Below are 57,671 nucleotides of genomic sequence, written 5' to 3'. Positions count from 1 at the left end.
CTATTCCGTTTACCTGAACCGTTCCACTGTCTTTTTTCAGCAGTCCACAAAGAATAGAAATGGTTGTACTTTTCCCTGCACCGTTTACTCCTAGAAATGCAAACAATTCTCCTTTTTTCACACGAAAGCTCAAATCATTGACCGCTTTTACTTCGCCAAAGCTTTTATTCAAGTGGCTGATTTTAATGATATCTGATTCCATATCTTCTCCTTATATTTTCATTTTTCCTTAAATGCTGCAGCATATGTTGGATTTATCTTTTCTGTTAAAATCCATATATTAAAAAGTAATATGAATGCAAAAATTGTCCACGCCCCTTGGCAGTTACCATTCGGTTACTTATATTGTAGTAACCAATTGGTAACTTGTCAATCTTTTTCTAATCTTCTATCACTTCTATCGGATGAGCATCCGAAACATAAATCATCGGATCATATGAATAAAAAATATATTTTTTTCGCTTGCCGTTTTCGTTCTTCACTTGTTTTGTTATAAGCCATTATCTTTCTTCCGATCTGATTTTTGGTATAGAAATCAAATCGGAGCATGGCGGTGACCGGATATGTGGTATCCCACAATTCTCAAAAAATATCGAAAAAAAAGTGTTGCAACCAGTATGATGATTACAACACTTTGTTCATTCTTATTGTTTAATTCTTTTTGTTGGACCCATTGATGCAAATACCACTTCTCCTATTGCTCATGTCTCCCCTCAAAACATTACATTTAGAAGCATATGACATAATAATTAACCACTACCCCATATTATAAATACCACCCAGAGATACTTATTTCAGACTGATAATCAGATTTTTATTGAATTTATTAATCTATATGTTATGACAACATATCTTTCAGACATGTACTCCGGTAGTCACTCGGTGATATTTTATATCTTTCTTTAAATACTCGGTTAAATGTTCTCTGACTTTCAAATCCACTATCCAGACAAATGTTTGTAATAGAATCACTCGTATTTTCCAAACGCTGGCATGCATAGTTCAGCCTTGCATCGTTAAGATATTGATTAAAGTTTCTATGGAATGTTTTGGAAAAGAGTCTGGATAAAACATATTTGCTCACCCCCAGATCTTTTGCCATCTCTTCCAGCGAAAATTTCTTCTTAAAATTTGCTGATATATAGGAAACTGTCTGGTAAATAAGATCGTTGCTCCCCACATTACTCTTTTCTACCAAATTTAATTTTCCTATACAGCGTGCCAACACAATTTGAAGATATGCCTGTGCAACAGTAATATCCGACTGTTCTGTCTCTAAAATTGCATTTATAACCCTATATACCTCCGGTTCAACCTTTTCCGCTTTGATGATTGGGTATTCAGGAGCCATGGATTGCATGATATCTGCAAATTTGGCTATCGTAAATGGCGATGCAATCAGATAAGTCGCTTTATTTACACCGGGTTTCAGTACCTGATAGTGATGAATAACATCTGGAAATACAAAGCCTATATCTCCTTTTTCCATATGGTATAGTTCCTGTCCGACACCAAGTTCTAATGATCCACTTGTTACACAAACGATCTCCAGTGCATTATGAAGATGTGGTTCAATATGTTTTGACTTCCTATTTATTGCTATGATCTCCTCTTTTGTGTCAACATATTTTAACTGCATGAAATACTCCCCTTTGCAACATTTGTCTATATCTTCTTTCGATTTGGCAAGCAATCCTTTTACACCTATCTTATAATCAACTTGTAAATAAGGAAAGGAGGAATTGCAAATGAGCAACCTAAAAAAATATCTGAATGACCTTTTAGTATTCTACATTGAATATTTTGAGCATCCTTACCATGTATAAATACTAAAAGGACTATTTTGTGAAAACTGAATATTTTCTTAAGGCCATTTCACAAAAATGAAGTGGTCCTTTTTTATTTTCAAAATACAGTTCAATCACTTTATATATAGAAAAAAGCACTGTCTCATCGAGCAATGACCAGACAACGCTTTCTCCTGTCAATTCTAATTTATGTCTGATGCATCTGTTACTTCATCTGCAGCAATTCCTTTTTCTGCTTTCAGTTTTTTATTTGCATCTTCTACATTCATTCTTGAAAGTACAAACATAATCAATACATCAAAGATTAACGGAAGCCAAAGATACATAAACTGCATCATATCAAGTGCAGACTGCGGCTGAGTTGTATTTGTTCCGATATATCCACTGAACTCAAGCAACCATCCAACAACAGCGGTTCCAATACCTCCACCGATTTTTACGCCAAGAGAAGTACAAGAGTACATCGTTCCGTCAATTCTCTTTCCCTGTGTAAGATAAGTGTACTCAGAGCAGGATGCGATAACTGCATTCATATCTCCCTGCCATGGCCCCTGACCTAAGGCTGCAAGAGCTGTAAATGCCATCATCAGCGGAACACTGCCCATATATCCTGCAACAACAACAAGTGCTCTACCGATGACTGCTAAGACATAACCTCTTAAGTTCAGTTTATACATACCTTTCCACTTACCAACTAATGTCGGTGTGAAAATCAGGGCAATGATCAGTGGAATATTTACTGCCCATGCAAATTGTCCAAACAAATTCTTATTTTTCAGTACCCATGTCATGTAATAAATGCCAGCTCCAATCATGGCACCATATAACTGCTGTAAAATATATGTTCCACAAATCATCATGTAATATTTGTTTTTAACAAGAAGCTTGAATGCCTGTACCATTCCGTACTTTTCATTATCATTCTTTACTTCTCCTTCATTAAGTTCTTCCTCAGGAAGTTCCTTAACAGAAAGTGCTGAAATCGTATTTACGACAAGACCAATGATTGCATAGATAATAGCAACCGTTCTCCATGCTGCAGCATCTCCACCACATTTATCTACAAATCCAACTGTAATTGCCTGAATCAGAAGACTTGTTGAAAACGCAAAAATAAAACGGTAAGATCCCATCTGCACACGCTCTTTGCTGTTCTTTGTAATCAGTGACGTAAGTGCTGAATAAGCAATATTGTTTGCTGTATAAAACACACCATTTAACAGTGTGTAAGAGATAAAGAACCATGCATATTTAGCCGTTGTTCCCAAGCTGACTGGTACTGCAAAACAGCAGACCAGCGTAATGGCACAACCAATATATCCATATAGCATCCAAGGTTTCGCTTTTCCCATTTTACTGTGTGTTTTGTCAATCATTGATCCAAAAAATATATCCGTAAAACCATCAAATAGTTTTGATACGGCAATTAGGGTACCTACGACACCTGCAGCAAGTCCTACTGAGTCCGTCAAATAGACCATTATAAAAGATGTCAGGAACGCATAGACTACATTACCTGCAATATCGCCTGATCCATATCCAATTTTGTTATACCATTTCAAATACTTTTTTTCTTCCATCGAATTTCTTTGCTCCTCATCTTCATCGCACTTAGAATTTCAAGATGTCTAACAGAGTATGATGTCTAATTCTAGTTTTTTCTCTGTTTTTGTCTGATTGCTCTGTATATCCGGACTTTACATAACAATCAGACTCTCTTTCCTTGTTTACAGGTTACATGAAACTTTATTATCCCTTTATATACGGTATCAGTGTAAACTGGAACCGGAATAATACATCATCAAATCGGTACTGCTCCAATACAACTGGACCACAACTGTTAGAACCAATGCCATTTAGTGCATAGTCAACACAAAATACTACACTATCTGATTCTGTCAGTTCATAATTATGCGTTTTCTCCTCAAGTTCTTCCTGCGTATAATAAGAAGCATTGAATGAGAAGGCATTTTCCGCAGAGGCCACAATTCCATATCGGCTGTTGTTAAGCTCTACATATTCACAATCATAATGGCTTCCATTTTCCTGTGGGCGAATATAATCCTCATGCAAATCATCTACATTTGCCCGATACAAACCGTGGCTCGCAGCCTGATGTTTGTCACAATAGCTTTCCTGTGGTCCCATTCCAAAGTATCGTGCAGCTGAAAGTTTTTTATCCAGGAACATCCTCACACCAAATCTTGGCAGGTCCGGAAATTCATCATCTTTTGTTACTGCAATATCTGCATCAATCTTTCCAGCAGCTTCTATTTTCCATGTGATCGTCACATCAAGAATCTTCTGTACTGTCTCTGCCACAACGGATGCATGGCTTGTAATTTTCACACCATGCTTTCCCTGCACGACCTCTGTCGTGTAAGCTCTTGTATAAGCTTTATCATAATGGGCTTTCTTCCATTCAGACTTGATGTACATATCATTATCTGTTGGTGCCCTCCAGATATTTAATTCCATCGGGTGGTTCAGATATTCCCGACCTGCGAATTTCATCTCTGTAAAAAGTGCAGTCCGTCGGTCGATTGTATATGCGAATTCACGGCCTTTGATATGAATCTGGGTATCATCTTCACTCACCTGTAATTCAGAATCCGTCACTGTTTTTTCAACCCATTTTTCTGCTAACTGGCATTTGGCATCCTTCTGGCTTACTTCGATCTCATCAAATCCAAGGATATAATCCTCTTCCAGCAGAGGCATTTCTTTTTTCAGGTGATAAGTGAGTTTTAAATAGCATTTTCCATTTTCCGGAACGTTGACCTGCAGGTTTGTTTTTCCTTCACTATGTGGTACCACAGATACTTCATCAAGTTTTCCTTTCCCAATCAAAAGTCCATCCTGTGTCAATTCATAGCTGATTTTCACATAATCTTTCAGATTATCAAAATCCATGTAGTTATGAAGCACCAGTTCTCCGCTTTCTTTGTCATAGGAAATAACCCTTGCCGGGCGATAAACATTCTTGTATTCCAAAAGTCCTGTATGTACCGTTCTGTCCGGATATACTAATCCATCCATACAGAAGTTGCCATCATGAATTTCTTCGCCATGGTCGCCCCCATAAGCATATATAGTCTTTCCATTCTCAGCAGTTCCATGAGCAATCGCATGGTCACACCATTCCCAGACAAAGCCGCCGCACATTTTATCATTATCCTGAATCATCTGGAAGTAATCTTCAAAGTCTCCAGGTCCGTTTCCCATACTGTGACAGTACTCTACCAAAAGGAAGGGTTTGCTTCCATCTTTATCCAGATATTCCTGAATTTCGGAAAGCGCCGGATACATCCGGCTGTACACATCCAGATTGCTGTAATCATATGTTTCATCATAATTACGGTATCTTGCACTCTCATATTGTGTGATGCGGTCTGGATCAAAATTCTTTGTCCATTCCAGTGCTTTTTCAAAGTTGCAGCCATAAGCACTCTCATTTCCCATTGACCACATAACAATACAGAAACGGTTTTTGTCACGTTCCACCATGAGTTTTACGCGATCAACGATTGCCTCTTCCCATGCCGGATCATCTGCAATCATCTCATTCCATCGTTTGAACCGATTGTAATCGGTGTCTTCTTTTCTGTAGATCATAAATGGACCATGAGCTTCAATATCTGCTTCATCTATTACCATGAATCCATACTTGTCACACATTTCATAGAAAAATGGTGCGTTCGGATAGTGGCTGGAACGGATCGCATTAAAATTATGCTGCTTCATTAACGTAAGATCGGTTGTAATCTGTTCCGGATTGATTGTAAATCCAGTAACCGGATCAGAATCATGTCGATTGACACCACGGAATTTAATCTTCTGTCCATTTAAATAAATAACCTGGTCTTTAATCTCTATCTTTCTTAATGCAATGTGATCTACAATTACTTCATTCTCTGTTTCAAGAATCAGTTTATATAGATATGGATTTTCTGTATTCCAAAGTTCCGGACTTGCGATTTCTAATACAGCTGTTCCTTCTTCAGCAATACTTCCTAGTGCTACGACTGCTCCGTTTCTATCTTCAATCGAAATTTTTACATTTAACGGAGAGTAGAATTTCATTTCAATTTCTACTTTCGCAAGCATATCCTCAATTCTTGTTTTAATATGATAATCACTGATTGCCTGTTTTGGGCGTTTCAAAATGTACACATCCCGGAAAATACCACTCATACGGAATTTGTCCTGATCTTCCAAATAGGAACCATCACACCACTTCATGACCAGAACCGCTATGCTGTTCTCTCCGTCCCGAAGGAGGTCGGTGATATCAAACTCACTGGTCATATGAGAAACCTGGCTATACCCTACATAAGAGCCATTGATCCATACATAAAAGCAACTGTCTACTCCTTCAAAATTCAAGAAAGCTTTTGGTGCATTTTCATCTTTGTGATAAACAAAGGTATGTGCATATGTTCCACATGGAATATCCTGTGGTACATACGGTGGATCAAATGGGAACGGATACCTGATGTTTGTATACTGATGTGTGTCATATCCTGCCATCTGCCATACACTCGGAACCTGAATCTCATCAAAATTTTCTGTATCATAATCTTTCTCAAAGAAGGATTCCTGAACATCATAGATACTGTTAAAATACTGGAACTTCCAAGTTCCGTTCAATAACTGCATTCGGTCTGACTCTTCCCTGTGCTCCACCAGGTTATCCATTCTTTTGGATGCCGGAATAAAATAGGCTCTGGCTGGCATTGTATTTTCATGCAGTACGCTTAAATCCTCATAATAACGTGGTACAATCATAAATAACTCTCCTTTAATACATATACATTTTTTTGCACTTTGTTTTTCCACAGCAAACCTTGTCTTTTACTTTTATGTTTACTCTTCTCTGTTTTGCTATATATATCTTATCCTAATCTGCAAAACATGTCTATGAATTGGATTAGACAAAATATGCACTAAATGATACAATAACAAAAAAGGAAAAGAGGTGCTACCATATGTATATGAATACCGGTTATTTAAACCACTCCCATATGGATTTCAAAGACAAAAGTCGCCCACTGGTTGTAGGAAGTTGCGGTACTTACCGCCTTTCCAGCCATCCAAAGTTACCAACCTACCGTCCAAGGGGACGCCTGGATTATCAGATTATCTATATCACTGCTGGTTGTGGGCATTTTCATTTTGACAATATGGATAACGAAACGATTGTCCCCGCCGGTAATATTGTACTGTACAGACCGAAGGAACTTCAGAAATATGAATATTATGGAAAAGATAAGACAGAAGTATACTGGATTCATTTTACAGGCAACAATGTAAAAAATATCCTACGGCAATATGGATTCCCGGATAAAGAGCGTGTATTTCAGGTCGGAACCTCTATGGAATACGAACAGATTTTCAAGCGTATTATCATCGAACTTCAGCGTTGCCAAGATAATTATGAGGAAATGCTTGTCCTTCTGCTCCGTCATCTTCTTATCATCTTTCATCGGGAACTGACCAGGGAACATATCTCGAAAAATGAATACCTGGATCACGAGATGGATAACGCAGTTACCTTTTTCAGTGAAAATTATAACCAGAATATTAGCATAGATGATTATGCTGCCTCACGTGGAATGAGTGTCAGCTGGTTTATCCGAAACTTCAAAAAATACACAGGTTCTACACCAATGCAGTTTATTGTGGGAATCCGAATTAACAATGCCCAGATGTTACTTGAAACAACAACCTATTCCATCAATGAAATTTCTAAAATCGTCGGGTATGATAATCAGCTTTATTTCAGCCGGCTTTTCCACAAGCTGAAAGGATATTCCCCAAGAGAGTACCGAAAGATAAGAAACAAGTTCTAAAATCCACAATATCATAAATCCAGTTTCCCCTCCAAAAGAGGATGCCACGGAATCATCAAATCAACGATTCCATGGCATCCTCTTCTCTCTTTTTGCTATTCTTATTTTACAAACTCAACCGAATAATAATACATATAGATAAATTCATGTTCTGAAAAGCAACCTGCTGTTGACATACCCTGTTTATGAAAGCTGCGAATTGCCTTCTTATTAAGATGACGCTCCATAAGAACCTGACTTAGTTCCTTGCCCGACCGCATTTTATGCCACTTTCGGATGCACTCCCTGCAGCATGTTGCCGGATTGTGTCCAACCCTTTTTTCAGATTCGTGATTTTTTCAAAATCCGGCTTTATAATCAAAAAAGTACTCATCTCAGACACCTAGTACCTTTTACGCAAAAAAACCAGATACCATTTTCGAATGATATCTGGCTTTTCTCTTCTTATACATCTCTTATCAGTCTTTCGTTTCCATAATAACAATCCGACCATTTACAAAACTGATCTTCACTTCATCATCCACAAACTGGTTGCTCACCGTCAGACTGTCGCACGGCATCAGATCATGATGATTGAGCGGCCATTTCGTACCCTCCAAACTGAAATCATAAATCTCGCCTTCCAAAGAAAATACAGAAAGATATGGTCCGTATGCTTCTGACTTTTTCAGCACACAGGATTTATTCGTTACCCAGATTTTATTTTTCTCATCCAGAATGCAGGCATTTACTCCGGCATCACATGCCACACTAAGTGTCTGGACATTCGCCCACAAATGATCGATTCTTCCACCGGTTGCCCCAAGAAGGATCATCTCTTTGCTTCCCAGTGTAATTCCCAGCCGAAGAGCAATCTCTGTATCCGTCGCATCCTTAACCGGATTATATTCCCGGATCGGAATATTCGTCTCCTTGCGATAGTAATCAATCACCTTTGGATCAATACTGTCAAAATCCCCAACAATATACTGAGGCTCAATCTTATGGTTATACAGATACTCAAGCCCCTTATCTACTGCGATAATATAAGCCTCCGGATTTGCTTCAAGAACCTTCTCTGCAAATCCCTCATCAAGCATTCCCCCACTGATAATGACTGTCTTACTCATAATTCTTTAAAATCTCCATCAATTCTCTTGTGTTTTCTCCTGCATTCCCTTTGAATACAGCTGATCCCGCAACAATCACATTTGCTCCCGCATCCAGTGCCTCTTTCACATTGAATGCATAAATTCCTCCGTCAACCTGAATATCAGTCTCAAGTCCACGTTCATTCAGCATTGCCCTAAGTGTTCTGACCTTATCCAGCGTCTCAGAAATCAGCTTTTGTCCGCCAAATCCCGGATGGACTGTCATCACAAGGAACATATCCACTTCACCAAGGAATTCCTTCAGGACCTCCACCGGTGTATCCGGTGAAATTGCCAGTCCTGTCTTCATGCCACACGCTTTGATCTTGTCCAGAGTCGCACGTATATCCTTGCATGCTTCATAATGTACAGTAAGAATATCCGCTCCTGCCTCTGCAAATGCTTCCACATAACGGATTGGTTCCGTAATCATCAGATGCGTATCTATCACCTGCTTTACCGCCGGTTTGATTGATGCAAGCACAGGCATTCCAAAAGAAATACTCGGTACAAACACGCCATCCATCACATCAAAATGTAAATATACCGCTCCATTTTCCTCTGTCTGGCGGATACCTTCTTCCAGATTACAAAAATCTGCCGATAAAATAGATGGTGATAATTTATATTCCATTTTAGTTTAGTACCTCCTTTTTTCCTTCTGTTCCAGTTCCCGATACATCTCACAATAATCTTCATACCGCACCGGATGCACTTTTCCCTCTTCCAGAGCCTCTTTTACCAGACACCCCGGTTCACTGATGTGATTACACCCCTGAAACCTGCAGCCTCCCTGATACTGATCAAACTCCGGAAAATAATATTTCAATTCTTCCTTGCCAAAATCATTGGTATACAGTGACGAAAATCCCGGTGTATCCATGATATAGGAATCCTCGTCGATCGGGATCAGTTCTGAATGGCGGGTAGTATGTTTTCCCCGCTCGATCTTTCTGCTGATACTTCCTGTCTCCATATTGACATTTTCCTGAAGACAGTTGATCAGAGAGGATTTTCCAACTCCTGAAGGTCCAGCAACAGTTGTTGTCTTTCCTTTTAGTGCCTCTTTAATCTCCAGAATATTTTCTCCTTCTCTGGCACTTGCAAAGATCACACGGTACCCACAAGCCTCATAAGTCTTCTCCAGAGACTCAATTTCCGGCTCATCTGCAATATCCTTCTTGTTGAAACAGATAATAACCGGAATCTCCTGCCGCTCCATCATAACCAGAAACCTGTCCAGCAGATTAAAATGCGGATCCGGCTTCTTCACTGCAAATACAACCAGTGCCTGATCAATATTTGCCACTGCCGGTCTGATCAGTTCATTCTTCCTTGGAAGGATCCGGATGATATTACCGGTCTTCTCTTCTGCATCTAAGATCTCATATTCTACCAGATCTCCGACCAGTGGTTTAATCTTCTCCTTACGGAAAATTCCTTTTGCTTTACATTCATAAATGACAGATTCTACTACGTCATAAACGTAGTAGAATCCTGCAATCCCTTTTATAATTCTTCCCTGCATAAAACAGTCCTTTTAATTTCCTGTATTGTTGCCGTTATTTGAGTTGTTACCGGAATTATTGCTGCCCGAATTGTTACTGTCGGATCCACTGCTTGCCTGTGAGCCATTGCTTACATACAGTGTGATCGCAGTTCCTACATCTACCGATGTACCTTCTCCCGGATCAACTTTTACAACTTTTCCAGATGGTTCTGCACTGTCAATATCAACTTCTGTATAAGTCAGATTTCTGGCATTCAGTGCTGAAATCGCATCTCCAAGTGTCTTTCCTGTCAGAGTTGGTACCTTCACCTGATCTGCAGGCTTTGGTCCTTTGCTGACAACATAACTCACACTTGTTCCTTCAGCCACCTTCGTTCCGGCATCTGTGCTCTGACGGATAATCATACCTTCTGCATAATCATCTGAATATTCTTCACTGCTCGTTCCGCCATCGGACAGTCTGCTTGCACTCAGTGTAGATACCGCATCATTTACATACATTCCCACAATTGGCGGAACTGACACCTTATCCGGCTGTTTTTCACCTTTACTGATATACAGTGTGATTTTAGAGTCAGCAGATACCTCTGTTCCCTCTGCCGGATCAGTCCTTGTTGCTTTTCCACTTTCAACATCACTGCTGTATTCACTGGTAACAGTAATGTTCTTGCTCGTAAAGCCCTGTTTGATCAGTGCTTTCTTGGCTGCATCTTCATTCATTCCCTCTACACTCTGGATCATGATCTTTTCCGGTCCTGAACTTATTACAACCTTGATCACCGTATTTTTCTTGACTTTCTTTCCTGCTTTTGTCTTCTGCTCAATAATCGTACCTGTTGCCTTATCTGATGCTTTCTCGGATTCTACTTCCAGCTTCAGCTGCTTCTTTTCGCACATCGTCTCTGCAACATTCTGCGGCTGTCCAACCAGATTTGGCACTTCAATCTCATTGGAAACTGAAATCTGACTGTCTGAACGCTTACCGAACACACCTGCTGCTTTGCCGATCAGGAAAATCAGCGCAAATGCAACGATCACTGCAACTGCAGCCATGAGGATCTTCATCATCTTGTTCATCTTCGGATCTACGCCATTTTTACTGTTACCGCGTCTGCCCCCGTTATAATTATCCTCTTCGTCATCCTCATCATAGTCATCATTTTCGTCATATTCTTCATCGTCATAGCCATCATCATACTCTTCGTCATCATAACCATCGCCCTGACGCTTTTTCATACGTGCCATCCGCTCCGGCGAGATCATCACCGTATCTCCCATACTCCGGATCGGAACCATATCTACAAATTCGCCACTCGGATCGACCAACGCCCTCTTCAAATCCTGGATCAGTTCTCCGGCACTCTGGTAACGTCTTTCCGCGCTCTTCTGTGTACACTTGAGAATAATCTTCTCCAGCGCCGGATATAAATCCGGTGCATACTCAGAAGGCGGGGTAATATTCTCCTGTAAATGCTTCATTGCAACCGAAACAGTAGAATCGCCATCGAAAGGAACCCTTCCGGTCACCATCTCATACATGGTGATACCTGCAGAATAGATATCACTCTTCTCATCACAATAGCCACCCCGTGCCTGCTCCGGAGATACATAGTGTACCGATCCCATTGCACTGGTGCTGACTGTCTGCGATGTTGTCGCCTTTGCAATACCAAAATCCGTAACCTTTACCTTTCCTTCTTTGGAAATGATAATATTCTGCGGTTTGATATCTCTGTGTATGATGTGATGATTGTGAGCTGCCTCAATACCGGTACACATCTGAATTGCAATACTGATCGCTTCCTTGGAAGAAAGCTTTCCTTTTTTATGCACATATTCTTTCAGAGTGATTCCTTCTACCAGCTCCATGACCATATAATAGAGTCCTCGATCCTCCCCTACATCATATACATTGACAATATTCGGGTTCAGAAGCCCTGCTGCTGCCTGTGCTTCTGACCGGAATTTCTTTACAAAGTTTTCATCTTCCCTGTATTCTTTTTTCAGGACTTTCACTGCGACATATCTGTTCAGCATACAGTCCTTCGCCTTATATACATCCGCCATTCCACCGGCTCCGATCTTGCTCAGAACCTGATAACGGCCACTTAAATAAATCCCGTCTTTTACCATATACTCACCTCATCAGAAAACGGTTCTGCAAGAACAACACTGATATTGTCATTGCCCCCGTTCTCATTCGCCCGGTCAATCAGATTCTGACCGGCTTCTACGATATCTCTTGCCCCTTTAACTATCGCAAAAATTTCTTCATCCTCTATCATATTACTGAGTCCATCGGAACACATCAGGATGATATCTCCCTTTTTGAGGCTGAATTCATAAAAATCCACCTCTACATCCTCTTTTACTCCAATTGCTCTGGTAATGATATTCTTATCCGGATGATGTCTTGCCTCTTCCTCATTGATTCCTCCCAGACGAACCATCTCTTCTACCAGGGAATGGTCTCTGGAAAGCTGCCTGATATCCTTATTCAGCAGATACAGACGGCTGTCACCTACATTTATAAAATAAAGTGTATGATCGATCACAGTTGCCGCAACCAGAGTGGTTCCCATCCCCTCCAGATTAATGTCTTCATCTGCTTTCTCGATCAGCTTGTGGTTCGCTGTCTGAGCCGCATCTTTTAAAATCTCTTCCGGCCCATCCTTTAATGTATGCTTCAGTTCTTCTTTCAGAACTTCCACCGTATATTTTGACGCAAAATCGCCTGCCTTGTGTCCACCCATTCCATCGGCTACTACCAGAAGATTCGGCAGCGTACCTAATGACTCATCTGTGGCAAACACGTAATCCTGGTTCATTTCACGTTTTCTTCCAACATCTGTCATAGAAAATATTTTCATATTTTATACTCCTTGCATCGTCTTGCGCCGTAACTGTCCACAGGCTCCGTCTATATCTGAGCCCATTTCTCTTCTTATAGTAACATTTATCCCGTTTTTTTCAAGTTTATTTTTGAAATTCTCGGCACTTTTTTTGTCCGGTTTTTCGTAGTTTCTCTCCTTGATCGGGTTCACCGGAATCAGGTTTAAATGGCAGTTTCTGTCTTTTAAGATTCCCATCAGCTCTTTTGCATCCTCCGGTGTATCGTTTACGCCGTGAACCAGGCTGTACTCAAAAGTGATCCTCCGTCCGGTTTTTTCAAAATAATAATCACACGCTTCCAGAACCTCATGAAGCTCGTATTTATTTGCCACCGGCATCAGCGATCTTCTCTTTTCCTGGTTGGAACCGTGCAGGGAAAGTGCCAGCGTGATCTGCAGCTTTTCTTCTGCAAGTCTCCGGATGTTCGGTACAATTCCACAGGTAGACGCCGTGATATTTCTCTGGCTGATATTGAGCCCGTGCTCATCACTGACCATGTGAATGAATTTCAGAAAATTGTCATAATTATCCAGCGGTTCTCCAGTTCCCATGATCACAATATTAGAAACTCTCTCGCCAGTGATCTTCTGGATCTGGTAAACCTGTCTTAACATCTCTGACGGTGTCAGGTTTCGTTCCAGCCCGTCCAGTGTTGATGCACAGAAACGGCATCCCATCCGGCAGCCAACCTGCGAGGAAATACATACCGAATTGCCATGTTTATATTTCATCAGAACACTTTCTACCATATTCCCGTCTTTCAGGCAAAACAGGAATTTATTGGTCCCGTCAATCTTTGAAATCTGTCTTTTTTCCATTTCGACTCTTCGTATTTCGTATGCTGCTTCCAGTTTCTGGCGTAAAGTTTTTGGAAGATTGGTCATTTCTTCAAAATCATCCACCAGCTTTTCATGGATCCAGGAATAAATCTGTCGACTGCGGAATCCTTTTTCTCCAATCGCCAGCATTTCTTCCTGTAACTCTTCAAATGAATACGAAGCGATATCTTTTTTTTCCATTATCTGCCCCTCCGGATAAATTTAGCAATATAGAAACCATCGGTTATATCAGACGGGAAAATCTGTTTCTCCCATTCCAGGTCAAATTCCGGATGTTTTTCGGCAAACCATCCGGCGTTTTCCTCGTTCTCTGTCCTGCTGATCGTACAGGTGCTGTACATCAGTGTTCCCTCCGGCTTCACATATCGGCAAACCGCATCCAGGATCTCTCTCTGAAGTGCTGCAACTTCAGTCTCCGTCTCCGGGTTCATCTTATACTTCAGATCGGTCTTCTTCGCAAGAACACCAAGGCCGGAACACGGAAGATCCGCAATCAGAACATCTGCTTTTTCCTCAGAGTCCGCATCGAAGCAGGTTGCATCCTGCTGTACTGCACGGATATTTTCAAATCCCATCCGTGAAATATTTTCCCGAATCAGCTCTACCTTCATCTCTGTCAGATCCCTTGCCTCTACCATACCTGTCCCATTCAGGACCTGTGCCGCATGGAGCGCTTTTCCTCCCGGTGCCGCGCACACATCCAGTATGTAATCTCCTTCTTTGATTCCTGCCTGTTCTGCTACCATGATCGAAGCTGCATCCTGTACCTGGAATTTTCCTTCCCGGAACGCCGGGATTGCTGCCAGATAATCATAGCCTGAGATCAGAAGCGCAGACGCAAGAAGCGGATGTTCTTTTACCTGAATGCCTTCTCCTGTCAGCTCTCTGATCAGCTCTTCTTTGCTGGTTGCATTTCCATTGATCCGGATTGTTGTTGCACGTTCTTTATAAAAACCTTTCAGGATGTATTTCGTCTTCTCTTCTCCATAATCTCTCACCCACATACGGATGATCCATTGTGGCATGGAATACTTTATTGAGAGAAATTCTTCTGTATTCTCCGGATACGCAATCTTATCAATGTTTCGCGCGATATTTCTAAGTACCCCATTTACAAATCCCCGCAGGTTCTTAAAGCCTTTCCGGATAGCAAGGTTGACTGCTTCATTGCATGCTGCCGAATCCGGAACCTGATCCATGTATTTGATCTGATAGACCGCACAGCGCAGGATATTGCGGATCACCGGTTTCATTTTTTCTGTCTTTACTTTTGAAAACTGGTTGATAATATAGTCCAGTTCTATCCTCCGCTCTGTTGTCCCTTCTGCAAGCCTGGTCAGAAATGCACGGTCCTGCTTGGACAGATACTGATATTTTTCCAGCACCTGTCTGAGCACGATATGACTTTTCTCTCCACGCTCGATTTCCAGCAGGATCATCAGTGCAAGTTCTCTTGTACCTACTCCCTGGTTATTCGTCGTCATTTCTTCTTCCTCCTGTCAGGATCAGTATTCTTAAAAGCTGCAGAAGTGCAGATGCTGCACTCGCCACATAGGTAAGCGCTGCCGCTGTAAGAACACTTCTCGCCTCACGTACTTCTGATTCATATAGCATGCCTGAACTTTTCAGGATTTTAAGTGCTCTTCCCGATGCATTAAACTCTACCGGAAGCGTGATGATCTGGAACAGCACTGCCAATGAAAACATCAGGATTCCAAGATTGATAAACAATGTAGACATTTCTCCTCTGATAAATAATCCCATTATGATCAGCGGCCATGAAATCCCGGATCCAAAATTCGCCACCGGAACAAGTGCTCCGCGTATTGTCAGCGGTACATAATGCCTTGCATGCTGGATCGCGTGTCCACATTCATGTGCTGCAACTCCAAGTGCCGCAACCGATGTCGAACCGTAAGTGGAATCCGAAAGCCGCAGTACATGGTTCGCCGGATCGTAATGATCGGTCAGTTTTCCACTTACTCTCATCACCTGTACATCATAAATCCCTTCCATCCTGAGGATCTGCTCCGCTGCCATCGCACCGGTGATCCCGGCGTGGTTGCGGACCTGATCGTACCTGGCGTAGGTGGAATTCACTTTGGCGGATGCAAGGGCGCAGATGATGACGCCGATGATGACAAGGAAATAAGTTGGATCAAAATAATATGGGTAGTACATGTTTGCCTCCTTGTTGAATAAGGGTCCGCCCGGAAGCGAAAGATATTCGCACGCAGGCCCGCTCGCGCTTAGTCCGGAAACGTAGCGGTACTAAATTCGGCTTTCGCTAACGCTCAGCCTTATTAAGTGCCGACGTTTTCGATGACCTGCTTAGCGAATATCTTTCGCTTCCGGGCTACATTTTTCAATGGGTGTCGGCTGTTTGTCCTATCGTGCGGTGCACGATGGGACAAATGCGCCAAAGGGCGCGAAAAACGCTTTGCGTTTTTTTGCGCCAGATATGTTAGGTCGAAAAATATTTGTTAAATTTGCAAAGCTCAAATTCTAAAAGTAAACTCTAGCCTAATTTTTCTCCTGTTTCTATGTGGTACCCGCGTAGGAAGGCATCGGCTTCCATGCGTTTTTTGCCTGGGATCTGGAGGGACTTGATGGCTAGTCTGCCTTCACCGGTCTGAACTTTGAAGCCGTGTTTTGTGACTTCTGTGATCGTTCCGGGCTCATGAGTATCTATGGTTTCTACCACATCCTCTACTTCTGCTTCCCAGATTTTCATCGTTTTGCCTTCCCACTGGGTGTAGGCACTTGGCCATGGATTTAAGCCGCGGATCAGGCGTTCGATTTCTACTGCTGTTTTCGTCCAGTCGATCTCACCGGATTTTTTGTTGAGCATTTTTGCGTATTCGGTGGTGCTTTCGCCCTGTTTTTGTGGAGTAATGGTTCCTTTTTCCAATTCTGCAAGGGTATGGACGCAGAGTGCGGCTCCTTTTGCGGAAAGTTTATCGAAAAGGCTTCCTCCTGTTTCTTTTTTATCTAATGTGATTTCTACTTTTTCCAGCATATCACCCGTGTCAAGTCCTTCATCCATCTGCATCGTTGTGACACCGGATACTTTTTCTCCATTGATGACCGCCCATTGGATCGGTGCAGCACCGCGGTATTTCGGCAGAAGAGATGCATGGACATTGATACATCCGTACGGTGTCATTTCCAGAATCTCTTTTGGAAGGATCTGTCCAAATGCCACGACTACGCAGACATCTGCCTGATATTTTTTCAATTCTTCGATACATTCAGGTTCCCGGATCTTCTTTGGCTGATAGACCGGGATATTATGTGCAAGTGCACATTCTTTTACCGGAGTGAACTGCATTTCTTTGCCTCTGCCTTTTGGCTTGTCCGGCTGTGTGACAGCGAGCACTACTTCATGTCCTGCTTCTACCAGTGCTTCCAGTGTTCCGACTGAGAAATCAGGAGTTCCCATAAATATTATCTTCATCTTATCTTAACCTCCCGCTTCCAGCCTAGGCTTCTTCGTATTCTGTGCTGTGAAGTTCGCCTTCTACTTTTTCTACATAAAGATGACCGTCCAGATGCTCCAGTTCGTGACAGATTGCTCTTGCCATCAGTCCTTCGCCTTCGATCTCGTATTCTTTCATATCTTCATCAAGTGCTACTGCTTTTACATAATTCGGACGGGTAACAATACCGGATTTACCTGGTACACTAAGGCATCCTTCTTCCCCGGTCTGTTCTCCGCTGCTCTCTACGATGCGTGGGTTGATCATGACAACCGGACCTTCTCCGATATCGATGACAACAATTCTTTTGAGAATTCCAACCTGTGGTGCAGCAAGACCTACCCCCATTGCCTCGTACATGGTCTCTAACATATCATCGATCAGTTCTGTTGTTCTTGGTGTCATCTTTGTTACTTCCTTACACACCTTTGTCAGTACTTCATCGCCTATTTCTCTGATTTTTCTAATTGCCATTTGTTCTTCCTCCTGCCTTTTCTTTTAAAATCCACTCATCGGATCAAAATCAAACTGAATCCGCATCTTTGCAAATCCCCGGTTCAATTCAATATATTGTTCCATTTTATCTTTCATTTCAATCAGGATCTCATAGGATTCCTGCTTCAGATACAAAACTTTCCGGTACACATCCTTGACCTTTCCGACTGCCGGAGCTGCCGGACCGATCACCTGTACCTTGCGGTTCTTCGTGATCCGCATTGCATATAATTTGAGATAGTGCATTCCTTTTTCCAGAAGTGCTTCATCCTCACAGGCTACCAGTACCGCCATCAGATGCTCTGCCGGCGGATACCCCATCAGTTCCCTGTAATTCATCTCTTCTGTATAAAATGCCTGATAATCCTGACGTGCTGCCGTCTGGATACTATAATGCTCCGGGCTGTAGGTCTGAATCACGACCTCTCCTTTTTTTGCCCCTCTTCCGGCCCTTCCCGCAGCCTGCGTCAGAAGCTCGAATGTCCTCTCTGCTGACCGGAAATCATCCGAGTATAAGGACATATCCGCGACAAGCACGCCAACCAGGGTCACATTTGGAAAATCATGTCCTTTTACGATCATCTGCGTTCCGACAAGAATATCTGCCTCTTCATTTGCAAATGCAGATAGAATCTTTTCATGTCCTTCTTTGGATCTTGTAGTATCCAGATCCATCCGAAGTACCCTTGCCTGCGGAAATTCCTTTTTTACCAGTTCTTCAATCTGCTGTGTTCCTGCGCGGAAACCTCCGATATGAGGGGAGCCGCAGGACGGGCATTTTTTTGCAACCGTTTCTTCGTAGCCACAGTAGTGGCACACCATTTTCCCATTATTGTGCGCTGCCAGTGAAACATCACAATGAGGACATTTTACTACATATCCGCAGGACCTGCAAGAAAGGAATCCGGCATACCCTCTTCGATTCAGAAACAAAATGATCTGTTCTTTCTTTTTCAGACGGTCTTCCATCAGCTCATGGAGCCTGTCACTTAAAATAGAACGGTTCCCTTTTTGCAGTTCTTCACGCATATCCACCGTGTAGACCTCCGGGAGCTCTGCTTTTGCAGTCCGCCTCTTTAATTCCAGCAACGTATACTCTCCCAGCTCGCACCGGTAAAATGCTTCCATGGAAGGGGTTGCCGATCCCAGTACCACACTTGCCCCTTCCAGGCTTGCGCGTTCGATTGCCGTCTCCCGCGCATGATACCGGGGAACCTGTTCACTTTTATAAGCTGCCTCATGTTCCTCATCGATCACGATCAGCCCAAGACTCGGAAACGGGGTAAAAAGCGCAGATCTTGGACCGATCATCACATCAATCTCTCCTTTTTTCGCCCGCATCATCTGATCATACCGCTCTCCCGCTGAAAGTCTGGAATTCATGATGGAAACGCGCTCCCCAAATGTCCTGTAAAAGCGCATCACCGTCTGGTAAGTCAATGCGATCTCCGGAATCAGTACGATTGCCTGCCGCTTTTCCTTTACCACCTGCCGGATCATTTCCATATAGACCTCTGTCTTGCCGCTTCCGGTCACACCGTATAAAAGATAGGTCTTTCGGATCCCTTTTTTATAATCGTTTTCAAACGTACGGATTGCACTTTCCTGCTCCTCCGTGTAGGTAATAAAATGCCGCTGCTGCTCTTTTTCTTTCACAGGATTACGGTAAATCTTATGATTTTTGATTTCCAGAACCCCCTGCTCTTCAAGCGCTCTCACCACCGTCAGCGTGATATTCAGCTTCTGGCTGATCAGAGAATATTCTACCTCTTCATCATCCAAAAGTGCTGCCATCAGTCTTGCCCGCGCTTTCTGGTTCTTGTGAAGATATTCTTCCAGCTTCTTTTCGCCTGCTTCTCTGGAAATACATCTTTTTAAAATCCGCTGTTCCTTCTGCTGCTCGGTACGCTTGATCGGAAGCACCGTTTTCAATGCCTGGATCATCGTACCTCCATAATATTCTTTCATCCACGCAGCAAGTGCAACCAGCCTTGCCTCAATCGCTACACTTGATGTATCTGTGCGCAGAATATCCTTTATTTTTTCCGCATCATAATCACATGTTTCCGAAAAACCGACAATATACCCCTTCGTTTCCCGGTTCCCCCGTCCAAACGGCACAATGACGCCTGCACCGGTCCGTAAATCTCCTTCCAGTTCTTCCGGTACACGGTACTGAAATACTTTATCCAGTTTTTCATGTGTAATATCTATAATAATGTCTGCGTACATTCTGTCTGTTCCTTTTTCTGTCTCTTTTGTGCAGCCAGCCTGACGGCTTTTCGCACCAGTTCCCGGTCATCCATCGGATACCTGACTCCCTGGATCTCCTGGTAATTTTCATGTCCCTTTCCCGCAATCAGAAGGATATCCCCTTGTCTTGCCATTTCTACCGCAAAGAATACTGCCTCTTCCCGATCCTGGATCATCCGATAGGCTCCGGAAGTTTCTTTGATGCCTTCTTCAACGTCTGCCATAATCTTTGCCGGCTCTTCCCATCTCGGATTATCTGAAGTGATGATCGTCAGATTCGCAAGCTCTCCTGCTACTCTTCCCATCCCGCTTCTTCTGCTTCCGGCACGGTTGCCTCCACATCCAAACACCAGTAAAATACGTTCTGGTTCGTAAATTCTCAGCATTTTAAGCACTTTTGCAAGACTCATGGCATTATGCGCGTAATCAATGTAACACAGGATATTTTCTCCTACATCTACCCGTTCCATCCTGCCTCTTACCACCAGATGCTTTAACACGTCTCCTGCTTCTTCTCTTTCAAATCCAAGACAGCTCACCGTCTGTAAAGCAGCCAGTGCATTGTACACATTAAATTTTCCAGGAAGGGCAAGCTCATATTTTCTATCATCTGCATAAAATACCGTTTTAAGTTCTCCACCTTCCATCAGAAAACTGATTTTTTCTGCCGTCAGTACATGACTGTTTCTAAATCCTCTTTCCTGCCCTTCTTCTTCCCGACAGGTAAATCCGTATTTCGTGCAACATTTTCTCTGGAACATATAGCTGCACTGTGCATCATCCAGATTCCCTATTCCAATCCTGCACTGTTCAAAAAGACATGATTTGTAATATCGGTATTCCCCAAGACTTGCATGCTCGCCTGGTCCGATGTGATCCTCCCCGAAATTAGTGAATACCGCGATTTCAAACCAAATTCCATCGATCCGATGCTGCTTTATTCCCTGTGAAGATACCTCCATCACCGCATAGTGGCAACCTGCTTCTACCATTTTAGCAAAATACGACTGAATGGTAAAGGCATCCGGGGTCGTATTTTGCGAAGTTACCACTTCATTTCCAAGATGGTGTTCGATCGTACCGATCAGTCCGCATTTTTGGCCAAGACTTTCCAGCATCTCCCGGATCATCACTGCCACCGTACTTTTCCCCTTTGTGCCGGTCACGCCAATCACTTTCAACTTATCAGCAGGACTTCCAAACCAGATCCTGCTGATCCCGGCAAGAGCTTCCCGTGTATCTTTTACCAGAACGACGGCAACATTTTCCGGAAACTTCAGCATCCTTCCCCCAGATACCAGTTTTTCTATCAGAATGCAGGATGCCCCAAGGTTGCAGGCTTCTTCTATATAATCATGTCCATCTGTCCGGTTTCCCTGAATGCAGACAAACAGACTGTCTTCTTCTGCCTTTTGGGAATTACAGGTAATCCCCCGGATTTCCATCTCTTCTTCTAATTCCGGCATTTGGATCACCGCATGCTGAATCCTTTTAAACAGAACCGAAAGCTTCATAAGGCTCCTCTTTTTGGACTCTTTGTTTTCAGAATATGCTGTTTCCCCTCAAACGTCACACCGGATATGAAAATATATAAAATGGGTGGATTTCCTGCTTTCGTTTTCACGCATCCTGTGCGTTTGCAGGAACACCCACCCATCTCTCAGTTTCTATTGATGCTTTTTATCATACTCGGCAAGATATTCTTTAACATACTGTGTATCTGATTTGCAGTCCAGATACTCACAGCCATATTTCTGTCTTGTCTCATTTCCTTTTCCGGTAATCAGGAAAATAGTCTTTCCCTCTGCTTCATCCATCGCTGCTTTGATTGCTTCTCCCCGATCCTCGATCATGGCATACGGACAGTTTTGTGCTTCCACATACTGTGCGATTTCTTTGGAAATCTGCTCTACCGGCTCATATCCCGGATCTTCCGCTGTCAGATAAACCTTTTTCGCATACTGACCCGCTACCGTTCCAAGGTCTCTTCTCCGGATAAATGCTTTCTTTCCGGGGCATCCGAAGATCGATACGATATTATAATCCGGATATTCATCTTTTATTGAAGAGAACAGCTTTTCAAAACTAAGCTTGTTGTGTGCATAATCCACAACAGCGATCAGATTCTTATCTGCACTTCCATAAAGCTCCATACGTCCGCTTGATCTTGCCCTCAAAAGACCGCTGTGCATATACTCCTTCGGGATTTCAAGAAGAATGGATGCCGCAATGACAGCCAGTGCATTTTCCACATTGAAAAGTCCCGGCATCGTCAGACGGAATTCTTCATCAAACAGCTCTGTCTTTACCATAAATACCGTTTCATGTCCGTCTTTCTGGATCTCATAACCATAAACATCTGCTTCCGGATTCTTTGTACTGAACGTCAGCACCTTCTCACAGACCTTTGACTCTTTCAGAATACGGTCTGCAAAATCTGCATCCATGTTCACAACTCCGTAACGTGATTTTCCGAAAATTTTCAGTTTAGACGAAAAATAGTCTTCAAAATCCGGATGCTCGATCGGACTGATATGGTCCTCTGAAATATTCAGAAAAATTCCCACATCAAACTGCATGTTATCGACACGATTGTATTTTAACGCCTGTGAAGATACTTCCATCTCGGCAAATGTAATACCACTTTCTACGGCATGGCGCAGATGCTCCTGCAATTCTACCGACTCCGGCGTAGTAATATGGGATTCTTTCTTGATCACTCCGTCATAAATATCGATTGAAGAAAGGACTGCACTTTCCTTTCCACCGGTTGCTTCCATATAATCATCCACGATTGCTTTCATATAGTAAGCAGAAGTGGATTTTCCTTTTGTTCCGCCGATTCCGGTGATCGTCAGTTTCTTCCACGGTGCATTATTGAACTTCTCTGCAAGTGGAGGCATCGCCTTACGGATATCGTCTACCAGAAAATATGGAACATCTTCTTTCGTTTCATATTTTACTTCGCTGACATAAGCAATCGCACCTTTTTCGATCGCTGCATCCAGATACTCAGCCTTAAATGCCGCACCTTTGCAAATAAACAATGTCCCTTCCGTCACCTCTCTGGAATCATAGGTCAGATATCCTACGTTTTTTTCTTCTTCCCCATTTGAATAAAATTCTTTCATCATACGCAGGTTCTGTAACAGATTTGCGTACTCCTGTAATGTGTATTTTTCCATCTGGTATTTATCTCCCTTATATTCTTTCCGGTATTATTCCCGGTACTCTGCGCCGGATCTGATGATGGATTCTCTTACCAGAACATCCATTGCATCCATGCAGTCTGCCGGTACCTGATAATATTCTTTGAATACCGAAATCTCTGTGCATGCAAGAATTACTGCATCACAGCCTTTTGCCTTCAGATCATTATAGGCACGGTCAAATTTGTTCTTGTCTCCCGGCTTTCCTTTTTTGATATCATCATAGATCAGCGACATCACATCTTTCTGGCAGGCTTCTCCCGGAACTACCGGTGTGATTCCAAATTTTTCGCAGGCTCGGTGGTAAGTCTTTGCCTGCATCGTTCCATCTGTTCCCATGATCCCGATCTTCTTCACTTTTGGATGAGCCTCTACTACATATCTGACACTCTCCTCTACCATATTGATGATCGGAACACTTGTAGATTTCTGGATATCTTCCAGGAAATAGTGCGAGGTATTGCACGGAATCGCAATATTTTCCACTCCCAGCATCTCCAGATCTCTTGCGTCCTGTGTGATTGCTTTCAGAAACGGAAGCTTATTTCCTGTAAGGATTGCCTGTGTCCTGTCCGGCATTGTCGCATGACTTAAAATGATCATGTTGATATGCTCCTGATCACTCTCCGCCTTTGTCCTCGCGATCACTCTTGCATAATAAAAACTTGTCGCCTCCGGTCCCATTCCGCCGATAACACCTAATTTTTTCAGCATATCATTCTCCCTGTTTCAGCTTCTCTTAGCTGTAATATTTCTTAAAGTTACCAAACTGTCTGAGATGATTCTTCACCATAGCAAGATAACGTCTTGGTTTAAAATCACCTCTCTTAAATACCGGATTGACCATCTTCTTTTCCTTAAGAAGGCGTCTCATCTTCTCACGGTTTGCTTCTTCTTTGATATATTTGAAAGCAACTGCCTTCGGTACTGTCATCCAGAGATGTTCTTCTTTTGCAAATTCAAGCGGCAGTTCTTTTCCGTAAACATATTCTTCTACTACATATTTTGCAACATTGAATCCAGATCCTGTCACATAATAATTACTTCGTCCCTGGCGGGTGTTGATCTCGAAGAAACGGTATTTGCCATCACGCCTGTCATACTTGATATCAAAGTTGGAGAATCCTACATAGTGCAAATCTTCCAGCAGATTCTTCACCTTCATCATCAGCTCTTCGTTTGGCTCTGTGATGATAACTGCATGATTTCCAAGTCCGTGTGGTGTGTGTTCTTCCAGGAGTACATGTCCCAGACACATCATTTTAACTTTTCCATTCCGGTCAGAATAAGAAGTCAGAACACGCATATATTCATCATTTCCCGGAATCATATCTTGGATGATCAGTTTATCTGTATAACCTGCCCCATAGATATCCCGAATTACTTTTTCCAGTTCTTTTCTGTCCTTGATCGTGTAGATCTTATTCTGGGTTGCAAACGGATGCTCCCAGTAAGAAATACTGTCAGACGGCTTTAAAATTACCGGGTACGGGAAATTCATCTCAAAATCCAGTCCCATGGACTGATCGTAAATAATCGTTCCCGGATAATCTACCCCATGCTTTTCGCACAACTTGTAGAAAGTCTCTTTCTGCTGCAGACTGTTCATCAGATCAAAATCGATATATGGTGCGATAATATTTTTCTCAAGCTCTGCCTTATGCTTACTGATCAGCGCCACATAACTGTCACCACATCCGATGAGCATAATCTTTTTGTCTTTATGCTTTTTTGCAAATCCATTGACTGTCTGAAGAAAATAATCGTCCGTATCAATCTTCGGATTCGGATGATATTCGATGATCTTACTTCCGTAACTCGGTCCTGTTGCAAACTTTCCAAATATATATGTCTTCACCTGATACTGCTCATAAAATGCGCGGGCAACACTGTAAGTATTGATATCTCCACCAAGCAGTACCGGAATAAATTCTCTGTCTTTAAATTCCATTGTTTAAAGAAGCTCCTTTCTATCCCCTTATATTTCTACATATCATCTCATTATACTCCAGGGATTCTTTAGGTGTCAAGGCATGGAAACAGCTCTGAAAGTTTCCCGGGAAATTTTCAGAACTGTTTCTTTTCATATTTCTTCTCTTTTTCTCTCTGCTCCAGAACACTGCCCCGTATCACCGCATCCGCCCCATACTTTCCGCGGATCTCTCCCATTGCCGCACTGAGCTTTTTCAGCTTTTCCATGCTCTTCTTCGGCTTCTCAGATTTCACCTCGAATTGCAGGTCAAACAGGCTTAACTGCTCCGGTTCATCTTCATCCACAAGCTTCGCTGTGCGAACACCAAGCAATCTGATCGGCTTACCGTTCCACAGCTCATCGAACAGACTGCAGGCCGCCTCGTAAATCACCTGATCTGCACCGGATGCTCTGCCAAGCTGCTTCTGGTGAGATACATTCTGAAAATCACTGTAGCGGATTTCCACACTAACCATATTGGCTTTCTGCCCTGCTTTCCTTAGTCTCTTTCCCACACTTTCTGCCAGAGAAAATAGAACCTTTTTTGCATCCTCTGCCTTTTCCACATCTTTTGGAAGTGTGGTGGAATTACCGACACCCTTTGCTGCGGTCTCCTCGGATTGCACCTTTGCATCACCGATTCCATTCGCAAATTCCCACAGCGTTCTCCCATGACTTTTCAAATGGAATTCCAGAAGCTTCGGATCTGTCTGCGCAAGCTCACCAATTGTCCGGATTTCCAGCTTTTCCAGAATCGCCACACTGGACTTCCCTGCCATAAAAAGCTCACTCACCGGAAGCGGCCACATTTTTTCCTTGACCTCTTCCGGGAAAAGAGTGTGGACACGGTTTGGCTTTTCAAAGTCTGATGCCATTTTTGCCAGAAGCTTGTTTGTCGAAATCCCCACATTCACGGTAAACCCAAACTTTTCATAAACCCGGGCTTTGATTTCATACGCAGCCTCCACCGGCGAAGAAAAACGCTGTGCGATTCCGGTAAAATCCATATAGCACTCGTCCACACTGACCTGCTCGATTTCCGGTGTATAGGTTTTCAGGAAATCCATCAGTCTCCGGCTATACTCCCTGTACATCCTGTGATTTGGCGGATCCATGTGAAGATTCGGACACTTGCGGAACGCATTTACCACCGGCTCTCCCGTCCGAATGCCGAATTTCTTTGCCGAAGGAGATTTCGCCAATACGATCCCATGGCGTGATTCTCTGTCACCGCCGATGATCGCGGGGATCGTACGGATGTCCACATCGGCACCATTTTTCAGTTGTTCTACTGCCGTCCAACTAAGGTAGGCTGAATTGACATCTATATGGAAAATGATGTGTGACATTCCTGCTGTCTCCTCTCTGTGAATAATCGAGCAGGCTGACTCCTGCTCGATTTGTATACTTTGTACACCATCTCGCTTAACAGCCAGGTGATTTACATTCGACAAATGCAGATCCTTGTGCAAGCACAAATCTGCACTTGGCTCATCGTATACACAAAAAATACGGAATATGATATTCATTTTATCATATCCCGCATCCATTTTCATTATTTTATCTTTTATTTATCAAGCTTACTGCCGATTTCACTCCATCCACAGTTAAATACATATTGTGCAAATTCTTCCAGCTGCTTCTCATTATATAAACTTAAATCCATCGTTTTCAGCTTGGATTCTACTATTTTTTTGTTGTATCTCAGATCGGATACATATGAACAGTCCACTCTCTTTATCATATCATCAAATATATCTCTTTCCATATGTTCCCTCTTTTCTACATAATGTTAATTATGTTGTAGTTTTCGATATAGGTATTTTGACTCGAAAATATGAAAATAAAAAGGAAAAAATAAATGTTTTACATAATTAAAGTGAAAGGACTGTTTTGCATTTTTGTAACGTTTTTTAATGTTGACAGTCTTTGTAATACAGACTAGAATATAGTTGGACTGAGTTTGGACGATTTATATTACAACATAATTAACATTATGTCGTCATTCTACAAGCATCTCTAACATTTCCATGCTCTTTTTCCATTCCATAATTCCATCCGAAGCATAAATCCTTGTCACCTCGATACTGCTGTGTCCCAGAATATCCGCAAGCTGCAACAGATTCCCAGTAACCCTGTAAAAAATTCTTGCAAACATATGTCTGAAATTGTGCGGAAATACTTTTTCGGTTTCCACCCCCGCACTTACTGCAAGCTGTTTTAATTCTCTCCATATATTCGACCGGTCTTTTTCATGACCCGATCTCGTTATAAACACATTTCCCTTTTGAATCCTGTTTTTTCTTATATAATACAACAGTCTTTTTCTCAACTGATCCGTTAAAATAACCGGTCTGTATTTTCCTTTATTCCACACCTTCACGATCCCGCTTTGAACACTATCAACTGAAAAATATCTTAGCTCACTGATCCGGATTCCTGTCCCTGCAAGCGTCTCCATAATCATTACAAGCTGTTCCTTTCCCTGCTCTTTTGCTTTCCGCACCAGTTTGATATAATCGGATTTCTGCAGTTCTCTTTCCATCATCTTTGAATTACAGCCCTGTACACGGACTCTGCGGAGCTTCCATTTTCCAAGCCCAACGGCAAGTAAATACTGATTCAGTGCCACAAGCATCGAATTTACACTGCTTACTGCATAATGCTGCATCAGCCACTCCCGGTAAGCAAGCAGAAGTTCCTTATCTATTTCTTCCGCTTCTGCTGCATAGGAATAAAAAGTCGTTACATCTGTCATATATTTCTTCTTTGTTGCCTCCGATGCTTCCCGCTCGATCAAATACTTCATAAAGATTTCTTTTTCAAATTTCATTCCGCTCATAATGTGTCCTCCTAGTTTTTTCTCTTTACTCACATTATTTCACAGATCTGAAATTTTATTAACCGAAAAAGCAGTAGGACAAAACCTTTTTTCATTGTCCTACTGCTCATATCCATCTATTTTCCTTATCTTATACTTCTCTTAAGTGCTGCTTGATCCTTGCAGTAAGTTTTCCATCCACATTATCGATCAGGATCGTATCTCCGCTGCCAACATTTCCTTCCAGGATCAGTTTAGCTGCCTCGGTTTCAACATTCTTCTGAAGATATCTCTTCAATGGTCTTGCACCATAGGTCGGATCATATCCGCCTTCCACTACAAGCTGTTTGGCTGCTTCAGTAAGCTCGATCCTCAGTTCTTTATCTGCAAGCCGTTTATTGATATCATTGACAAGCAGGCTGATGATAGAGTAGACATTATCTTTCGTCAGCGGACGGAACATAATCGTCTCATCCAGACGGTTCAGAAATTCCGGTCTGAAATGTGCTCTCAGATCATTCATGACCATCTCCTCTGCCTCTGGTTTGATATCGCCATTTTCATCGATACCATCCAGCAGATAAGAAGATCCGATGTTCGATGTCATGATCAAGATCGTATTCTTGAAATCAACGGTACGTCCCTGTGAGTCCGTGATACGTCCGTCATCCAGTACCTGCAGAAGTACGTTAAATACATCCGGATGTGCTTTTTCTACTTCATCGAAAAGCACTACGGAATACGGTTTTCTGCGAACGGCTTCCGTAAGCTGACCGCCCTCATCATATCCGACATATCCCGGAGGCGCTCCGATCAGACGGGACACAGAATATTTCTCCATGTACTCACTCATATCGATACGCACCATATTGTTCTCATCATCAAACAGATTCTCGGCAAGTGCTTTTGCAAGCTCTGTTTTACCTACACCTGTAGGTCCAAGAAAGAGGAAGGAACCAATCGGCTTAGTCGGATCTTTGATTCCTGCTTTGGAACGGATGATTGCATCGGTTACTTTCGTAACGCCTTCGTCCTGTCCGATGACACGTTTGTGAAGTTCATCTGCAAGGTGCAGTGTCTTGCTTCTCTCGCTTTCGTTTAATTTTGCAACCGGAATGCCAGTCCAGCGGGAAATGATCTTGGCAATCTCATCATCGGTAACACTTTCATGAACCAGTGACAGATCTTCATCTTTTACCTTTGCTTCCTCTTCTTCCAGCTGTTTCTGCAACTGTGGAAGACGTCCGTACTGAAGCTCTGCTGCCTTGTTCAGATCATAGCTCCTCTGAGCTGCTTCGATTTCACGGTTCAGCTGTTCAATCTGCTCACGAATCTTCTGTACATGTTCAACAGAATGTTTTTCGTTATCCCACTGTGCTTTCTGCTTTGCGAATTTTTCCCGTTCTTCGGCAAGTTCTTCCTGCAGTTTCTGCAGTCTTTCCTTGCTCAGTCGGTCATCCTCTTTCTTCAAAGCGGCTTCTTCAATCTCCAGCTGCATGATCTTACGGTTCAGTTCATCCAGCTCTGTCGGCATAGAATCCAGCTCTGTCTTAATGGATGCACATGCTTCATCAACCAGGTCGATTGCCTTATCCGGAAGGAAACGGTCTGAAATATAACGGTTACTCAGAGTAACCGCCGCAACCAGTGCGCTGTCTGTGATCTTGACACCATGGAATACTTCATAACGCTCTTTCAATCCACGAAGGATAGAAATGGCATCCTCAACTGAAGGCTCATCCACCATAACCGGCTGGAAACGACGTTCCAGAGCGGCATCCTTTTCGATATACTGGCGATACTCATCCAGAGTTGTCGCACCAATACAATGCAGCTCACCACGGGCAAGCATTGGTTTTAACATATTTCCGGCGTCCATTGCACCGTCTGACTTTCCGGCACCTACAATGGTATGCAGCTCATCGATAAACAGGATGATGTTTCCATCACTGTTCTTGACTTCTTCCAGAACTGCTTTCAGACGCTCTTCAAATTCACCACGATACTTGGCACCTGCAACCAGTGCTCCCATATCCAGTGCAAATACTTTTTTATCTTTCAAAGCTTCCGGTACATCACCACGCACGATACGCTGTGCCAGACCTTCTACTGCTGCTGTCTTACCTACACCAGGTTCACCGATCAGAACCGGGTTGTTCTTTGTCTTACGTGACAGGATACGGATCACATTCCGGATCTCTGCATCACGTCCGATGACCGGATCCAGCTTCTGCTCCCTGGCTTTTTCTACCAGATCTTCCCCGTATTTGTTCAAGGTATCATAAGTAGCTTCCGGATTATCACTGGTTACTCGCTGATTACCTCTTACCGAAGAAAGTACCTGAAGGAAGCTTTCCCTTGTGATTCCAAGTTCCTTCATCATACCTTTGATCTCACGGTTCGCATATTTCAGAAGTGCGAGGAACAGATGCTCAACCGATACATATTCATCACCCATCTGCTTTGCCTCATCCTCGCCATGGATCAGCACATTATTCAGATTCTGACCAATATACATCTGACCGCCCTGTACCTTCGGACGCTTCCGTAAAAGCTCTTCCACACGGTTCATCATTGTCTCTTTTGTAATGCCCATCTTCTCAATCAGCTTGAGAATCAGGCTGTCATCTATTGTAAGCAAAGAATACAGAAGATGTTCCTGTTCAATTTCCTGGTTGCCATAATCTGCCGCAATCTTTTCAAGGTTCTGTACTGCCGCCATAGAACTTTGTGTAAATTTATTGATATTCATAACATGAGTCCCTCCTTTGCCTTGCTATCTTTGTTCTACTCGAACTATAGCACTTGTTGTTAGCACTGTCAAGAGTCGAGTGCTAAATCTATACAAATTTTTACTTCCCTGTTAAATCATCGGACTCATTTTCTGAGTCCCATCTATATGAAACGCCCCGGATCCTTTATCTTCCTCCGGCAGCGGCTTTCTTATATTCCATCAGTTTCTGTCTTGCTTCTGCATTTAAATGTTTCGGAACCTGAATTTGTACCGTTACATACTGATCACCATGGACATTTGCATCCTTCATGGAAACGATTCCTTTTCCTCTTAAACGAATCCTGCTTCCTGACTGTGTTCCTTCTTTAATCTTGCACATCACATCACCATACAGGGTATGCACCCTTGCTTCTCCACCAAACACAGCCGTTGTATAAGGAATGCTGACCGTTGTATAAACATCCATACCTTTTCGTTCATATCCGGCTTTTGGCTGAACAGTTACTTTCAGAAGCAGATCTCCTGCACCGCCTTTTCCGGTTCCAGGCATCCCTTTTCCACGAAGTCTTATACTCTTTCCACTGTCAATTCCTGCCGGAATATGCACCTCAAGTGTCTGCGCCTTTCCGCTCTGATCCTGCAGAGTAATTCTTTTATCACATCCAAATGCTGCCTCATCAAATGTAACAGATACACTGGCATTCAGATCCTGTCCTTTCTGATCAAAGCCTGCTGACCCGTGACCGCCAAATCCTCCGAAGCCACCAAATCCGGATCCATCGTCATAGAAACTGCTTCTGTGAAAACCATGACCTCCGAAACCATCTGTGCTTTTACTGCTGCTTCCATGGAAGATATCTTTAAACATATCTCCGAAAATATCATCTGCATTTCCTGTAAAATGATACTCCTGATATCCTCCAGGACCACTTTTGAATCCCTGGAAACCATTTCCAAATCCACTGCCCTGATAGCTGCCTCCTGCAGACTGGTCAAATGCGGCGTGTCCAAACTGGTCATACATCTTCTTCTTTTCCGGATCACTCAGTACTGAATAGGCTTCTGTTACTTCTTTGAATTTCTTTTCTGCATCCGGATTTCCGGCATTGGTATCCGGATGATACTTCTTTGCCATCTTCCGGTAAGCTTTTTTGATTGTCTTCTCATCTGCATTCTTTGCTACTCCGAGCACCTCGTAGTAATCCCGCTTTGCTGCCATGTTCTGTCACCTCCTGCCTGTAAAACACCCCGGAGATTGCTCTCCGGGGAAAATTTATCTTCTATATTAACCTTCAATTGTGATATATTTCTTCTCTTCTACCGCTGGTTTTGCTTCTTTTTTCGGAACAAAGAGTTTCAGAATACCATGTTTAAATTCTGCTTTGATATCTTCTTCTGTGATATCTTCACCAACATAGTAACTTCTCTGACATGCTCCTGCGTAACGTTCACGGCGGATATACCTGCCGGTTTCTTTCTCCTGTTCATCCTGATCAAGACCTTTCGCCGCACTGACTGTCAGATAACCATCTTTCAATTCTGCAGTAACTTCATCTTTCTTGAACCCTGGAAGATCAATCTCAAGTTCATATCCATCTTTCATTTCCTTGATATCTGTCTTCATCAGATTATTCGCATGATGTCCATAGAGCTTCTTTTCTGCTCTGTTCTCTGCTTTATCTGCATATCCGTAAAACGGAAATCCAAACCAATCATCATCAAATAAATTATTATTAAAAATACTAGGCATTAACATAAGTCCTGTCTCCTTTCAAACACTCATAATACGTTCGGAACACTCTCTGGCGAACCTTTCTTTTCGTTCCCCTTCCTTTGTTCTACCTGTACTATAGCACGTATTATTAGCACTGTCAAGAGGTGAGTGCTAATTTTTTGAGATTTTTTTTGCACCAGCTTTTAAGATTGCTTGTATGTCTTTTCTATTTATTCCAATCATAAAGAATCCTTTCGATTTTACAAATGTCGCAGATTCACACGATATTCTTTTAAAGACGCTTCATCGGCATTGGAAATCTGATATTCCAAATGCTTAATCAATTTCTTCTTTCCATTTTCCCTTTTGAAGCTCATACTGTGAGATTTGTGTCATTTTCGACTTGTTATCCAGATATTTCTCCAGTTCGATTTCTCCCATAACTCTGTCAAAAGTCAGCACTGGATCACAGATGTCCAGATAATCTTGAATTAGCATTGGCAAAATTTTTTTCGGGACTGTTCTTTTTTCACAGCCCCTCAGCTACAGTTTTTTTACTCTCTAAAACAGAATTTACAGGATATTTTTTATACAAAAAAAGAACCTCACTGGTCGTTATTCCTGTTGTTCTGGCATATTCCTTTGATGTAATCTGTCTGCCCTGTCTCCATTTCCGATAGACATACTCCAGAAGATCTTCTTCCAGTTCTCCTCTGGCTTTTGCAGTATCAATATTTCTGTTTTCTGTTTTTTTATCCGCCATTACTTCACTCTCTGTGTTCTTGTTTTCCTCTTTTGCTTCTGGTTAGTTACTTCAAACCATGGTTTCCCCAATTATATTGTTCTTTTTTTAAGTTTGTCAATGCATTTTACCTGTTAATCATCCGTTTCCTTTAATTTTGTCTGGTCTGTTGTCTGGGTATCGATACATACCGCATGAACAGCAAACCGTTTGCTGTATCCATTCCCGGTACAGGTGGACAGCGTCAGGATCTTGTTCGTTGACTTTGGTCTGATCCCGGTATCAAAATCCGAGTCTTTTACCATCTCGTCAATAAACGTCTGGTATTCTTCCCCCGGCTGATAACCGACTTTATATACATTGCCGCCATTCACCGCATCCTCATAGGAGAAGATCTGATAGCGGTAGGCAGTGCTTTCGGTATAGACCGTAAAGTACTGGTTCTTTTTCCAGAAGCCTTCATCCTTGTATTTCTTCAGACTGCCGAACATACTGCCATTGTTCATGTTGTGTCCGTAAATGACGTTATAAAGGTCGGAAAAATCTGACTGATTCAGTCCTTCCAGAAAGATACTTCCGGCGATATGCTTATTGCCATGGATATCTTTGCGCAGATATTTTTCGTTGTCCCCGGAGTGCACGATAGGATAGTTGATACCAAGCTCATTCTGATCGTCGAACTGTATCTAGCCGATGCCGTCCGGGTTTTCTGTTTTTAACTGGTCAAATTCGACTTTAATGTCGGTGCTCCACCAGTCTTTTTTCTTCTGCTTCCCGTCATCTGGTTCGGATTCATCACTGACATATTCTTCGGCAAGTTTTTCATAATCTTTCGTCGACTGCCATCGATCAATATACGGCGGCAGAATATTCCACAATGCCACACCTATCAGAATTACAGCCAGAAAAATCCATATCAGCCATCTATAAGAATTCTTTTTCCTCATGTCACGCTCCCGCTCTTGTTAGCTCTATCAAACTGCTATTGTCATTATGGAATGCACCGCCAGAAATGTCAATCCTTTTCTTCGCACTGTTTATCCATTGGAACTGCCAGCCAGTGTTTCTGATTCATGTACTTTGCCGGAGCAAGGTGATACATTTCGATATAATTGCTTATCATATCCGACTCTGCCTGAACTTCCATGATTAACATTGCAGATTCTGAATTTCATCTCTGGTTGGCATTACACGCAGTGCCCCTTTTCTTGTTGTAATCACAGATGCTGCCGCATTTGCAAAAGTCAGCATTTCCTTCAGGTTTTCTTCCTCTAAACCTTCCATTCCGTGTTCACAGATATAATGTAATACACAACCACAAAATGTATCTCCTGCTCCTGTCGTCTCAATTGTATTCTTCTGAAGGAACGGTTTTACTTCTACCATCGTTCCGTTATAGTATGCACGACTTCCTTCTTTTCCCATAGATACAAGGATCAGCGGAATCTGATATCTTTCTCTAATCCAATTTACCCCTGCCGTATAGTCTTCTTCACCTGTCAGCCATTGGATTTCATTGTCTGAAATTTTCAGAATCTGACAATGTGCTAATCCATACAATACCTGTTCCTTTGCCTCATCCAAAGAGTTCCAAAGTGGTGGACGTAAGTTCGGATCAAAGGAAATAACTGCACCGGATTCTTCTGCAATACGGATTGCTTCTTTTGTTGCTTCGCGCACTCCTCCATGTGTCATGGACAACGTTCCGAAATGGAAGATTTTTGTTTCTTTAATAAGTTCTGCCTGAACCTCTTCTTTATTCAGCATCATATCCGCTCCCGGATTACGATAAAACGAAAAATCTCTGTCTCCATCCGGATAAGTATGTACCATAGCAAGTGTCGTATGGATTTCCTTATCTGTACATAATCCACCTGCATCAATCCCTGCTTCTGTTATCGCATCTCTCAGCTGTTCTCCGAAAAAGTCTTCCCCTACTTTTCCGATAAATGCCGTCTTATGTCCGAGTTTCGTCAGCATTGCAAGTACATTGCATGGCGCTCCTCCCGGATTTGCCTCAAAAAGTGGATTTCCCTGATTACTTTTTCCATTTTCTGTGAAATCAATTAACAATTCTCCAAGTGCCACTACATCATATTTTTTCATTATATTCTCCATTCTGCCTCCAAAAATGACATTGCTTTTTCCATAAAATTCCTATTTTTTCACGCACCATCTGTACTGATAAGGATTCATCCATACCGAATTTATTTCCAGTTTTTCTCCTGTAAATAAATCCTCATATTCACCTTCCAGACAATTCAGCCATGCATTCTGTCCATATTCTGAAAAATTAGCCAGACAGATTAATTCTTCATTTCCTGCTGTTCTTCTAATCGCAAAAACCGCATAATTTCCTGTATCCCAGGTAGAAATACCGGCAGTTTCGCCAAAGCAATTTTCCTGACGCCGTATTTCTTCCATCTGCTTCAGACCATTCCAGATGTCGTACTGTACTGTACCCGCTTTTTTTCTCTTGTCTGCATTGTCCCACTGGAACGGACTGCGGTGCAGATACCTGCTATCCGCAGCAGTATCTGGATTTTTTTTATAATCATAATCATTTACCTGACCGATCTCGTCCCCGGATGAAAGCATTACAAATCCTTCCATACTCATACATGCCGCATGCATCATGAGCACTCTTTGGATTCCTTGTTTCACCTGTTCTAAATCCCCTTCAAATCCACCTTTTTCAATTCCGCACAAACTCGCAGTTGTTCCACAGCTTCTGGCATCTTTCGTCGCTGGATCGTAATTATATAATTCTCCTCGCGCAAAGCTATATGGATAAGTACCTTCAAAGAAATGATACAAATATTCTTTGTGCCGAATTGGGTTTATTTCCAGCTTTTTCTCCTGTTCTTCATCCAGTCCCCAGCCAATATCATCATGACAGCGAAGGTAATTGACAAAATAGCAGTTCTTCGGAAGGCTGTGGATCACATCCATCTGATGCTTCAACATCCTTGTGTCTCTCGTAGCCAGTGCTGCCCACAAATTTACCATGCTGGAAACTCCATATAACATATGACATTCCGGTTCACTCTCTGTTCCAAAATAAACCGGCAGTTCTTTTGGTTCCATAACAACCTCACCTTTCAGGATCACAGCCGGGCAGATCATTTCAACAATGATACGCAGCATCCGGACAATACTATGAACCTGGGGAAGATTTCTGCAGCTTGTTCCTAATTCTTTCCAGATATAAGGAACTGCATCAATACGAAACACTTCTACTCCAAGATTTGCCAGATACAGGATATTCCCAATCATTTCATTAAATACTTTCGGATTATGATAATTCAAATCCCATTGATAAGTATAAAATGTTGTCAGTACATGCCTGTGCATCTCTTCACACCATGTAAAATTTCCCGGAGCGGTTTCCGGAAACACTTGCGGCATAGTCTTTTCAAATTGATCCGGAATTTCTCGCGTCTCATAGCACTGATAGCGATCCATATATTCCTGTTCGCCTCTCTTGGCTCGTATCGCCCACTCATGTGTATCTGCCGTATGATTCATAACTACATCCAGACATAAGCTGATGCCACGCTTTCTCAGCTCTTTTGTCAGTCTTTTTAACTCTTCGTTTGTTCCTATTTCCGAATCGACCTGCTTAAAATCTTCCACCGCATACCCACCGTCATTATATGGATGAGGCATCTTTAAAAGCGGCATCAAATGAAGATAGGTAATCTTCTGCTCTGACAGATAATCCAAGTGTTCTATCACACCTTTTAATCCCCCCGCAAACAGCTTCGGATACATCGTCATTCCAAGCATATTTCTGTTGCGATACCAGTTTGGTTCTTTCTCTCTTCTACCGTCTAATCTCCTAAGCTCCGCCGATCTGTCCTGATAAGCCCCTTCCAACATCTGCATTAGTTCTTCATAACATTGTTCATTGTGATATAACTGCAGATATTTTTCATGCAGTTCCTTCTCATATCTTTTTCTTCTTTCCTCTATCATCAATACTCTATGCTCCTATACTACAAAGGGGATTCCCGTTCCAGGAATCCCCCTATCATTATCCATACGTCTTCAAACTCCATGTAAGTTTTATCATGTATTTTCTAAACCAGATCGTATTTCACTACATCGATTTTAGCTGCACCTTCAGCAAAAAATGAAATTCCTTTTGCCTCTTGTTCTGTAAATAGGACAGCCGACATAACCTGCTCGCCATCATTAATAAATATCTCTGCGCTAAATCTATCCAAAATCACACGAAGCTTTAATTCATCGGCATCTCCATTTACCCGACATCTTCTCTGATGAACCAATGCTCGTTCACTTCCTGAAAATTTTCTATCAATTTTCAGGACAGACTCATCCGGGCGGAAACTCAGTTCTGTATGAAACTTCTCATTCTGTGCAAAGCGTAATGCAAATTTTTTATAGACATTCCCCTTATCTTCCGGACGTATCACAAGTTCCATGTCTATGGTTCGTCCTTCGATTTTATCTAATGTGATTATATCATTATTTATTACCACATTGTTGTACTCAACTCTGTTTTTACGCATTGCATCAAGTTCTTTGACTGGAGTTTGGTAAAGTCTTCCATTTTTTACAGACAATTCTCTCGGCAGACTCATTTGTGCAAACCACTTCGAATCGTTATCACGATGAGCTAGTGTATCCCAGTTCTGCATCCAACCAATCATAATTCTCCTGCCATCCGGGGCTTCCAACGTCTGCATTGCATAAAAATCAATTCCATAATCCACAGATTGCGTAAACTGCTCTTTTAAGGTATATGTATCTTTGTCCATTTCTCCTATGATACATAAAGTACCGTTTCCATTATGAAATTCGAAGCCTTCCGGCAACATATCCTGCGGACTGGTCAAAAGAACGTGTTTTCCATCCAGTTCAAAGAAGTCCGGACATTCCCACATCTTTCCAAAACGTTTCTTATTTTCTGCAAGGATGCTGACAAATTCCCACTCAAATCCATCCTTGCTTCTATAAAGAAGAATCTGTCCACTTCCGTCTGCTGGTCTGCTTCCGATAACACAATAGAAGTTCCCGTCTTTTCCTTTCCAGATCTTTGGATCACGAAAATCCACTTTACTTGCACCTTCCGGAAGATCTTTGGCTGTCAGAACCGGATTCTTCTCATATTTCTTATAATCTTTTCCATCGCCAACAGCCACTGCCTGTGTCTGAATATCCCTTACCGTTCCATCTTCCATTTTCTCCTGATCCACTGCAGTATAGATGAGCAGCTGTCTGCCGTCTCCTAACTCTGTTGCACTTCCTGAAAAGCATCCAATCTTATCATACTCTTCATCCGGTGCCAAAGCTGCCGGAAGATATTCCCAGTGAAGCAGATCCTTACTAACCACATGTCCCCAATGCATACTGTTCCAGTATGTATCGTATGGATGATACTGATAAAACAGATGATACTCTCCCCGATAGTACGAAAAACCATTCGGATCATTCATCCATCCGACATATGGACTCACATGAAAAACCGGTCTGTCTTTTGCTTTTATCTGCTTTCCCTGTTCATCTTCATATTTTCTAGCCTTTTCTAACATCTCACTCATGCGAATTCTCCTATTATTCATATCGTTATTTTTCTTCACTCAATGACTCCTGATACTGATCAAAGTATTTCTGTTTAATTGAAAGATAATCAGAAAGTCCATACTGTTCCATTTTCTTCAGATAGGAATCCCACTCTTTTTCAATTCCTCCATTCAGGATCCAGTCTGCTTTCTTCTGCTCTGCATATTTTTTAATATCGGTATCATACTGAGATACTTTATTGGTATCATCAATGCTCATAAAGACATTTGGGTAAACATACTTGCTATTCATATCCTGTAAATAAGTTTCATGCATATTGTCTAAACGCCATTTTGCATCTTCCGGCTGTGTTACATATACATCATAATATTCATTCAGTACTGCAAGTGGACCATTTACAGATTGTGCCTCACGTACTTCTACCGGCGACTGCGTTCCAAGATCCATGTGCTTCAGCATTTCTCCGCCATCTTTATTTTTGGTCAGTTCAAAAATGTTAAAAGAATCCTTTTCTCCATAAGTTCCCCAGTTATTCTGTGGTGACTGAAGGGGTGCATACATCTGATCGATCCATGCAGCAGCAAGTGCTGTGTCACGACAGCTGGATGTAAGGACACATCTTCCACGATCGAATCCGCTTGTTTCGCTGTTGTTCTGTCTTGTGATATTTCTCATTCCATTCGGTCCTGTCAAAGCCGGCAGCATAACATAATCTTCATTGTTATCAATATTTGCAATATCCCATGTAAAGCAGAGACCATATCGATGATTCTTTCCTTTTGCTACATAGGTGGACCACTCTTGTGTAAATGCTTCCGGGTCAACCAGATCCTCTGTTACAAGCCTATGCAACCATTCAATTCCTTCTTTATACCCCTCCTGAACCGTTGTATAAATAACTTTTCCTTCATCCGTTACAGCGAAATGATCCCCTGTATCTCCATAACCCTCTCCAAATCCATTGATCAAAATTGCAGGATCCTGATCTCCATTATTGATAATAAATGACATTGGGATCACATCACCTTCAATTGAAAATTCTTTTTCAAGTTCATCTGCATGATCACGGAACTGAATTAATACCTGTTCCAATTCATCTGTTGTTGTCGGAATCTCAAGTCCAAGATAATCCAGCCATTTTTTGTTAATATACGGAATATCTCCGATTGCCTGAATGGCTTCTTTCCCAGCTCCAAGCTGTTCAATCCATGGAAATGAATAAATATGCCCATCCGGTGCTGTACACATTGTCCTGTATTCTGGGTATTTTTCAAATACTGCCTGTAAATTCGGCATATATTTATCTATCAGATTTTCCAATGGAATAATGATTCCCTGCTTTGCATAACGCAACAGATCATACTCACTCATTCCGGCATTGAATAATCCATCCGGCAGATTTCCAAACTGGGCAAGTGCCAGGTTTTTCTTATCAGAAAACTGATCTGATACAAAACAAGTCCAGTCAATATGAACATTGGTCTGCTCTTCCATACGCTGAAAGATCACTCGTTCATTTGGCTCCTGTGTTGATGTAGCCGGTGCACTTGTAATAAAGGAAAGTTCTGCGGTTTCCTTCAATGGAAACTGCACTTCCGATACAGGTGTATCCGGATCAATTTCAGCTGCAAGCTGCCGCTCTTTTCCACATCCTGCAACTCCTACCATCATCGTCATAGACAGTACAATTACAAGTAATGCATTTACTTTTCTTTTCTTCATATCTGTATCGTTCCTTTCTTATTAGCCTTTTACCGATCCTACCATAATTCCTTTGTCAAAATATTTCTGGAAGAACGGGTACATTACTAACAGTGGTAAACTTGATACTACAATGGTTGCATATTTAAGCTGTTCTGCTATTTTTGCCATTTCTGCCGTGCTCTGGATATCGGCGATCATTCCCGGCTGTGGTGTATTCTGTACCAGGATAGAACGGAGCACTAACTGCAACGGCTGCAGATTTGCATCATTCAAATAAATCATTGCATCGAAATAACTGTTCCACATTCCAACGAAAGACCAGAGTGCCAGAACTGCAATGATCGGCTTACATACCGGAATCATGATTTTAAAGAAATGCTGGATCTCATTCGCCCCGTCAAGCGCAGATGCTTCTCTTAATTCTGTCGGAATTGATTGATAATAAGTTCTTGCGAGAATCATATTCCATACATTAAATGCCCCCGGAATCAGGATTGCCCACACCGTATTCACCATGTGCAGCTGATTGATCAAAATGAATGTAGGAATCATTCCACCCCCAAAGAACATTGTGATCAGGAAAATAATATTGAAAAATTTTCTTCCTACAAATTCTTTTTTAGACAACGGATATGCTGCCAGCAATGTCACAAAAACGGAAATAACTGTAAATGCAAGTGAATACAGGAAAGAATTTAAGAATCCACGCCAGATCATTTTATTCTGTAACACTCTTCGATATGCGTCTAATGTCCAGTCCTTAATGTTAAAACTCAATCCCTGGTTATTCAAAACAGTCGGATCCATAAAGGACGCTAATACCACATAGATAATCGGTATTGCTATAGAAAGGACGAATAAACCAAGAATGGTAAACCCGATTCCAAGGATTACTTTGTCTGTCCTTGAATATTTTTTCTTCTTTTTTTTCTCCATCTTTTCTCCCTCTTTCCTATAATCCTTCTCCGTCATTCAGTTTCTTAACAACCCAGTTTACAAAAATCAGCAAGATAACATTTACAACAGAATTGAAAAGACCTACTGCTGTAGAATATCCATAATCTCCATTCAAAAGTCCGATACGGTATACATATGTAGACAGGATTTCTGATGCTGGCAAGTTCATATCTGTCTGTAACGCATAAGCTTTTTCAAAACCTATACTCATAATATTTCCGGCCTGTAAGATAAACTGAATTACAATAATATTTTTAATTGCCGGCAGCTCTACATACCAAATCTGCTGCAGAAGATTCGCTCCATCCATGATGGCTGCTTCTTCCAGCTCCTTGCTGGCATTTGCCAATGCTGCTGTGTACATAATAGATGACCATCCTGCCGCCTGCCAGATTCCACTTGCAATATAGATTGTCCGAAATGCAGAAGGCATTGTCATCCAGTTTGTACTGATTCCGAGTACTTTATTCAGCGGTCCTACAGGTGATAAAAGCATACGGACCATACCACAGAGTACAATGACTGAAATAAAGTTCGGCATATAGATCAAAAGCTGGACTTTCTTCTTAATTCCTGTCTTTCGGATACGATTCAGAAGCAATGCAAGAATAATCGGAACCGGAAAGCCCCACAGCAATCCGTAGATACTCAATTTTAATGTATTCATCAGATAGTTCATAAAATCCGGTGAAGATAAAAATCGTCTGAAATACTCAAGTCCGACCCAGGGACTCCCAAGAATTCCTTTGATTACATTGTAGTCTTCAAAAGCAATCAGAAGACCACCCATCGGGAGATACTTAAAAATAATTGTCAGCAAAAGTCCCGGCATCAGGAAGAAAAGATATAACTGCCAGTTTTTCTTCACATAAGTCATCTTTTCTCTCCAGGTTCGCTTACTTACAGACTTTGCTTGGTTTTGCATTCTTTTCATGCATTTCTTCCTCCATTCCTTTAACTTATCGTGCAAAACCGGTTAAGTAACCGGTTACTTTATGATTTGATAATACTATATCCATCTCACTCTGTCAACACTTTTATGCACTAAAATAACCGGTTACGTAATCGGTTATTTTTCCATTGCGTTTTTCCATGAGAATTGCTATACTAAAGAATATTATAGACTATTAGCCGTCATATTGAAGGAGATTCAACTTTTATGAGTAAAAAACAGGTAACTTTTGCAGATATTGCAGAATACACAAATTTTTCAAAGACTACAATATCAAGATACTTCAATCATCCTGATTCTCTTACCTTAGAAAATCAGGAAAAGATTTCACAGGCTCTTGACACACTTGGATATAAAAAGAATAAGCTGGCAAAGGTCCTGGCGAATGGAAAAAGTGAATTTATCGGAATCATTGTTCCAAACCTCTACCTGCACTATTATTCTGAGATGCTGACACAATTTCTTTCCAGCTACAGAGATTATCATTATAAATTTCTTGTTTTCGCCAGCGAACATGGAGCTGAAGAAGAACAACAGTACATTGAGGAACTTCTATCTTATCAGATTGAGGGACTGATTGTTTTAAGTCACACGCTTCCATCCGAGAAGCTCGCTTCCTATCAGATTCCTGTCATCGCAATTGAACGTGAAGCAGAACATATCAGCAGTGTCAATACCGATAACTATATGGGCGCACTTCAGGCTACTTCCCTGTTGATCCGGGATAAATGTGACATATTGATTCATATAAATGTCAATGTGGATAAATCCATCCCAGCTTATGACCGCATCCGGGCCTTTCAGGAAACTTGTGAAGAATATCATGTTCCATATGATATCGATCTGAGTGTAGAAGGTAATTCTTATCATGAGATTTTAAATGTGATCCGGGAGATTTTTAATAAGATAGAAGCAAAATACCCAGATCAAAAAAAAGGTATCTTTCTTGCGAATGATACCTATGCCAATATGTTTCTTAATTTAATTTTCCAAAAATACGGAACCTTTCCTTCAACTTATGAGATTGTTGGATTTGACAATTCCCCGATTGCCAGCGAGGCAATCCTTCCAATCACAACCGTTGGCCAGCAGATTGATGTAATTGCCAAAACCGCCATGGATCTTCTGGTCCGACAGATGGATGAGCAGAAAAAGCGTGCTCCCAAACCATTGGGCGAACCTATTCACAAACAAATTACACCTGTATTGATCCGCCGTAATACAACACAATAGTTTATTTTTCCAGATTAAAAAACACTTTCTGCTACCACTAGGTTTCCTATATTATTTTAACATCCAAGTTATATGCAAAAAACAAGAAGTTTTTAAGGTTAAACCGTAAAAACTTCTTGTTTTTACAATTTTTTACACCCCTAAACATTCCATAATGATCTTCTCACATCTGTCATATCCAAGCTGCGAACTGTTCAGACATAAGGTATAATTGCTGGCTTTTCCCCATTTCTGATCTGTGTAAAAATTATAATTTGTCATACGCCTTTTATCTGTATCTGCCAGCATTTTGGCAGCTTCCTTTTCACCGACATGATATAACTGACCGATACGCTGTATTTTTTCCGGCATATTCCCATGAATAAACACATTTAGCACATCCTCCCTGTCTTTCAGGATATAATCTGCATTTCTTCCAATGATCACACAAGATTCTTTCTCTGCTATATCTAAAATCACTTTTCTCTGTGCCTCGTATACCATATCTTCTACTGATTTTCCTGTAATGTCACGTCCTGCAAATGCATAGGCAAATAATCCTTTCTTCGGTGATAATTCTGCATTTTCCTTGATGTATTCCGGTGATAAACCAGACTGTTACCAGCTACCTTCGCAGCTTTTTTCCTGTTCCCCTGTCCAAGTGTCCTTGCCAGAAGTGCATTGGTTCCTACACCGGTTCCGATTCCTACTGCTACCATGAGCATCTGCACCGGAAATACCAGAGTCAAAGCATTTAATGCTGCTTCACTGCCTGCTTTCATATTTCCTACAAATGCACTGTCTACGATATTATAGACTGCCTGTAATGCCATGGATAAGATCATCGGGATCCCCATTTGGACCATCAGCTTATTCACCGGCATCTCCTTCATCTTGTTGCTTTCTACCATTTTGTTTTAACTCCTCTCTTTTTGGCACAAAAAAAATATCTTGCAAATTCTGTTTCAGATGGTGCAAAGGCAATTGACTTTTCTATCACAGAAGAAAAACAGCTGTTAGCAATATAAGAAAAAAATACGAACGATACTTAAAACCGTGCTACTAAACTTGTCGGGATTTTGCTATAATGTATGTCAGAAGGAGAAATCTGAAAAAAGAAGAAAAGGAGTATTTTTGAGATGGATTTACAGCAGATTTTTAACGACACGGATTTTGTCCATACAAGTGGGACAAAAGAAGAATTGCAGGTTGCAGGATATCTGAAAATGCATTGTGAGAACATGGGGGTTCCGGCACAGATCGAAGGTTTTCGCGTGGCAATGGGCGATATTGAAGAGGTTCATTTGTATGCAGATGGGGAAGAGATAACATGCAAGGCTTTTTCCTGCTGCGGAAGCGGTGTGGCAGAAGGAGAGCTGTATTACATGCCGGGAACAGATCCAGTATCGATTGCAGGAGCCAAAGACAAGATTGTTCTGATGGACACACAGGGATTTGGATTCTTTACTTACCGGGATCTGATGAAGGCAGGTGCAAAGGCAATTCTCTGCCAGTATGGTAACTTATATTATCCACAGCAGGATATTGACCAGAGAGATCTTCGGGAAGCAGTTGTCGGAGAAGAAAAGAAAGTCCTTTGTGCAATGATTCATACAGGAGATGCGGTTAAGCTGGTAAAAAATCATGCGAAAAAGATGCGGTTAGAGATTAAGCAGAAGGAATATGACGGAGAATCCCATAATGTGATCGCAGAACTTCCGGGAAAAAAGGAAGAGTGGATCATGCTTAGTGCACATTATGATACAACCGCTCTTTCACATGGTGCTTATGACAATATGAGTGGATGTGCAGGACTTCTCGGAATTATGGAATACATGAAAGACAAAGAACGCAATTACGGTCTTCGCTTTGTGTTCTGCGGAAGCGAGGAACGTGGTTTATTAGGATCGAAAGCTTATGTGAAAGATCATGAGGCAGAGCTGGATAAAATCGTATTCAACATCAATCTTGATATGATCGGAACCTATATGGGTAAATTCATTGCATGCGTGTCAGCAGAAGAGAAGCTTTCTCATTACATCAGCTATATGTCAGCGGAAATTGGATTCCCGATAGCTTCTGAGACAGGCGTGTACCCCAGTGATTCCACTCCATTTGCAGATAAAGGTGTACCGGCAGTCTCATTTGCCCGTCTTGCAAGCGGAAATGTTGCACCGATCCATTGCCGGTACGATGTGAAGGCTGTGATGTCCATGGAGCAGCTGCAGAAAGATATTCATTTCCTGAGTTTATTTACAAATCGTTTCACAAACGCTGTGGTATGCCCGGTGAAGAGAGAAATTCCGGAAAATATCAAAAAAGAATTAGATGAATATCTTTTCCGTAAAAGAAAAGAGAATTAAATGAAAGGAAGAACTGTCGCAGTGTAAGAAAAATTTATTTGACTTTTGAAAAAACTGGAAATATAATTATAGCAGACGAGTAGCAGGTAAGCGTAAATCCAGTTTAGCAGCTACTCGTTTTTTGCTTTGTTAAAATAATATATTTGCTATGAAAAAAGTGTGTAGCTTGTCAGCGTAAGTCCAGCTTATAAGACAAGATGCGCACTTTTTTGTGCCAAAAAAAGAACCGCCCTGATCGTTTCATCAACCATCTGAGGTTCTTCTTTTTACGCATAACAAAAGCGGGTGATGGGAATCGAACCCACGTATCCAGCTTGGAAGGCTGGTGTTCTACCATTGAACTACACCCGCGTCTTAAAGACAAATAATATAATATCACATCTCAGAAAAAATGCAAGTCTTTTTTTCATTTTTTGATCACTTTTTTGATCACTTTGATTACTTTTTGTCCACTTTATTTACTGACCTCTATTTTATCTATTTCGGTTCTTTTCCTTCCATTTCCACATATATTTTATCAATCACCTGTTTTCTATCCGATCGGAGTTCCTTTTATGTTTTCCAGATTAAAATCAAAAAATATTATACGGATCTGTTTTCTTTTCCTCGCGGCTTTCTTTGTGGGAATCGGCGCTGCATTTCTGCATGATCATTTCTTTTCAGCCGCTGTTCCCACCTCTTCTGAAGGCAACTGGGGGCTCAGCTTCCAAACTGATGGGGATCCCCCTGTCGGCAATGCCACATTTGACGAGTTGAAAAAATTTGATGCCTTTTACGCACAGGACACCGGCGAAAAGGTAATCTACCTTACTTTCGATGCCGGTTATGAAAATGGAAATACACCGGCCATTCTGGAAGCTCTTACGAAACATCAGGCTCCGGCAACGTTCTTCGTCGTCGGCACACTTCTGGAAAGCAATCCAGAACTTATCAAACAGATCCTCGCTGCCGGTAACACCATCGGCAACCACACCTGGCATCACAAAGACATGTCACAGATTTCTACAATGGAATCCTTTTCTGAAGAAATCCAGACAGTTGAAAAACTGTATCAGCAGATCACCGGACAGGAAATTTCCAGATTTTATCGTCCACCACAAGGCAAATACAGCGAAGCCAACCTGAAAATGGCACAGGATCTTGGCTATCATACCTTCTTCTGGAGTCTCGCCTACGTCGACTGGTATCAGGATAGCCAGCCATCCCACGAAGAGGCTTTTGAAAAGCTGCTTGGGAGGATCCATCCCGGTGCCATCGTTTTACTCCACAGTACGTCCTCTACAAACGCTGAAATCTTAGATGAACTTCTCACCAAATGGGAAGAAATGGGTTATCATTTTGCTTCTCTTGATGACCTTATAAAAGCTACTGCATCTTAGGAATTTTTCTCTGTAACTTTACCGGAGGATTCTCTAATCGATCAGTCCATATTTCTTCATCGCATAAGCAATTCCATCTTCTTCAACGGTCTTTGTCACAAATTCTGTATAAGGTTCCAGCACCTGGTCATGCGCGCCCATCGCAATCGCATGCCCGGCATGCCGGAACATTGCCAGATCATTGCTGCTGTCTCCAAATACATATGACTGATCTCTCGTCATTCCAAACTGCTCCAGTACCCAGTCAATCGCAGTTCCTTTTGTATAGCCCTTGAGGATACATTCAAATGTATTACTTCCACGGTCGATTACTTCCATATCATCTTTGATAAATTCAAAAAATGCTTTTTCATCACTTTTTTCATCCGTATAAATAAAGATTTTATCATATGGACATCTTCTCTGCTCCATATAACACTCGATTCCAAGTCCACGGTTATTCATGTATTTTTTTGTATTTTCCAATCTGTCAAATCTTGAAACTCTTGAAGTGAAATACACATCTTCTGCTCCCTCAAAAATCCCATCAATCTGACATTTTGTCATATAATCAGCGATCTCATCGCCCCTCTCCGGATCCAGATGCTTTTCAAAAATAACTTCTTCATCAAATGTAAAATAAATCCCACATCCACACAGATATCCATCAAATGGAAGTTTTTTCAGTTCCACCGGGACACTGCAGTACGTTCTTCCTGTATTGATAAACAAAAAATGTCCTGCGTCGTGTGCCCTTTTAAGTGCATCTACCGTACTTGCGGGAATCTCTTTTGTAATTTCACTGAGTACGGTTCCATCAATATCAAAAAATAATGCTGCTCTATTCATTCTACCTCTTCCTCCCGATTATACTCCAATTACACGATACTCATTATACTCATATCTCACCATTATGCGCAACCCTTTTTCATTTTCTGCAAAATATCTGTGATAAATACCATTTTGACTTCTCCATATAAAAGTAATATAATAGATGTTGTACAATTTGAAAAAGGGGTAATAATAATGAATAAAAGAATCGATAAGAAAAAACAGAAAAGAACACTTGAATCAGCAGTAACTGCTACAGCTACATCATCAGCACCGGCTACAGCAACTCCTGTTGTAGAGATAAAAGAAGTTGTAAAAGAAGTCAAAGTACCAGTAGAAGTTCCTGCCAAAAATCCTGCATTCTATGTTCAGTACCAGAGTGCAGAATATACTGTAGCCGCTATCACAGAACGTGTGATTGCTGACTGCAATGCAAAGGGACACGCTGTAGAAACTCCGGAAGCTCTCTCCATTTATCTGAAACCAGAAGACAAAAAAGCATATTACACCCTTGGAGGGTTCAATGGATATATTGAATTATAAAGGAGTATTTTATGGCGCTTAACTTTCAACAGCTTGGAATGCTTGCAAAACTGAAATCCGCATTTTCCACTTTTCAACAGGAGCATCCTAAATTTATGCCTTTTATTCATGCAGTAAAAGGAGATGCATGCCGCAAAGACAGCATCATCGAAATCTCCATCAAATCTCCGGAAGGACGGAATTATACCACTAATTTCCGTGTTACCGAAAAGGATTTGGAACTTATCCAGATGCTGAAAGATATGCAGGAAAACCAATAAAGTAAAAAAAGCAGGTAAGAAAGGATAAAATTTCTTACCTGCTCTTTTTCTATCTTACTTTAGCATTTCTTTGCTAATACAAAGGAATGGCCTTCCATTTTTATTGCCTGAAGGCTGACTTTTTTACCGGTATATAAATCCATATACTCTCCCTCTTCTTCGATCCAGGCTGTCCGGTCCTCTTCTGCGAAATTAAAAAGTGCTGTCATCTGCTCGCCCTCCAGTTCCCGCACAACTCCAAGGATTCCATTTTCCCAGGTATCAAGCGTCCAGACATTTGCCGATGCGTCAAATACTTTTTCCTTACTTCGAATGGATCTAAGTTTTCCAATTCCATCAAACAGTTCTTTTTGTACCGTTCCTTTTCTCTTTCGTCCGTCTGCCAGCTTCCAGTCAAATTTTCCTCTGTGGATATACCTGGAATCAACCCGTTTTTCCGGATCATTTTTATAAGTATAATCATTTACCTGACCAATCTCATCTCCACTGTAAAGCATTGGAATTCCGGATTGCACCATCATATATGCATGCAGCATCAGATCAAATCTGACTGCTCTTTTTTTCTTTTCTTCATTTTGTTCAAATCCGGCACTTTCAATTCCACACATGGAAGCTGTCGTTGCACAGAATCTGGCATCTCCTGTTATCGGATCTTCATTATAAAGTTCCCCGCGGCTCACACTTTCTGCGATTTTTCCTGTGAAAAAGTCATTCAGATATCTTTTGTGTGGGACTTCCTGCATTCCCCAACCAGAAAGAGTCTGAAAATCCAGTCCCCATCCAATATCATCATGACATCTGAGGTAATTTAAGAAAGTATACTCTTTCGGAAGGTTGTTCATAATATCAAGCTGCATCCGTAAAAGTCTGGTATCTCTCGTCGCAACCGTATTCCATGTAGTAGCCATCATGGTTACATTATAAAGCATATGACATTCCGGCTTTTCTATGGTACCAAAATAAGGGACAACCTTTTCCGGTTCCATCACAACTTCCCCCAATAATACAACCGACGGGCACACAATCTCCCCGATCATACGCATCATCCTGACTATCGTGTGTACCTGTGGAAGATTTCTGCAGCTTGTCCCCATTTCCTTCCAGATATAAGGAACTGCATCGATCCGCAGAATGTCAATCCCCTGATTGACCAGGAAAAGGAAATTATACATCATTTCGTTAAACACCCTCGGATTCTTATAATTCAGATCCCACTGGTAAGGATAAAAGGTAGTCAACACGTAGTGTCCGATTTCAGGAAGCCAGGTGAAATTCCCCGGTGCAGTTTCCGGAAATACCTGTGGCACTGTTTTCTCATATTCTCTGACATAGTTTTCATTGTCACAGAAAAAATACCGGCTCATATATTCGCCTTCACCCATTCTTGCCTTCTGTGCCCATTCATGATCTTCGGAAGTATGGTTCATTACAAAATCCATACACAGATTCATGTCTTTTTCATGGCAGGCTTCAGCCAGATCTGCAAGGTCTTCTATGGTTCCAAGTTCCGGCTTTACTTTTCTGAAATCCGCAACCGCATAGCCTCCATCGGATCTTCCCTTTGGCGAATCGAGAAACGGCATCAGATGAACACAGTTTACACCACATTCTTCCAGATACTTAAGCTTTCCTTTGACTCCTCTTAAATTTCCGGCGAAATTATCAATATACAACATCATTCCCAGCATGTTTTTTTTACGATACCACGCCTGATCCTTTTCCTTCTCCAGATCTCTCTTTCGAAGTTTCGCATTTCTTGCTTGATAGTAATTCTTCATCTGTTCACAGAGCTCTGCAAACATTGCTTCATTATCATATAATTCCATATAGAGCCAGCGAAGCTCATCCATATGCTTCGCCAGTCTCTTTTCAAAAATATCATTTGCTTTTCTCATTTTTATTCAACCATTTCCAGATAAATCTGATATGCTTTGTATTCACCAAATTCAAGAGGCATCGGAATTCCAACTTCCATCAGAGCCTCTGCTGGATAAATTTTTCCGGTTCTTGAATCTTTATAGAATTGTCCGGCACGCAGACCTTTCAGTTTCGCATAATTTACTGTCATATTTCCATGGATTTCAAGCATAACTACATTTACGAGTACTTCTTTCCCATCTTCTGATGCAAATTCCCATGCGCCGATTTCTTCTGCGAATGGATTACTCAGTCGATAGTAAAGTCCATTTTGTACAAGTTGTGCGTATTTTTTGTATTCTACTATCTGTTCCCGGATCTCTCCGCACTCTTCATCTGTCATTTTCGCCGGATCCAGTTCATAGCCGAAGGTTCCTGCCATAGCACAGACACCTCTTGTATGGAGTGATGTCTTTCTTCCTGTCTGATGATTCGGAACTGCAGATACGTGGGATCCAACTGCTGATATCGGATACCCAAAGGATGTTCCGTATTGGATTCTTACACGATCCACTGCATCGGTATTGTCACTGCACCAGATCTGTGGTGTATAATACAGCATTCCCGCGTCAAAACGACCTCCACCACCACTGCATCCTTCGATCAGAAGGTCTGGATAGCGGCTGATAATACGCTCCAGGAAATCATAAAGCCCAAGTATGTAGTCATACTGCACACTACCCTGTTCTTCTGCTGTTCTAGAATATACTTCTGCCATACTTCGGTTCATATCCCATTTTACATATTCGATATTTCCCTGATCGAGTACCTGACACATCTGCTCATAAACAGCATCCACAACTTCTTTTCTCGAAAAATCAAGGATCAGCTGGTTTCTTCCTTTTACCGGTTTTCTTCCCGGAATCTGAATTGCCCAGTCCGGATGTTCACGGTAAAAATCACTGTCTTCATTTACCATCTCCGGCTCAAACCAGAGCCCGAATTTAACACCTAATGCATTGATCCTGCTGATCAGGTCACCGAGACTTCCCTGCAGCTTTTCTTCATTTACCTTCCAGTCGCCAAGTCCACTGTTGTCATCATTTCTACTTCCAAACCATCCATCGTCCAGTACAACCATATCGATTCCCAGATCCTTTGCCTGCTCGGCAAGATGATAGATATCTTCTCCTGTAAAATCAAAATAGCATGCTTCCCAGCTGTTGATCAGTATCGGTCTAACTTTTTCTTTATATTTTCCGCGACACAGATTTTTACGGATACATCTCTGCAGATTCTGGGAAAGCTTTCCAAGTCCCTGACTGCTACAAGTTAACATAACTTCCGGGATTACAAATTCCTCTCCTTTTTCCAGCGGATAAGAAAACTGTTCTTCCTGCAGTCCCATCTGCATTCTTGTCTGCCCAAACTGATCTTTTTCTACTTCTGCTTTAAATCCTCCGCTATATACAAAAGACATTCCATAACAGGTACCGGCATCTTCTGTCGTTTCTTTTTCTGCCAGTATCATCATCGGATTGTACTGATGGCTTGAGGTTCCTCTGCGGCTTCCAATTACAAAAGCTCCATGTCCTGCCGGTGTTCTCTGCATATTTCTTTCCATCGCATGGCGGCCGTAAAAAGAAATGATATCAAACTCACCATGAACAAAATCAATACATGCTGCCTGTGCTTTTGTCAGTCTGATTTTATCTTCTTCTGTATTGATTACTTTTGCACTTCTTGTGATCACATCATACTCCGGAAGAACTCCATAAAGTAATTCTACCTGTAATCCTGTCACCTGATCTTTCATATAAATGATCAGAGTCTGGGCTTCCTCTTCTGCAGCATAAACTGCCGGAAGCCCCTTCAAATTGTATTTTCCATCACAAATCTCATATCCCTGATATCTAAGATCGCATCCAAAAGAACCATCTGCATTTACAAGGTCAAGCACCGGACTCCTGAAATCTCCTGTCAGTCGGCATGGAAATTCCTGCGGCAGCACATCAAGGGAATATGTTCTGTCATTTCCTGCATCCTGCGGATTTCCAGAGAAGCCACGGTCTGCATAGGTCAGAAGATAGTCCATAACTCCATCTGTCTTTCTTCCATAATATAAATGCAGTAAAAATCCATATGCATCAATCTGCATCTGATACGTTGTATTATGGGTATGTAATGTAAATGTTCTTGCTTTCTCGTTGTATATGATTCCCATGTTCTTCTCCTTAAGCTTCTGTCAAATTTATTTTACTGCTCCATTTACAACACCGTTCAGAATCTGTTTCTGGCAGATCAGATAGAAAATCAAAATCGGAAGCAGTGCCAGTAAATAGGACGCAAATGCAAGATTATAATTGGTTCCAAACTGTGTCTGGAATGTCATCTGTGCAAGTGGCAGTGTGTTCACATCGCTACCTGCCAGAATTACAAGTGGTGTCATAACATCATTCCATGTACCAAGTGCTGTGAGTACCGCTACTGTTGCATGCATCGGTTTCATGATCGGAAAAATAACACTCCAATAAGTTTTCCAGGTTGTTGCCCCGTCTACATGTGCAGCCTCTTCCAGTGCCATCGGAATATTTTTCAGATAACCGGAATATAAGAGCACATTCATCGGCATATAAAATACAAGATAACACAAAATAACACCGAAAATATTGTCAATTCCCATCTGTGCCGTCTGCTTCACAAGTGGCATCATCAAAATTGCAAATGGAACAAACATACCGCTTACAATATAAAGATAGGCTACTTTGTAAAATTTACTGGTACTTTTACTTCTTCCAATCACATAACCGATCATAGAATGAATCAGAATGGAAAGAACTACCGTTACAATCGTTATCAGCACACTGTTGCCCAGTGAATGCCAGAAATCTGTTACACGCATTGCTTCTGCAAAGTTAGAAAAGCTCCAGCTTTTTGGCAGTGATAAGATTCCGGAAATACTGTTTGTCATTTCCGACGGTTTCTTAAATGCAATCACAACTGTAAGATAAAGAGGAAAAATAACGGTTACAAGACCCAGAATCAATAAAATTGTGATTGGCCAGTTTACTCTTTCTTTCACCTTTACTTTCATTATAACTGTTCCTCCTTATTTCCCAAAAAGTTCATCTGTAATACAGAGATCACAACGATCACTACAAAGAACACAACTGCATTGGCACTCTGGAACCCAAACTGTCCTCCGGCCATACCATTGTTATAAATCAAAAATGAAATTGATTCTGTACTCTGCGCCGGGCCTCCTTTGGTAAGAGCCATGATCTGATCAAATACCATCAGAAAATTCTTCATGCAAAGTACCATATTGATGGTAAAGAATGGAAGGATCAGTGGAAATGTCAGATTCTTGAATTTTTTCCATCCGGTCGCTCCATCAAGAGAACCTGCTTCGTATACATCCTCCGGTACCGTCTGAAGTCCGGAAATATAAATAATCGTATTCATTGCAACAGACTGCCATGCACATACAATTACGATCGCAACCCATGCCCATTTTGAGCTCGCCAGGATACTGTCACCTTTTCCGCCCATCATTTTTACAACTGCCGGAAGAATATAAGTGAAAAAGTAATTGAAAATATAGCCCACTACAAGTGCTCCTAAAATATTTGGAACGAAATACATTCCTCTGAGTGCACTTTTAAATTTAATTTTACTGTTTAATCCAAGAGCTAAAACAAGACTTAACACATTTACAACTATTGTTGCAACAATTGCAAGCTTGAATGTAAACAGGTAGGATTTCCCGACTCTTGCATCAGTAAATAAATCTGCATAATTCCGAAGACCTACCCAGTCAAACTCGCCATATCCTCGAAAATTTGTAAAACTATAAATAACACCTTTAATAAGTGGCAGCGTATTAAAGCAGAAAAACAACGCAAGTATCGGTATCGTAATCAGTAAAAATGTCCGCTCTCTGCCATTCATCCTTTTCAATTTATTCATGATCTGTATCCCTCCTACTTGCCTGCTTCATAATCTTCCATCATACGAATGATATCCCTGTTATATCTGATCCAGTCTTTGTCAAATTTTTTCAGGAATGCGTCAACATCCTGGTTTATGAGAAATGTCTGGATTTGTGCATCGACTGCCATTTCTGACGGATAATAGTGATCCTGGTAATCCGCCATACGGTTATCCTGAATATATGGTTTCATATCTTCCAGTTCCGGAGCTAATGCAAAATCTTCGTCTTTACAAGGCACCGCATTCTGTGCATCTAAGTATGACTGGATACTATCATGATCCATCAGAAAATCAAGTACTTCATATGCCGCTTCTTTATTTTCACATGCATCCATCACGCAGAACTGAAGGTCTACTCCTGAATTTAATACATTGTCCTCTTCAGAATCATTAGCCGGCATAACAAAGGATCCGATATTCATATCCGGATTTACAGATTTGATCTGCGGAATTGCATAGCTTCCGATTGTATACATCGCTGATTCACCATTTGCAAATGCAGTACATGCATCGTTGTATCCGTATCCAAACGGTCCATCTTCACCATAATTTAACAATTCAAGCATTTTTTCTGCCACTTCCGGGTATTCTTTGGAGAAAGTTGTTTCTCCCTTATTCACCTGCTGACAAACATCGGATGGTGTAAGTCCGACTGTAAGTGCATTCCAAGGTGCAAGGCAGGTCCAGGTATCTTTATATCCAAAATAAAGTGGCTGGATTCCTTCATTCTGAATCTCCTCGCAAAGAGAAATAAATTCATCCCAGGTCTGCGGAATCTCCCATCCATGTTCCGCAAACATATCTTTGTTATAGAGCACTCCTGCCGCATTTGCCACATACGGAAGCCCATATGTTCCTTCTGTCGGAACAAACTCCAATCCTTCAATAATATCCAGATAAGCAGGTTTTACTTCACCAAGTCCTTCATAATCTGAAAGGTCAGCCAGTATTCCTGAATCAACAAAATACGAATAATTGATATCTCCTCCGATTCCGATAATATCCGGATAATCTTCTCTGATAAAACGTGTTTTCAAAATTGTTGTCGCATCATTTGGGGAAGATATTTTTAAATGGATATCATCATGTGTCTCATTAAATTCTTTTTCGAGCTGTTCAAATATATCTACCGCCTCTGGTTTGTACTGAACAAGTTCAATTTCCACTTTTCCGCTTTTTGGATTTTGCTGACATCCCTGTAATACAGCTGATGCCATCAGAATACAGGACATTCCCAAAACAATTGCTGCTCTTTTCCTTCTCATTTTTTCTCCTTCCTCACAGGTATATTCGTTTTTAGTTACCGCTCGATATATCAAGTGTTTTCTTTATAGTTGTATTATAACATACCATTATGCGACTATAAATATCATTGTATTTGAATTTTTATTCCAAAATGCTATTATTTTCCTCTTTTTTGCTAAATGCATAGCATTTTGGTATATTTTAGTTGCAATCTATTTATTAAATCAGTAGAATAAATATATATATCAACTGACTTAACATCTGCTAAACATCATTTTTTCACGGCAGAGCACCTATGAGAAAGGAATTATTATGAAAGAACTTATGTTTTCAGTATTTCCAAGCGAGAATTTTGTCGATCTTGGATTGTATCAGTTTGGTTACGAACAATGTGAACCGGCGCATAGTTTTGGTCCTGCCGTCCGTAATCATTTTCTTTTTCACTACATTATCTCCGGCACTGGAATTTTAATGGCAAATGATTCCCACGGTGTGACACAGACCTATCACGTAAAAAGTGGTCAGGGCTTTATGATTTTCCCCGGTCAGATCAATACCTATATCTCTGATGAAAAACTCCCCTGGGAATATACATGGATTGAATTTGACGGACTACGTGCAATGGAAACCATTGAACTTTCCGGACTTAGTTTGGATAATCCGATTTATAAAGCTACTTCTAAAGATCTTCGCGAAATACTGAAAGAAGAACTTCTCTATATTGCAAGCCACGGAGACGCAACACCTTTTCACCTCATCGGACATCTCTATCTTGCAATTGATGCTCTAATCCGTTCTACGGCTACTATGCAGACATCGAAAATCAGCCGCCTTCAGGATTTTTATATCCATGAAGCGTTATCCTACATAGAGCAGAATTTTCAAAACGATATTTCAGTTGAAAACATCGCTGCTGTATGCGGATTAAACCGCAGTTATTTCGGAAAAATTTTCAAAGACGGAATTGGAAAATCTCCTCAGGAATTTTTGTTGAATTATAGAATGATTAAAGCTGCTGAATTATTAAAACTGACAAAGCTTTCCATTAAAGATGTAGGTAATGCAGTCGGTTATCCCAACCAATTACATTTTTCCAGAGCATTTAAAAATATTTATGGAATATCGCCAAGAGACTGGCGTAATCAGAACAGACTTAAACAATAATAGAAAAAGAATGCTGCAGTTCAGACTGTGCATTCTTTTTTTATTATTTAATATGTAATAATAAAGAATGTGCCTAGGCTCGTAGTGCCTTTTATTTAACAGGAAGTTCCTACGGATTTTGCTATGCAATAAAAAAGCTGCAAACCCTTACGGTCTACAGCTCCCTTACTTTTTTCATGTACCTTCAAAACCACATACAAATTTAAATCTTTACTCCATCCATTTTCTTTAC

General features: G+C 41.5%; 48 protein-coding genes, 1 tRNA gene and 3 pseudogenes (1 of these 52 running past the window's edge). 7 read left to right on the top strand and 45 right to left on the bottom strand.

What is annotated here, in order from left to right; translation table 11 throughout:
• The 4 genes from PGQ33_RS03965 to PGQ33_RS03950 form a co-directional block, all read right to left on the bottom strand.
• A protein-coding gene (locus tag PGQ33_RS03965) for an ABC transporter ATP-binding protein (RefSeq protein ID WP_270205303.1) crosses the window boundary here: on the bottom strand, window positions 1–202 show its 5' portion. The gene continues 710 nt to the left of window position 1, outside the view; 202 of the gene's 912 nt are visible here — the first part of the coding sequence; its start codon is at window positions 200–202; its stop codon lies off the left edge, out of view.
• Between the two features lie 636 nt (window positions 203–838).
• Window positions 839–1,639 carry a helix-turn-helix transcriptional regulator gene (locus PGQ33_RS03960; protein WP_270205302.1) on the bottom strand — a complete coding sequence of 267 codons (801 nt, stop codon included), beginning with the start codon at window positions 1,637–1,639 and terminating at the stop codon, window positions 839–841.
• Window positions 1,640–1,990: 351 nt separating this feature from the next.
• Window positions 1,991–3,388, bottom strand: coding sequence for an MFS transporter (locus tag PGQ33_RS03955; protein ID WP_270205301.1), 1,398 nt, complete (start codon window positions 3,386–3,388; stop codon window positions 1,991–1,993).
• A 169-nt stretch (window positions 3,389–3,557) separates the two neighbouring features.
• Complete coding sequence (locus PGQ33_RS03950) at window positions 3,558–6,596, bottom strand: glycoside hydrolase family 2 TIM barrel-domain containing protein (protein ID WP_270205300.1); 3,039 nt, start codon at window positions 6,594–6,596, stop codon at window positions 3,558–3,560.
• Between the two features lie 200 nt (window positions 6,597–6,796).
• Between PGQ33_RS03950 and PGQ33_RS03945 the strand changes: the two genes are divergently transcribed.
• On the top strand, window positions 6,797–7,660 hold the full coding sequence (locus PGQ33_RS03945) for an AraC family transcriptional regulator (RefSeq protein WP_055145504.1): 864 nt from the start codon (window positions 6,797–6,799) through the stop codon (window positions 7,658–7,660).
• 101 nt (window positions 7,661–7,761) lie between these two features.
• Here the strand turns inward: PGQ33_RS03945 and PGQ33_RS16950 are convergent.
• The 32 genes and pseudogenes from PGQ33_RS16950 to PGQ33_RS03785 form a co-directional block, all read right to left on the bottom strand.
• Window positions 7,762–7,968, bottom strand: a pseudogene (locus tag PGQ33_RS16950) (DUF4186 family protein); the annotation flags it as partial.
• Between the two features lie 150 nt (window positions 7,969–8,118).
• The gene (locus PGQ33_RS03935; protein WP_008372144.1) at window positions 8,119–8,769 is read right to left on the bottom strand and encodes a thiamine diphosphokinase; all 651 of its coding nucleotides are present in this window, start codon (window positions 8,767–8,769) and stop codon (window positions 8,119–8,121) included.
• On the bottom strand, window positions 8,762–9,424 hold the full coding sequence (gene rpe, locus PGQ33_RS03930; RefSeq protein ID WP_173826088.1) for a ribulose-phosphate 3-epimerase: 663 nt from the start codon (window positions 9,422–9,424) through the stop codon (window positions 8,762–8,764). Before rpe ends, PGQ33_RS03935 begins: the two co-directional genes overlap by 8 nt.
• A gap of 6 nt (window positions 9,425–9,430) precedes the next feature.
• The gene (rsgA, locus tag PGQ33_RS03925) at window positions 9,431–10,318 is read right to left on the bottom strand and encodes a ribosome small subunit-dependent GTPase A (protein ID WP_008372146.1); all 888 of its coding nucleotides are present in this window, start codon (window positions 10,316–10,318) and stop codon (window positions 9,431–9,433) included.
• A gap of 12 nt (window positions 10,319–10,330) precedes the next feature.
• Entirely contained in the window at window positions 10,331–12,433 is a 2,103-nt protein-coding gene (pknB, locus tag PGQ33_RS03920) for a Stk1 family PASTA domain-containing Ser/Thr kinase (protein ID WP_270205299.1), read from the bottom strand.
• Window positions 12,427–13,170 carry a Stp1/IreP family PP2C-type Ser/Thr phosphatase gene (locus PGQ33_RS03915; RefSeq protein ID WP_022220921.1) on the bottom strand — a complete coding sequence of 248 codons (744 nt, stop codon included), beginning with the start codon at window positions 13,168–13,170 and terminating at the stop codon, window positions 12,427–12,429. The genes pknB and PGQ33_RS03915 overlap by 7 nt, the downstream gene beginning before the upstream one ends.
• Window positions 13,171–13,173: 3 nt before the next feature.
• Window positions 13,174–14,211 carry a 23S rRNA (adenine(2503)-C(2))-methyltransferase RlmN gene (rlmN, locus tag PGQ33_RS03910; RefSeq protein WP_055157425.1) on the bottom strand — a complete coding sequence of 346 codons (1,038 nt, stop codon included), beginning with the start codon at window positions 14,209–14,211 and terminating at the stop codon, window positions 13,174–13,176.
• Window positions 14,211–15,515 (bottom strand): 16S rRNA (cytosine(967)-C(5))-methyltransferase RsmB, encoded by a 1,305-nt coding sequence (gene rsmB / locus PGQ33_RS03905; RefSeq protein WP_270205298.1) that lies wholly within the window; start codon window positions 15,513–15,515, stop codon window positions 14,211–14,213. The genes rlmN and rsmB overlap by 1 nt, the downstream gene beginning before the upstream one ends.
• Window positions 15,502–16,212 carry a zinc metallopeptidase gene (locus PGQ33_RS03900; RefSeq protein ID WP_055157421.1) on the bottom strand — a complete coding sequence of 237 codons (711 nt, stop codon included), beginning with the start codon at window positions 16,210–16,212 and terminating at the stop codon, window positions 15,502–15,504. Before PGQ33_RS03900 ends, rsmB begins: the two co-directional genes overlap by 14 nt.
• Before the next feature lie 337 nt (window positions 16,213–16,549).
• On the bottom strand, window positions 16,550–17,488 hold the full coding sequence (gene fmt / locus PGQ33_RS03895; protein WP_195254888.1) for a methionyl-tRNA formyltransferase: 939 nt from the start codon (window positions 17,486–17,488) through the stop codon (window positions 16,550–16,552).
• 25 nt (window positions 17,489–17,513) lie between these two features.
• Window positions 17,514–17,984 carry a peptide deformylase gene (gene def, locus PGQ33_RS03890; protein WP_008370813.1) on the bottom strand — a complete coding sequence of 157 codons (471 nt, stop codon included), beginning with the start codon at window positions 17,982–17,984 and terminating at the stop codon, window positions 17,514–17,516.
• Between the two features lie 24 nt (window positions 17,985–18,008).
• Window positions 18,009–20,237 (bottom strand): replication restart helicase PriA, encoded by a 2,229-nt coding sequence (gene priA, locus PGQ33_RS03885; RefSeq protein WP_270205297.1) that lies wholly within the window; start codon window positions 20,235–20,237, stop codon window positions 18,009–18,011.
• A complete protein-coding gene (locus tag PGQ33_RS03880; protein ID WP_270205296.1) occupies window positions 20,216–21,772 on the bottom strand; it encodes a UDP-N-acetylmuramoyl-L-alanyl-D-glutamate--2,6-diaminopimelate ligase in 1,557 nt (518 codons plus the stop codon). Before PGQ33_RS03880 ends, priA begins: the two co-directional genes overlap by 22 nt.
• 153 nt (window positions 21,773–21,925) lie before the next feature.
• On the bottom strand, window positions 21,926–23,443 hold the full coding sequence (locus PGQ33_RS03875; protein WP_008370817.1) for a Mur ligase family protein: 1,518 nt from the start codon (window positions 23,441–23,443) through the stop codon (window positions 21,926–21,928).
• Window positions 23,444–23,476: 33 nt separating this feature from the next.
• Window positions 23,477–24,181, bottom strand: coding sequence for an aspartate/glutamate racemase family protein (locus PGQ33_RS03870; RefSeq protein WP_008370818.1), 705 nt, complete (start codon window positions 24,179–24,181; stop codon window positions 23,477–23,479).
• Window positions 24,182–24,206: 25 nt separating this feature from the next.
• The gene (locus PGQ33_RS03865) at window positions 24,207–25,418 is read right to left on the bottom strand and encodes a carboxylate--amine ligase (RefSeq protein WP_055297612.1); all 1,212 of its coding nucleotides are present in this window, start codon (window positions 25,416–25,418) and stop codon (window positions 24,207–24,209) included.
• Between the two features lie 116 nt (window positions 25,419–25,534).
• Complete coding sequence (locus PGQ33_RS03860) at window positions 25,535–26,788, bottom strand: Y-family DNA polymerase (RefSeq protein ID WP_173692595.1); 1,254 nt, start codon at window positions 26,786–26,788, stop codon at window positions 25,535–25,537.
• 218 nt (window positions 26,789–27,006) lie between these two features.
• A complete protein-coding gene (locus PGQ33_RS03855; protein ID WP_117835589.1) occupies window positions 27,007–27,207 on the bottom strand; it encodes a hypothetical protein in 201 nt (66 codons plus the stop codon).
• Window positions 27,208–27,441: 234 nt separating this feature from the next.
• Window positions 27,442–28,281 (bottom strand): tyrosine-type recombinase/integrase, encoded by an 840-nt coding sequence (locus PGQ33_RS03850; protein WP_118217602.1) that lies wholly within the window; start codon window positions 28,279–28,281, stop codon window positions 27,442–27,444.
• A 130-nt stretch (window positions 28,282–28,411) separates the two neighbouring features.
• Window positions 28,412–31,012, bottom strand: a complete 2,601-nt coding sequence (gene clpB, locus PGQ33_RS03845; RefSeq protein WP_008370859.1) for an ATP-dependent chaperone ClpB — start codon at window positions 31,010–31,012, stop codon at window positions 28,412–28,414.
• Between the two features lie 166 nt (window positions 31,013–31,178).
• On the bottom strand, window positions 31,179–32,213 hold the full coding sequence (locus tag PGQ33_RS03840) for a DnaJ C-terminal domain-containing protein (protein ID WP_270205295.1): 1,035 nt from the start codon (window positions 32,211–32,213) through the stop codon (window positions 31,179–31,181).
• 66 nt (window positions 32,214–32,279) lie between these two features.
• Complete coding sequence (locus PGQ33_RS03835; protein WP_008370865.1) at window positions 32,280–32,750, bottom strand: Hsp20/alpha crystallin family protein; 471 nt, start codon at window positions 32,748–32,750, stop codon at window positions 32,280–32,282.
• A gap of 294 nt (window positions 32,751–33,044) precedes the next feature.
• Window positions 33,045–33,206 carry a hypothetical protein gene (locus tag PGQ33_RS03830; protein ID WP_270205294.1) on the bottom strand — a complete coding sequence of 54 codons (162 nt, stop codon included), beginning with the start codon at window positions 33,204–33,206 and terminating at the stop codon, window positions 33,045–33,047.
• 31 nt (window positions 33,207–33,237) lie between these two features.
• Window positions 33,238–33,471, bottom strand: coding sequence for a hypothetical protein (locus PGQ33_RS03825; protein WP_243000040.1), 234 nt, complete (start codon window positions 33,469–33,471; stop codon window positions 33,238–33,240).
• A 113-nt stretch (window positions 33,472–33,584) separates the two neighbouring features.
• Complete coding sequence (locus PGQ33_RS03820; protein ID WP_270205372.1) at window positions 33,585–34,106, bottom strand: class B sortase; 522 nt, start codon at window positions 34,104–34,106, stop codon at window positions 33,585–33,587.
• Window positions 34,107–34,136: 30 nt separating this feature from the next.
• Entirely contained in the window at window positions 34,137–34,397 is a 261-nt protein-coding gene (locus PGQ33_RS03815) for a hypothetical protein (RefSeq protein ID WP_117835592.1), read from the bottom strand.
• A 202-nt stretch (window positions 34,398–34,599) separates the two neighbouring features.
• Entirely contained in the window at window positions 34,600–35,556 is a 957-nt protein-coding gene (locus tag PGQ33_RS03810; RefSeq protein ID WP_117555945.1) for a carbohydrate kinase family protein, read from the bottom strand.
• 51 nt (window positions 35,557–35,607) lie between these two features.
• A complete protein-coding gene (locus tag PGQ33_RS03805) occupies window positions 35,608–37,428 on the bottom strand; it encodes an amylosucrase (RefSeq protein WP_117555443.1) in 1,821 nt (606 codons plus the stop codon).
• 104 nt (window positions 37,429–37,532) lie between these two features.
• Window positions 37,533–39,017, bottom strand: a complete 1,485-nt coding sequence (locus PGQ33_RS03800) for a glycoside hydrolase family 32 protein (RefSeq protein WP_270205293.1) — start codon at window positions 39,015–39,017, stop codon at window positions 37,533–37,535.
• A gap of 25 nt (window positions 39,018–39,042) precedes the next feature.
• The gene (locus PGQ33_RS03795; protein WP_117822665.1) at window positions 39,043–40,722 is read right to left on the bottom strand and encodes an ABC transporter substrate-binding protein; all 1,680 of its coding nucleotides are present in this window, start codon (window positions 40,720–40,722) and stop codon (window positions 39,043–39,045) included.
• Between the two features lie 21 nt (window positions 40,723–40,743).
• On the bottom strand, window positions 40,744–41,640 hold the full coding sequence (locus PGQ33_RS03790) for a carbohydrate ABC transporter permease (protein ID WP_173826182.1): 897 nt from the start codon (window positions 41,638–41,640) through the stop codon (window positions 40,744–40,746).
• A gap of 16 nt (window positions 41,641–41,656) precedes the next feature.
• Window positions 41,657–42,595, bottom strand: a complete 939-nt coding sequence (locus PGQ33_RS03785) for an ABC transporter permease (protein WP_117822661.1) — start codon at window positions 42,593–42,595, stop codon at window positions 41,657–41,659.
• 225 nt (window positions 42,596–42,820) lie between these two features.
• Between PGQ33_RS03785 and PGQ33_RS03780 the strand changes: the two genes are divergently transcribed.
• Window positions 42,821–43,846 carry a LacI family DNA-binding transcriptional regulator gene (locus PGQ33_RS03780; protein ID WP_117822659.1) on the top strand — a complete coding sequence of 342 codons (1,026 nt, stop codon included), beginning with the start codon at window positions 42,821–42,823 and terminating at the stop codon, window positions 43,844–43,846.
• 132 nt (window positions 43,847–43,978) lie between these two features.
• On the opposite strand, the pseudogene PGQ33_RS03775 reads toward PGQ33_RS03780, so the two are convergent.
• Window positions 43,979–44,443: pseudogene (locus PGQ33_RS03775) on the bottom strand (AAA family ATPase); the annotation flags it as partial.
• Window positions 44,437–44,736, bottom strand: a pseudogene (locus PGQ33_RS03770) (MATE family efflux transporter); the annotation flags it as partial. The pseudogenes PGQ33_RS03775 and PGQ33_RS03770, both read right to left, overlap by 7 nt.
• 228 nt (window positions 44,737–44,964) lie before the next feature.
• On the opposite strand from PGQ33_RS03770, the gene PGQ33_RS03765 reads away from it, so the two are divergent.
• The gene (locus PGQ33_RS03765) at window positions 44,965–46,188 is read left to right on the top strand and encodes a M28 family metallopeptidase (protein ID WP_270205292.1); all 1,224 of its coding nucleotides are present in this window, start codon (window positions 44,965–44,967) and stop codon (window positions 46,186–46,188) included.
• Window positions 46,189–46,468: 280 nt separating this feature from the next.
• Here PGQ33_RS03765 and PGQ33_RS03760 read toward each other — a convergent pair.
• A tRNA-Gly gene (locus PGQ33_RS03760) sits at window positions 46,469–46,539 on the bottom strand.
• A 203-nt stretch (window positions 46,540–46,742) separates the two neighbouring features.
• Between PGQ33_RS03760 and PGQ33_RS03755 the strand changes: the two genes are divergently transcribed.
• A complete protein-coding gene (locus PGQ33_RS03755) occupies window positions 46,743–47,567 on the top strand; it encodes a polysaccharide deacetylase family protein (RefSeq protein WP_270205291.1) in 825 nt (274 codons plus the stop codon).
• A 33-nt stretch (window positions 47,568–47,600) separates the two neighbouring features.
• Here the strand turns inward: PGQ33_RS03755 and PGQ33_RS03750 are convergent, their stop codons facing one another.
• Complete coding sequence (locus PGQ33_RS03750) at window positions 47,601–48,395, bottom strand: Cof-type HAD-IIB family hydrolase (protein WP_270205290.1); 795 nt, start codon at window positions 48,393–48,395, stop codon at window positions 47,601–47,603.
• A gap of 177 nt (window positions 48,396–48,572) precedes the next feature.
• Here PGQ33_RS03750 and PGQ33_RS03745 point away from each other — a divergent pair, with 177 nt between their 5' ends.
• Window positions 48,573–48,920, top strand: coding sequence for a DUF6465 family protein (locus tag PGQ33_RS03745; RefSeq protein ID WP_117555423.1), 348 nt, complete (start codon window positions 48,573–48,575; stop codon window positions 48,918–48,920).
• Between the two features lie 11 nt (window positions 48,921–48,931).
• Window positions 48,932–49,180, top strand: coding sequence for a hypothetical protein (locus PGQ33_RS03740; RefSeq protein ID WP_270205289.1), 249 nt, complete (start codon window positions 48,932–48,934; stop codon window positions 49,178–49,180).
• Between the two features lie 59 nt (window positions 49,181–49,239).
• On the opposite strand, the gene PGQ33_RS03735 is transcribed toward PGQ33_RS03740, so the two are convergent.
• Genes PGQ33_RS03735 through PGQ33_RS03715 form a run of 5 tightly spaced genes read right to left on the bottom strand, consistent with a single transcriptional unit; the run spans window position 49,240 to window position 56,295 of the window.
• Window positions 49,240–51,075 (bottom strand): alpha-amylase family protein, encoded by a 1,836-nt coding sequence (locus PGQ33_RS03735; protein ID WP_270205288.1) that lies wholly within the window; start codon window positions 51,073–51,075, stop codon window positions 49,240–49,242.
• A gap of 2 nt (window positions 51,076–51,077) precedes the next feature.
• The gene (locus PGQ33_RS03730) at window positions 51,078–53,261 is read right to left on the bottom strand and encodes an alpha-galactosidase (RefSeq protein ID WP_270205287.1); all 2,184 of its coding nucleotides are present in this window, start codon (window positions 53,259–53,261) and stop codon (window positions 51,078–51,080) included.
• Window positions 53,262–53,288: 27 nt separating this feature from the next.
• A complete protein-coding gene (locus PGQ33_RS03725) occupies window positions 53,289–54,131 on the bottom strand; it encodes a carbohydrate ABC transporter permease (protein ID WP_117555417.1) in 843 nt (280 codons plus the stop codon).
• Window positions 54,131–55,006, bottom strand: coding sequence for a carbohydrate ABC transporter permease (locus PGQ33_RS03720; protein ID WP_117555415.1), 876 nt, complete (start codon window positions 55,004–55,006; stop codon window positions 54,131–54,133). Before PGQ33_RS03720 ends, PGQ33_RS03725 begins: the two co-directional genes overlap by 1 nt.
• A 14-nt stretch (window positions 55,007–55,020) precedes the next feature.
• Window positions 55,021–56,295 (bottom strand): ABC transporter substrate-binding protein, encoded by a 1,275-nt coding sequence (locus tag PGQ33_RS03715; protein WP_270205286.1) that lies wholly within the window; start codon window positions 56,293–56,295, stop codon window positions 55,021–55,023.
• A 292-nt stretch (window positions 56,296–56,587) separates the two neighbouring features.
• Here PGQ33_RS03715 and PGQ33_RS03710 point away from each other — a divergent pair, with 292 nt between their 5' ends.
• The gene (locus PGQ33_RS03710; RefSeq protein WP_270205285.1) at window positions 56,588–57,439 is read left to right on the top strand and encodes an AraC family transcriptional regulator; all 852 of its coding nucleotides are present in this window, start codon (window positions 56,588–56,590) and stop codon (window positions 57,437–57,439) included.
• Window positions 57,440–57,671 lie beyond the last annotated feature (232 nt).

Origin of the sequence: Coprococcus sp. AM100_B19A, from assembly GCF_027662015.1 — a bacterium.
Lineage (GTDB): Bacteria > Bacillota > Clostridia > Lachnospirales > Lachnospiraceae > Allocoprococcus > Allocoprococcus comes.
This window is presented reverse-complemented; position numbering and strand designations above follow the sequence as displayed.

What these genes read in the sequence shown, in the direction of transcription:
- PGQ33_RS03860 (WP_173692595.1), bottom strand. Translation starts at nt 26,788, where the DNA reads ATGTCACACATCATTTTCCATATAGATGTCAATTCAGCCTACCTTAGT.
- PGQ33_RS03795 (WP_117822665.1), bottom strand. Translation starts at nt 40,722, where the DNA reads ATGAAGAAAAGAAAAGTAAATGCATTACTTGTAATTGTACTGTCTATG.
- PGQ33_RS03730 (WP_270205287.1), bottom strand. Translation starts at nt 53,261, where the DNA reads ATGGGAATCATATACAACGAGAAAGCAAGAACATTTACATTACATACC.
- rsmB (WP_270205298.1), bottom strand. Translation starts at nt 15,515, where the DNA reads ATGACGACGAATAACCAGGGAGTAGGTACAAGAGAACTTGCACTGATG.
- rsgA (WP_008372146.1), bottom strand. Translation starts at nt 10,318, where the DNA reads ATGCAGGGAAGAATTATAAAAGGGATTGCAGGATTCTACTACGTTTAT.
- PGQ33_RS03875 (WP_008370817.1), bottom strand. Translation starts at nt 23,443, where the DNA reads ATGGAAAAATACACATTACAGGAGTACGCAAATCTGTTACAGAACCTG.
- PGQ33_RS03830 (WP_270205294.1), bottom strand. Translation starts at nt 33,206, where the DNA reads ATGCTAATTCAAGATTATCTGGACATCTGTGATCCAGTGCTGACTTTT.
- PGQ33_RS03835 (WP_008370865.1), bottom strand. Translation starts at nt 32,750, where the DNA reads ATGTTAATGCCTAGTATTTTTAATAATAATTTATTTGATGATGATTGG.
- PGQ33_RS03945 (WP_055145504.1), top strand. Translation starts at nt 6,797, where the DNA reads ATGTATATGAATACCGGTTATTTAAACCACTCCCATATGGATTTCAAA.
- PGQ33_RS03750 (WP_270205290.1), bottom strand. Translation starts at nt 48,395, where the DNA reads ATGAATAGAGCAGCATTATTTTTTGATATTGATGGAACCGTACTCAGT.
- PGQ33_RS03915 (WP_022220921.1), bottom strand. Translation starts at nt 13,170, where the DNA reads ATGAAAATATTTTCTATGACAGATGTTGGAAGAAAACGTGAAATGAAC.
- PGQ33_RS03805 (WP_117555443.1), bottom strand. Translation starts at nt 37,428, where the DNA reads ATGATAGAGGAAAGAAGAAAAAGATATGAGAAGGAACTGCATGAAAAA.
- PGQ33_RS03755 (WP_270205291.1), top strand. Translation starts at nt 46,743, where the DNA reads ATGTTTTCCAGATTAAAATCAAAAAATATTATACGGATCTGTTTTCTT.
- pknB (WP_270205299.1), bottom strand. Translation starts at nt 12,433, where the DNA reads ATGGTAAAAGACGGGATTTATTTAAGTGGCCGTTATCAGGTTCTGAGC.
- PGQ33_RS03785 (WP_117822661.1), bottom strand. Translation starts at nt 42,595, where the DNA reads ATGAAAAGAATGCAAAACCAAGCAAAGTCTGTAAGTAAGCGAACCTGG.
- PGQ33_RS03800 (WP_270205293.1), bottom strand. Translation starts at nt 39,017, where the DNA reads ATGAGTGAGATGTTAGAAAAGGCTAGAAAATATGAAGATGAACAGGGA.
- PGQ33_RS03740 (WP_270205289.1), top strand. Translation starts at nt 48,932, where the DNA reads ATGGCGCTTAACTTTCAACAGCTTGGAATGCTTGCAAAACTGAAATCC.
- PGQ33_RS03865 (WP_055297612.1), bottom strand. Translation starts at nt 25,418, where the DNA reads ATGGAATTTAAAGACAGAGAATTTATTCCGGTACTGCTTGGTGGAGAT.
- PGQ33_RS03880 (WP_270205296.1), bottom strand. Translation starts at nt 21,772, where the DNA reads ATGAAGCTTTCGGTTCTGTTTAAAAGGATTCAGCATGCGGTGATCCAA.
- PGQ33_RS03870 (WP_008370818.1), bottom strand. Translation starts at nt 24,181, where the DNA reads ATGCTGAAAAAATTAGGTGTTATCGGCGGAATGGGACCGGAGGCGACA.
- clpB (WP_008370859.1), bottom strand. Translation starts at nt 31,012, where the DNA reads ATGAATATCAATAAATTTACACAAAGTTCTATGGCGGCAGTACAGAAC.
- PGQ33_RS03810 (WP_117555945.1), bottom strand. Translation starts at nt 35,556, where the DNA reads ATGAAAAAATATGATGTAGTGGCACTTGGAGAATTGTTAATTGATTTC.
- PGQ33_RS03840 (WP_270205295.1), bottom strand. Translation starts at nt 32,213, where the DNA reads ATGGCAGCAAAGCGGGATTACTACGAGGTGCTCGGAGTAGCAAAGAAT.
- PGQ33_RS03780 (WP_117822659.1), top strand. Translation starts at nt 42,821, where the DNA reads ATGAGTAAAAAACAGGTAACTTTTGCAGATATTGCAGAATACACAAAT.
- fmt (WP_195254888.1), bottom strand. Translation starts at nt 17,488, where the DNA reads ATGAAGATAATATTTATGGGAACTCCTGATTTCTCAGTCGGAACACTG.
- rpe (WP_173826088.1), bottom strand. Translation starts at nt 9,424, where the DNA reads ATGGAATATAAATTATCACCATCTATTTTATCGGCAGATTTTTGTAAT.
- priA (WP_270205297.1), bottom strand. Translation starts at nt 20,237, where the DNA reads ATGTACGCAGACATTATTATAGATATTACACATGAAAAACTGGATAAA.
- PGQ33_RS03855 (WP_117835589.1), bottom strand. Translation starts at nt 27,207, where the DNA reads ATGGAAAGAGATATATTTGATGATATGATAAAGAGAGTGGACTGTTCA.
- PGQ33_RS03960 (WP_270205302.1), bottom strand. Translation starts at nt 1,639, where the DNA reads ATGCAGTTAAAATATGTTGACACAAAAGAGGAGATCATAGCAATAAAT.
- def (WP_008370813.1), bottom strand. Translation starts at nt 17,984, where the DNA reads ATGGCAATTAGAAAAATCAGAGAAATAGGCGATGAAGTACTGACAAAG.
- PGQ33_RS03935 (WP_008372144.1), bottom strand. Translation starts at nt 8,769, where the DNA reads ATGAGTAAGACAGTCATTATCAGTGGGGGAATGCTTGATGAGGGATTT.
- PGQ33_RS03955 (WP_270205301.1), bottom strand. Translation starts at nt 3,388, where the DNA reads ATGGAAGAAAAAAAGTATTTGAAATGGTATAACAAAATTGGATATGGA.
- PGQ33_RS03715 (WP_270205286.1), bottom strand. Translation starts at nt 56,295, where the DNA reads ATGAGAAGGAAAAGAGCAGCAATTGTTTTGGGAATGTCCTGTATTCTG.
- PGQ33_RS03710 (WP_270205285.1), top strand. Translation starts at nt 56,588, where the DNA reads ATGAAAGAACTTATGTTTTCAGTATTTCCAAGCGAGAATTTTGTCGAT.
- PGQ33_RS03790 (WP_173826182.1), bottom strand. Translation starts at nt 41,640, where the DNA reads ATGGAGAAAAAAAAGAAGAAAAAATATTCAAGGACAGACAAAGTAATC.
- rlmN (WP_055157425.1), bottom strand. Translation starts at nt 14,211, where the DNA reads ATGGAAAAAAAAGATATCGCTTCGTATTCATTTGAAGAGTTACAGGAA.
- PGQ33_RS03900 (WP_055157421.1), bottom strand. Translation starts at nt 16,212, where the DNA reads ATGTACTACCCATATTATTTTGATCCAACTTATTTCCTTGTCATCATC.
- PGQ33_RS03825 (WP_243000040.1), bottom strand. Translation starts at nt 33,471, where the DNA reads ATGGCGGATAAAAAAACAGAAAACAGAAATATTGATACTGCAAAAGCC.
- PGQ33_RS03720 (WP_117555415.1), bottom strand. Translation starts at nt 55,006, where the DNA reads ATGAATAAATTGAAAAGGATGAATGGCAGAGAGCGGACATTTTTACTG.
- PGQ33_RS03765 (WP_270205292.1), top strand. Translation starts at nt 44,965, where the DNA reads ATGGATTTACAGCAGATTTTTAACGACACGGATTTTGTCCATACAAGT.
- PGQ33_RS03725 (WP_117555417.1), bottom strand. Translation starts at nt 54,131, where the DNA reads ATGAAAGTAAAGGTGAAAGAAAGAGTAAACTGGCCAATCACAATTTTA.
- PGQ33_RS03735 (WP_270205288.1), bottom strand. Translation starts at nt 51,075, where the DNA reads ATGAGAAAAGCAAATGATATTTTTGAAAAGAGACTGGCGAAGCATATG.
- PGQ33_RS03815 (WP_117835592.1), bottom strand. Translation starts at nt 34,397, where the DNA reads ATGAGGAAAAAGAATTCTTATAGATGGCTGATATGGATTTTTCTGGCT.
- PGQ33_RS03745 (WP_117555423.1), top strand. Translation starts at nt 48,573, where the DNA reads ATGAATAAAAGAATCGATAAGAAAAAACAGAAAAGAACACTTGAATCA.
- PGQ33_RS03850 (WP_118217602.1), bottom strand. Translation starts at nt 28,281, where the DNA reads ATGAGCGGAATGAAATTTGAAAAAGAAATCTTTATGAAGTATTTGATC.
- PGQ33_RS03950 (WP_270205300.1), bottom strand. Translation starts at nt 6,596, where the DNA reads ATGATTGTACCACGTTATTATGAGGATTTAAGCGTACTGCATGAAAAT.